Here is a 47,831-nt window from a genome sequence, read left to right on the forward strand (position 1 = left end):
GCGCGCGCAGATCGCGATCATCCTGTTTGCGGGGGCCTATCTCGCGGAGGTGATTCGCGGCGGCCTGCAGGCCGTGCCGCGCGGACAATATGAGGCCGGCGATGCGCTCGGGCTGTCCTACTGGCGCAAGCACCGGCTGATCATCCTGCCGCAGGCGATCCGCCACGTCATCCCGCCGCTGGTCAACACCTTCATCGCCTTCTTCAAGGACACCAGCCTCGTGCTGATCATCGGCATCTTCGACCTGCTGACGACAGCCAAGACCGCGATCATCGATCCGGCCTGGCAACAGTTTTCGGTCGAAGTCTACATCTTCGTCGCGATGATCTACTTCGCCTTCTGCTTCGCCATGTCGCGCTACAGCCGGAGCCTTGAAGCGCAGACGACGGGACGATGACATATCGTCAAGCCGTGCCGCTTGTTTGTGCTTGCCCCGATTGCCATCGCTAAGCTGTAATACCGCAGGTTGATCCCGTTCGATTTGGCGAGGCAATCATGCGCGTGGACGTTTGGCGGCACTCCATTGCCGCGCTGATTGTGTTGGTGGCAACCGGCGCGTCCGCCGAGCCCGTGAGTTTGCGCGGCTACAATGCGCCGATCGGCGAGAGCTCGATTTCCGGCATTTCCTCCGGCGCATTCATGGCGGTGCAGTTCGGCACGGCCTGGTCGTCGATCATCAAGGGCGTGGGCGTGGTCGCGGGCGGGCCCTATTGGTGCGCCAAGGCGGATGCGCTCGACGTCGTCACCGGGTTCTGGGGACCGGTCTGGCGGGCCACGGGTGCCTGCATGAAAGGGCCGGCGTCAAATCTCGATATCAAGGATTTTACTGACAAGGCCGATGCGAAGGCCGCGGCAGGCGAGATCGATCCGCTCAGCAACGTGAGCAAGCAGAAGGTCTATCTGTTCCACGGCTATAACGACGCGCTCGTGGATAAGGCCGCGACCGATGCGGCCGCGGATTTCTATCGCCATTATCTCGGTCCCGCCAATCGCGGCAATCTGTTCTATCAGACGACGCTCGGTGCGGGTCACTCCTTCGTCGTGACGAAGGAGGGCGCCCCCGGGCTCAACGACTGTAAGGGCAACACCGAGCCCTATATCGATCAGTGCGGTTACGACCAGGCCGGCATCGTGCTGCAACACATCTACGGCCGCCTGAACAGGCCCAATCGGGTGCAGCTTGACGGTACGGTGAAAAATTTCGATCAGTCGGTTTACACCAAGCCGCATCTGCCGGACGCGCTGAGCTTGGGTGACACCGGCTACGTCTTCGTCCCAGAGGATTGCGCGCGAGGTGCTCGCTGCCGCGTCCATGTCGCGCTTCATGGCTGCAAGCAGGATGTCGGCGACATCGGACGCAAGTTCGTCGACGAGGCCGGATTCAACGCCTGGGCCGACACGAACTACCTGATCATCCTTTATCCGCAGACCAAGACCAGTCCATTCGCGCCGGGCAATCCGCAGGCCTGCTGGGACTGGTGGAGCTATGTGGACCATGAAGACAGCTACGTGACCAAGTCCGGGGCGCAGATCAAGGCGATCAAGGCCATGCTGGATGCGCTGACGGCGGGCGCTGCAGCGCCAGCCGTGACGGCCGGGCCAGCCTTGTCGGCACCGCAGTTGCTCACGGCGATCGATGCGTCTGACACCGGCATGGATCTCGTCTGGTCTCCGGTCAACGGTGTCACGACCTATCGCGTGTCGCGCGCAGGGGCCGAAGGCGTCTTCAAGGCGATCGGCGACGTCACGGGAGCGAGCTTTGCCGATTCCGGCCTGACGCCGCAAACAACATATCGCTGGCGGGTCTCCGCCATTCTGAACGGCGCGGAAGGACCTGCCTCGGACGATGCGAGCGGCACCACGCTATCGCAGCCGCCTCGCTGCGATAATCCGGGCTCGTGTCCCCTTGCGAAATAGAGGCGACAGCGCCAGCTACTTCTTGACCCGTGGATCGATCGGCGTCGTGCCGCGCAGGCCCAAAATGTCCTCCAGGGCCCTGGCGCCGGCGAGCACCTGCGCATCGCCGCGCGGCGCCGCTACGATCTGTACGCCGACCGGCAGGCCTGATGCCGTGAAGCCGCAGGGCAGCGACAGTACGGGGCAGCACACCAGCGTCAGCGCATAGACGATGCCGAGCCATTCGACGTAGTTCTCGAATCGCTTGCCCGCGCATTCCGCGACATAGCGGTTCTCGATCGGGAAGGGCGGCACGATGGTGGTGGGCGTCAGGAGCAAGTCGTAAGTTTTGAAGAACTCGACGGTCCGCGCGGTCATCGCGACGCGCTGCGCCTCGGCGCGCGTGATCTGATCGACGGTGAGCTTCAGCCCTTCCTCGATGTTCCAGATCACCTCGGGCTTCAACAAGTCGCGCTTCTCGCGCAGCAGCTTGGCCTTGCTCATCGCGAAGTCGAGCGCGCGCAGCACGTGGAAGCATTCGTGCGCCTCGCGCAGATCCGGATGCGCTTCCTCGACGATCACGCCGAGATCCGCAAAGCGTTCCGCGGCCTTGCGGGTGATGGCGACGACTTCGGGATCCACTGGCGTGATGCCGAGATTGGGCGAATAGGCGATGCGCTTCGGCTTGTAGCCGGAGCGCGCGGCCGACAGGAACGAGGTGGCCGGGGAGGGCAGCGACAGCGGATCGGCCGCGTATTCGCCGCTCATGGCGTCGAGCAGCAGCGCGACGTCCTCGACATTGCGTGCCATCGGTCCCTGCTGGCCGAGGTTGCGATCGATACCGGCGGCCGGCGTATGCGCGACGCGGCCGATGCTCGGTCGCATGCCGACGATGCCGCAGAAGCTGGCGGGACTGCGCAGGCTGCCGCCCATGTCCGAGCCATGCGCGAGCCAGGCCATGCCGGTGGCGAGCGCCACGGCAGCACCGCCCGAGGAGCCGGCGGCCGATTTCGTCGTGTCCCAGGGATTGAGCGTCGCGCCGAAGACCTCGTTGAACGTGTTGGCGCCGGCGCCGAATTCCGGCGTGTTCGACTTGGCGTAGACGACCGCGCCATTGCCTTCGAGATTCTCGACCAGGATGTCGGAGCGGGCCGGGATGTTGTCCTTGAAGATCGGAGAGCCCTGCGTGTTGAGGACGCCGGCGACGTCGGTCAGATCCTTGATCGGCACCGGCAGACCCGCGAGCAGCCCGCGCGCGCCGGCCGGCTTCTGCATCAGCGTCCTGGCGTTGGCCCGCGCGCGGTCGAAGCACAGCGTCGGCAGCGCATTCACCTTGCCATCGACCTCGGCGATGCGCTTCTCCAGCACCTCGAGCAGCTCGAGCGGCGTAACGTCGCCGGAGCGAAGCTTGTCGACGACGATGCATGCGGTTTCGCGGATCAACTCTTGAGACAACTATTTTACTCCTGTGCTTGTTCCTGACTCCGTCATTCCGAGCGTAGCGAAGCAATCTAGTCCGTTACCGCATGGGCATTCTGGATTGCTTCGCTGCGCTCGCAATGACGAGCAAACTAACCCCACCCCGCGCTAATGCCGCCATCCACCGTGTAGATCACCCCGGACGTATAACCGGACCGATCCGACGCCAGGAACGCCATGAGGTCGCCGATCTCGCGCGCATGCGCGGGCCTGCCGAGCGGCAGGCTTTTCTGGAATTCCTTGTAGCGGCTTTCGTCGCCGAACTGATGCTTTGCACGCGTCTTGAGAAGCGTGACGTGGCGGTCTGTACCGACCGGGCCGGGATTGATCCCGACCACGCGAATGTTGTCGGCGAGGCTCTTGCCCCCGAGCGCGCGGGTGAAAGCCATCAGCGCAGCATTGCCGGCACTGCCGCAGACATAATTGGCGTCGAACTTTTCGCCGGCTGCACCGATGTCGTTGACGATCACGCCGCCACCGCGCGCCTTCATCTGCGCATAGATCATGCGGGTGAGGTTGATATAGCCGAACACCTTGAGCTCCCAGGCATGCCGCCAGGTCGCTTCGTCGATCTTGTCGATCGAACCACCGGGAATATCGCCGGCATTGTTGACGAGAATGTCGATGTCGGCGGCTTCTTTTGCGAGCCGTGTCAGGTCCGCGCTGTTGCGCAGATCAACGACGCTCGCGGTCGCGTCGATTTGATGCGCGGAGCGCAAGCGCTCGCAGAGCGCCTTCAACTGGTCGCCGCTGCGGGCCGCGAGCAGGAGGTGGCAGCCTTCTTCGGCGAAAGCTTCGGCCGCGGCGGCGCCGATGCCCTTGGAGGCGCCCGTGATCAGGACGCGCTTGCCACGCAGATGCAGATCCATGGAATGTCCCGCTGGAATGGATGCAAGATGAAATCAGTAGGCGGCCGATACCGCCATGGTCAACATTGCAGTGCAGCGTTGCACTGCTGGCGCGTTTGGTCCATTGCAGGGCGATCGCAGAGGCCGCAAGGTCCGCTCCGCCCACAACCAGGATTTTCGCGATGAGCAAGAAGCAATACCGGATTGCAGTCATTCCCGGCGACGGCATCGGCAAGGAAGTGATGCCGGAGGGCCTGCGCGTGCTCGAGGCGGCGGCGAAGAAGCACGGGGTTTCCCTGCAATTCGACCATTTCGACTTCTCGTCCTGGGACTATTACGAGAAGCACGGCCAGATGATGCCCGACGATTGGAAGGAAAAAATCGGCAAGCACGACGCGATCTATTTCGGAGCGGTCGGCTGGCCGGCAAAAATACCTGACCACGTATCGCTCTGGGGCTCGCTGATCAAGTTCCGCCGGGAGTTTGACCAGTACGTCAATTTGCGTCCGGTGCGGCTGATGCCCGGCGTGCCGTCGCCGCTGGCGAACCGCAAGCCCGGCGACATCGATTTCTGGGTGGTGCGCGAGAATACCGAGGGCGAGTATTCGTCGGTCGGCGGGCGCATGTTCCCGGACACCGACCGTGAGTTCGTGACGCAGCAGACCGTGATGACCCGCGTCGGCGTCGACCGCATCCTTAAATTCGCCTTCGAGCTCGCGCAGTCGCGGCCGAAGAAGCACCTGACGTCGGCGACGAAATCCAACGGCATCTCCATCACCATGCCCTATTGGGACGAGCGCGTGGAGGCGATGGCCAAGAAATTCCCGGGCGTGAAGTGGGACAAGTACCACATCGACATCTTGACCGCGAACTTCGTGCTGCATCCGGACTGGTTCGACGTCGTGGTCGGCTCCAACCTGTTCGGCGACATCCTGTCCGATCTTGGCCCCGCCTGCACCGGCACCATCGGCATCGCGCCATCGGGCAACATCAATCCGGAAGGGAATTTCCCCTCGGTGTTCGAGCCGGTGCACGGTTCGGCGCCCGACATCGCGGGGCAGGGCATCGCCAACCCGATCGGCATGATCTGGTCGGGCGCGATGATGTTCGAGCATCTCGGCGAGAAGGAAGCAGGCCGCTCGATCGTCGACGCGATCGAGCGCACGCTCGCCGAACGCACGCTGCGCACCAAGGATCTTGGCGGCAATGCCGACACGACGGCGTGCGGCAAGGCGGTCGCGGATATGGTGGATTAGGTGTCGTCGCGACCGACGCATGCGTAGGGTGGGTTAGCGTTGCGGATGCGCGCAGCGCAGTCCGCTACGCGTAACCCACCTCTTTAGTTTCCGCGGGAACAGACGCGGTGGGTTACGCCCTGTGAATTGCGCTTCGCACAATTCACAGGGCTAACCCACCCTACGAATTCACGATCCGCCGGCAGTGCACCAGCGACGCCTCGATCAAATTCTCGCTCGCTTCCGGCGTGCGGAAGGCGGAATGCGCCGACAGCGTCACGTTCGGAATCTTCGTCAGCTCGTGATCGGCCGGCAGCGGCTCGGTGTTGAAGACGTCGAGGCCGGCGTGGCGGATATGGCCTGATTTCAGCGCGTCGATCATCGCCTTCTCGTCGACGATCGCAGCGCGGGCGGTGTTGACCAGGATGACGCCGGGCTTCATCGCAAGAATCTTCTCGCGCGTGATCATGCCGCGGGTGTTGTCGTTGAGCAGGAGGTGGAGCGACACAACGTCGCTCCTGGCCAGCACCGTGTCGAGATCGGTGAACTTGACCCCCGGATGACTCTTGGGCGAGCGGTTCCAGGCGATCACCTTCATGCCCGAGCCCGATGCAATGCGCGCGACCTCGGCAGCGATGCCGCCAAAACCGATCAGACCGAGCGTCTTGCCCGTGAGCTGCATGCCGTCCTCGCGCAGCCAGTTGCCGACGCGCATCTCGCGATCCATCATCGCGATCACCCGCGCCGAGGCCCACATCAGCGCGATTGCGGATTCGGCCACCGCGGTGTCGCCATAGCCCTTGATCAGATGCACGGAGATGCCGAGCTCGGCGAGCTCTTCCGGATTCATGTAGCTGCGCGCGCCGGTGCCGAGGAACACCACGTGCTTGAGGCCTGCGCACTTCTTCGCAACGTCGGTCGGCAATGCGGTGTGATCGACGATCGCGATCTCGGCGCCGTCGAGAATTTCGGGGTATTGCTCCGACTTGATGTCGGGGTCCCGGTTGATCCGCACCTTGGGATCGCCGGGCTTTTCCAGCCGCTCCATGATGACGGCGAGCGATTCATTGGCGTCGACGAAAACTGCGCGCATGGCAGATTACTCCGATCAGGATGCGACGCCGGCGAGCGCCAGCACGGTATGCATCAGCACATTGGTTCCGGCCGTGCAGTCTGCCTGCGTGGCATCTTCCAGCTCATTGTGGCTGATGCCCTCCTTGCAGGGCACGAACACCATCGCCGCCGGCATGATGGTGTTGAGGTTGCAGGCGTCGTGGCCGGCACCGGAGGTGATGCGGCGGCTGGAATAGCCGAGCGTGGTTGCCGCGTTCTCGACGGCTGCGACCAGCTTTGGATCGAAATGCGTCGGCGGCTTGCGCCAGACCAGGTCGAGCTTGACCTCGACCTTGCGGCGCGCCGCGATCTCGGCGACCGCCGCGCGCAGATCGCGATCGAGTGCGTTCAAGATGGTGTCGTCGGCGCTGCGGGTATCGACGGTGAAGGCGATCTCGCCGGGGATGACGTTGCGCGAAGGGTTTTGGATCACGGCTTCGCCGATGGTTCCGACCGCCTTCGGCCCGTGCTTTTTCGCAATCGCCTCCATCGCCAGAACGATCTCCGACAAGGTCGCCAGCGCATCGCGGCGCAACGGCATCGGCGTCGAACCGGCGTGGCTCTCGAAGCCGGTGATGTGGCCGTCATACCAGAGCACGCCCTGGCCGGAATCGACCACGCCGATGGTTTTCTCCTCGGCCTCGAGAATCGGTCCCTGCTCGATATGCAGCTCGACGAAGCAGCCGAGCTTCTGGAAGCCGACCGGCTTGTCGCCGCGATAGCCGATGCCGTCCAGCGCCTGGCCGACCGTGACGCCCTCGGCATCCTTGCGCGACAAAATGTCGTCGGTGGTGAAGTCGCCGACATAGGCGGCCGACGCCATCATCGCAGGCGCAAAGCGTGAGCCTTCCTCATTGGTCCAGTTGACGACGCAGATCGGCGCCTCGGTCTCGATGCCGGCGTCGTTCAGCGTGCGGATCACTTCGAGCGCGCCGAGCGTTCCCAAAATGCCGTCATACTTGCCGCCGGTCGGCTGCGTATCGAGATGCGAGCCGATGCCCACCGGCAGCTTCGACATGTCGCGGCCCTTGCGCAGGCCGAACTGCGAGCCGAGCGCATCGGTGTGGACGTCGAGGCCGGCATCCTCGCACGCCTTGCGGAACCAGTCGCGGACCTGCTTGTCCTCGGCACTCAGCGTCAGCCGCCGGACGCCACCCTTGGCCGTCGCGCCGAACTGCGCGGTCTCGTGGATGGAGCCCCAAAGGCGGGCGGAATCGATTTGCAAATTGGTGGCGGCTCGGCTCATGCGTCAGTCCATTTTCAGCTTGTCATTCCGGGGCGTCCGAAGGGTGAACCCGGAATCCTTGGATTCCGGGTTCTCGCTGCGCGAGCCCCGGAATGACGAAGAAGGTCCGGCGCCTGTTTCAATGACGCGCCACTGCGGCCGCGTCAACCGCAGGGCCGCCCTGAGCGATTTGCCGGGCGAGATTGGCGACGCGTTCGATCGCGACGACGTCGGGCGAGGCGAGCCAGCTTGCGGTGAAAGTGAGGGGCGCGATCTTCAGGTCGGTGCTGAGGAGCTGCAGCCGCCCGTCGGACAGCTCCTTCTCGACGATCGCAGCCGGAATGACGGCGATGCCGAGCCCTTCCACCGCCATGTGGATGACGGTCGCGAGCGATGCGCTCGCATGCAGGCGGATCGGCGGCAGATCGGGTCGGTCGAACACTTCGCGCACGACCTCATAGGGCCGCGTCTTGCGCGGAAAGGTGATGATCGGAAATCGCGCGAGATCGTGCTTCGTCACCGGTCCCTTGCCGAGTCCGAGGGAGGGGCTTGCAAGAAAGCCGATCGGATAATCCGCCAGCACGCGATTGTGCACACCCGAAGCTGACAGCGGCCCGACCACGAAAGCGAGTTCGATCTCCTGTGCGAGCAGCCGCTGCGTCAGGTTCGGCGTGATATCGACTTCGATCTCGAGCGACAGGTTCGGATAGATTTCGTTCACGCTCTTCACGAGCCGCGGCAGCCATGTGTGCACGATGGTTTCGGCGACGCCGAGACGCATCACGCCGCGCATCGCGGAGGCATCGCCGATCTCCGCGATCATCTCCGCGCGCAGGCCGATCAGCTTCTCGGCATAGACCATCATCTGCCGTCCGCTCGGTGTCGGCGAGGCCACGCGATGATCCCGGTTGAGGAGTTTTACGCCCATCTCGCGTTCGAGCTGGGCGATGCGCTGGGAGATCGCCGGCTGGGTGGTGTTGAGCCTTTGGGCGGCGCCACGGAAGCTGCCGAGCTTCACAACCCAGAGGAACGTTTCAATCGACCTAAAGTCCAGCATTGGAAGGATTTTCCCGATCGATAAATCAGATTTATCGAATACGATTAGAAAGGAAGATTAGACTTTATAGCACGCCTGGTGTTGGCTGTCCTTGTCGAGATTATAGGCAGGTCGATCAAATGACTGTTTTGGTGGCAGTGCAGCAAACTGAAACAAGCGACACCCTTCCGAGCCGCAAAGCGCGTCTCGCCTACCGCGGCGGACGGGTCGCCTCCACCGCCGGAATCGCCCCCGGCTTCGTGCAGGGCAACCTCGCGATCCTCCCCGAAAAATACGCCGGCGCCTTTCACCGCTTCTGCCAGCTCAATCCAAAACCGTGCCCGATCATCGGCATGTCCGATGTCGGCAGCCCGCACATCCCGGCACTCGGCGCCGATCTCGACATCCGCACCGACGTGCCGCGCTATCGCGTCTGGCGCGATGGTGAGGTCGTGGACGAGCCGACCGATGTGACGAAACACTGGCGCGACGATCTCGTGACCTTCGTGCTCGGCTGCTCGTTCTCGTTCGAAGAGGCGCTGCTCGACGAGGGCATGCCGATCCGCCACATCGAGCACAATGTGCGCGTGCCGATGTATCGCACCAACATCGCATGCAGCGCGTCCGGCCCGTTCGCAGGTCCCATGGTGGTGTCGATGCGCCCGTTCAAGCCGGCGGATGCGATCCGCGCAGTGCAGATCACCTCGCGCTATCCGGCCGTGCACGGCGCGCCGGTTCATCTCGGCCATCCCCATCTCATCGGCATCAAGGACATCGCAAAGCCCGACTATGGCGATCCGGTGCCGGTTGCCGACGACGAGATCCCGGTGTTCTGGGCCTGCGGTGTCACGCCGCAATCGGTGATCAACGCCGCAAAGCTTCCGTTCGCGATCACGCATTCGCCGGGACTGATGCTGGTGACGGATCTGAAGAACCGGAACATGGCCGTGATTTAGTAGGCAGCGCGTGCTGCTTCTTCGGGCTTTACGCTTTCGGTCATTCGCTTCATTCGATGAGTTGAAAAGTTAAGTAACAGAGGAATTGTCATGACGATCACTCGCCGCGATGTTTTGCTCGGAGCTACCGCCACCGCCGCCCTGATGCCGCTCGCCGCGCGCGCGCAGACGTCCGAGGTTGTGATCGGCGTCATCTATCCCTTCTCCGGCGCCAGCGCCCAGCAGGGCGTCGACGCGCAGAAGGCCTATGAGACCGCGCTCGAAGTCATCAACAAGGACGCCGACTTCGATCTGCCGCTCGCCAAGGGCGAGGGTCTGCCGGGTCTCGGCGGCGCCAAGGTCAGGCTTGTGTTCGCCGACCACCAGGCCGATCCGCAGAAGGGACGTGCCGAGACCGAGCGCCTGATCACGCAGGAGAAGGTTTCTGCCGTCATCGGCACCTATCAGAGCTCGGTCGCCGTCACCGTCAGCCAGATCTGCGAGCGTTACCAGATCCCGTTCGTCTCGGCCGACAACTCCTCGCCGAGCCTGCATCGCCGCGGCCTCAAATATTACTTCCGCGCCTCGCCGCATGACGAGATGTACTCGGCCGCGATGTTCGACTTCTTCGACGCCCTGAAGAAGAAGGGCACCAAGATCGAGACGCTGGCGCTGTTCCACGAAGACACCATCTTCGGTACCGACTCCGGCAACGCCCAGGCCAAGATCGCCGGCGAGCGTGGCTACAAGATCCTCGCCGACATCAAGTACCGCAACAACTCGCCCTCGCTCTCGGCGGAGGTGCAGCAGCTCAAGAGCGCCAATGCCGACGTGCTGATGCCCTCGAGCTACACCACCGACGGCATCCTGCTGGTCAAGACCATGGCCGAGCTCGGCTACAAGCCGAACGCGATCGTGGCGCAGGACGCCGGCTTCTCCGAGAAGGCGCTCTACGACGCCGTCGGCGACAAGCTCGAAGGCGTGATCTCGCGCGGCACCTTCTCGCTCGATCTTGCGCAGAAGCGCCCGATGGTCGGCAAGATCAACGACATGTTCAAGGCGAAGTCGGGCAAGGACCTCAACGACCTGACCTCGCGCCAGTTCATGGGCCTGATCGTGCTGGCGGATGCCATCAGCCGCGCCAAGTCCACCGAGGGCGAGAAGATCCGCGACGCGCTCGCGGCGACCGACATTCCAGGCGACAAGACCATCATGCCCTGGAAGCGCATCAAGTTCGACGAGATGGGCCAGAACAACGACGCCGACCCGGTGCTGCTGCAATATGTCGGCGGCAAGTTCGTCACCATCTTCCCGCCGCAGGCTGCGATCGCCGAGGCGACCTGGCCCATGAAGTGACGCGGAGCGGGATGTCTCTTTATGTCGTCCCGGCCTTCGCCGGGAGGACACTGAGCGATGTAGTGACGGGGGAGCAGGGGTGCTGACAGCCGAAGCCATTATCCAAAGTCTGGCGAGCGGCCTCTTGATGGGGCTGCTCTACGGGTTGATCGCCGTGGGGCTCGCGCTCATATTCGGCCTGATGGACGTCGTGAACTTCGCCCATGGCGAGTTCCTGATGATCTCGATGTACGCGACCTTCTTCCTGTTCGCGTTCTTCGCGATCGATCCCTTGCTCTCGGCGCCGCTGGTGGCCGCGGCCATGTTCGTGTTCGGGGCCGTGGTCTATCTCCTGATCGTGCGCTTTGCGATGCGGGCCAAGGCCAATGCGGGCATGGTGCAGATCTTCTCCACCTTCGGCCTTGCGATCGTGATGCGGGGGCTGGCGCAGTTCTTCTTCACGCCGGACTATCGCAGCATCCCGCAATCCGCGCTCGGCGGCAAAACCATCTCGATCGCCGGCATCTTCCTGCCCGAGCCGCAGCTCGTCGGCGCGTTGCTGTCGATTGCCGCCTTCGGCGCGCTCTATCTCTTCATCAACCGCACCGATTTCGGCCGCGCGCTGGAGGCAACCCGCGAGGACCCCGGCGCGGTGGCGCTGGTCGGCATCGACAAGAACCGCGTCTTCGCGCTCGGCTGGGGCCTCGGCGCCGCGCTCGTTGGTCTCTCCGGCGCCATCATGGCGATCTTCTTCTACATCTACCCTGACGTCGGCGCGTCCTTTGCGCTGATCGCCTACGTCACCGTGGCGCTCGGCGGCTTCGGCAGCGTGTTCGGCGCCTTTGCCGGCGGCATCATCGTGGGTCTGGTTGAGGCGACCACCGCGCTGATACTGCCGCCGTCGCTGAAATCGGTCGGCATCTACGCCGTCTATCTCCTCGTTGTCTTCATCCGGCCGCGCGGCCTGTTCGGATCGATGTGATGGACAAGAATTTTGCCGCGCGGCGCCGCCGCGACCTCTTCGTAGCCGCCGCCCTCGCGGTGATCGCAGCGCTCGCGCCGCTGTTCGTGAAGGACGTCTACGTCCAGAACATTTTGATCCTCACCCTGATGTATGCGGCGCTGTCGCAGAGCTGGAACATCCTGTCCGGCTATTGCGGGCAGATATCGCTCGGCCACGCGCTCTATTTCGGGCTTGGCGCCTACACCACCGCGCTCCTGTTCATGAAGTTCGGTGTGCTGCCCTGGTTCGGCATGCTGGCGGGCGGAACCCTGTCGGCGCTGATTGCGATGGGGCTCGGCTATCTCTGCTTCCGCCTGCGCGGCCATTACTTCGTGATCGCGACGATCGTGATCGCCGAGATCACGCTGCTCCTGTTCCACAACTGGGATTGGGCCGGTGCTGCGCTCGGTATCGATATTCCCGTGCGTGGCGACAGCTGGCTCAAATTCCAGTTCACGCGCAGCAAGCTGCCTTACTTCTACTTTGCCCTGGTGCTCGCCTGCGTCGCCTGGTTCGTCACCTGGTGGCTGGAAGACTCCAAATGGGGCTTTTGGTGGCGCGCGGTGAAGGACAATCCGGAAGCGGCCGAGAGTCTCGGCGTCGTCGTGTTCAATTCGAAGATGGGCGCGGCCGCGGTCTCCGCCTTCCTCGTCGCCGTCGGCGGAAGCTTCTACGCCCAGTTCGTCTCCTACATCGATCCCGAAAGCGTCATGGGTTTTCAGTTCTCGTTGCTGATGGCGTTGCCCGCGGTGCTTGGCGGCATCGGTACACTCTGGGGACCGGTGCTGGGCGCGGCGATCCTGATCCCGCTGACCGAGCTCACGCGTTCCTTCATCGGCGGCTCCGGGCGCGGCGTAGACCTCATCGTCTACGGCACGTTGATCGTGTTGATCTCGCTGGCGCTGCCGCGCGGACTGGTCAGCCTGTTCTCCTCGCGCAAGGGAGCCGCACGATGACCGCGCTCCTGGAAACCCGCGGCGTCTGGCAGCGGTTCGGCGGCCTCGTTGCCAACAGCGACGTTTCGATCTCGGTCGGGCGCGGCGAGATCGTCGGCCTGATCGGCCCGAACGGCGCCGGCAAGTCGACACTGTTCAATCTCATTGCCGGCGTGCTGCCGCCGACGCAAGGCACGATCTGGTTCGACGGCGTGGACGTGACCCATATGCCGGCAGCCGAGCGCTGTGTGCGCGGCGTGGGACGTACGTTTCAGGTCGTCAAAAGCTTTGAGACCATGACCGTCATCGACAATGTCATCGTCGGTGCGCTGGTGCGGACCACCGTGATGCGCGAGGCCCGCCGCAAGGCGCATGAGGTGCTTGAGTTCACCGGCCTCGCCGCACGTGCCGACGTGCTGGCAAGCGATCTCGTGCCGGCCGAGAAGCGCCGCCTCGAAGTTGCCCGTGCGCTCGCGACCGAACCAAAACTCCTGCTGCTCGACGAAGTGCTCACTGGTCTCACGCCGACCGAAGCGCAGACCGGCGTCGATCTCGTCCGCAAGGTGCGCGAGACCGGTGTCACCGTGCTGATGGTCGAGCACGTCATGGAGATCGTGATGCCGCTGGTCGACCGTGCCATCGTGCTCGACCTCGGCAAGGTGCTGGTCGAGGGCAAGCCGTCCGACGTTGTTCGCGATCCCAAGGTGATCAGCGCTTATCTGGGAGATCGTCATGCTCAGAGTGCATGAAGTCACCACCGCCTATCAGGGCCTGGTCGCGATCTCCTCCGTCTCGATCGAGGTCGCCAAGGGCGAGATCGTCTGCGTGGCCGGCGCCAACGGCGCGGGCAAGTCGACGCTGCTGAAATCGATCGCCGGCGCCGAGCGTCCGCGCTCGGGCACCGTGACCTTCGACGGCAAGCAACTCGTCGGCATGGCGCAGCACCTGGTTACGTCTTGCGGCATCGCCTATGTGCCGGAGAACCGCCGCCTGTTTCCGCGCCTCTCGGTGCGCGACAATCTCAGGCTCGGCAGCTATCTCTATCGCGGCGAGGCCGACCGCGAGAGCCCGCTCGATCTCGTCTTCAAGCTGTTTCCGCGCCTGTCAGAGCGCCTCGAGCAGCGCGCCGAGACGCTCTCCGGCGGCGAGCAGCAGATGCTCGCGATCGGACGCGCCTTGATGACGCGCCCGCGGCTGCTGATGCTGGACGAGCCCTCGCAAGGCATCATGCCGAAGCTGGTCGACGAGATCTTTCAGGCCGTAAAACGCATCCGCGACGCCGGCATGACCGTGCTGATCGTCGAGCAGCGCATGGCGGAGTGCCTTGAAATCGCCGACCGCGCCTACATCCTGCAAACCGGCCGCGTGCTGATGCAGGGGCCCGCGGCGGAGATCAGGGGTAATCCGGATGTGCGGAAGGCGTATCTGGGGCTGTAGGCGCTAGAACTGTCTCCACAAGCACAGACGTCATCCTGAGGTGCGCGCCCTTCGCGCGCCTCGAAGGATGAGCCGCGAGCGCTTTGCGGCCCATCCTTCGAGGCTTCACCTTGCGATGCAGAGCATCGCAAGGCTCGCACCTCAGGATGACGTCAGTGCGTGTGGCTAGTGGTCATGCTCCGGCAGCGTCAGCCCAAACGTCTTCACAAGATCCTTCACCTGTTCCGGCGAAAGATACCTTGGGTTCATCCCACGCAGCAGCAGATACAGCTTCGCCGTCTCCTCCAGCTCCTCGGTCGCGAACACCGCCGCCTCCAGCGTGTCGCCGGCGACCACCGGGCCGTGATTGGCGAGCAGCACGGATGAGTACTTTCCGGCCAGCCCCTTGATCGCATCCGCGACCGCGGGATCGCCGGGGCGGTAATAGGGCACGAGCGCGGTCGGGGCGCATTTCATCATGTAGTAGGCCGTCATCGGCGGCAACGCCGCGCGCGGGTCGATCTCGGGCAGCATCGAGAGCGCGACCGAGTGGGTGGAGTGCAGGTGCACGATCGCGCGCGCCGATTCACGGGTGTCGTAGAGCGCCGTGTGCAGCGGCACTTCCTTGGTCGGCGCGTCGCCGGACAGGAGCTTGCCGTTCGCATCAAGCCGCGACAGCCGTGCCGGGTCGAGGAAGCCGAGCGAGGCGTTGGTCGGCGTCACCAGCCAGCCGTCGTCCTCCAGCTTCACGCTGATGTTGCCGGATGAACCCGGTGTCAACCCGCGCTCGAACAGCGAGCGGCCGAAGCGGCAGATATCTTCGCGAAGTCGTGTCTCGCTGCTCATGGCGGGCGTATCCTGTTGCCGCCTTGTCTCACGCTTTGGCAGCGCGGCCAAGGCGTGTTATTCGGGTCAAGAGGCCGCCTCAGAGCGGCCGGTCAGGGAATGTTCCAAGGGAAGAGCCTTCATGTCTGCCTCCACCACCAGTAACCAGCGCATCGCCGTCATCGGACTGGGTTCGATGGGATTTGGCATGGCGACGTCGCTCAAGCGCGCCGGCCATGTGGTGACCGGTTGCGACGTTTCGGCCGACGCGGTCGCACGCTTCGTCAAGGACGGTGGCGCAGGCGCCAAGACGCCGGCGGAGGCTGCCAAGGGTGCCGACATCGTCGTCAGCGTGGTCGTCAACGCCGCGCAGACCGAAGGCGTCCTGTTCGGCAAGGACGGCGCCGCCGAGACCATGGCCAAGGATAGCGTGTTCATTTCGTCCGCGACCATGGACCCCGACGTGGCGCGGCGCCTCGCAAAACAGCTCGAGGCCACCGGCCGGCATTATCTGGATGCGCCGATTTCCGGTGGCGCGCAGCGTGCAGCGCAAGGCGAACTGACGATTCTCGCCTCCGGCAGCCCGGCCGCCTTTGCGAAGGCGCGTCCCGCGCTCGATGCGATGGCGGCAAAGCTCTACGAGCTCGGCGATGCCGCGGGGCAGGGCGCCGCCTTCAAGATGATCAACCAGCTCCTGGCCGGCGTGCACATCGCCGCCGCCTCGGAAGCGATCGCCTTTGCCGCCAAGCAGGGCCTCGATATCCGTAAGGTCTATGAGGTGATCACCGCGTCGGCCGGCAATTCCTGGATGTTCGAGAACCGCATGCCGCATGTGCTCGACGGCGACTACACGCCGCGCAGCGCGGTCGAGATTTTTGTGAAGGACCTCGGCATCATCCAGGACATGGCGCGATCGGCGCGCTTTCCGGTGCCGGTCTCGGCTGCAGCCCTGCAGATGTTCCTGATGACGGCAGCCGCGGGCATGGGCCGCGACGACGACGCCTCGGTGGCGCGCATGTATGCGCAGGTGACCGGCGTCAAGCTGCCCGGCGACAAGTAAGAAGAGGACAATCCGATGCCGCGCTTTGCCGCCAATCTCTCGATGATGTTCAACGAGGTGCCGTTCCTCGACCGCTTCGATGCGGCCGCGAAAGCCGGCTTCACCGCGGTCGAATTCCTGTTCCCTTACGAGCATCCGGCCGACGAGGTCGGCGCGCGCCTCAAGCGGAACGGCCTGACGCAGGCGCTGTTCAACCTGCCGCCCGGGGACTGGAACGCCGGCGAAAAGGGTTTTGCGGCGCTGCCTGCGCGCTTCGACGATCTCAAGCGCAGCCTGGAGACGGCTCTGCCTTACGTCAAGGCGACCGGCGTCAAGCGCCTGCATCTGATGGCCGGCATGGCCAATCGCGGCGATCGTCTCGCGATCGAGGCGTTCTATAAGGGGGTGGCGTGGGCCGCCGAATTCTTTGTGCCGCACGGCATCGACATCGTGATCGAGCCGATCAACCCACGCAACGTGCCCGGCTACTTCCTCAACGACTTCGGCTTCGCGCGCGACGTCGTCGAGGAGCTGAGAATCCCGAACCTGAAACTGCAGTTCGACATCTACCACTGCCAGATCATCCATGGTGACGTCACCATGCGGCTGCGCGAGATGATGCCGATCATCGGCCACATCCAGATCGCCAGCATTCCCTCGCGCAACGAGCCCGACGGCGAGGAGCTGAACTATCCGTTCCTGTTCGCGGAGCTCGACCGGCTCGGCTATTCAGGCTTCGTCGGCTGCGAATACAATCCGCGCGGCAAGACCACCGATGGCCTTGCCTGGTTCAAGCCTTACGCCGGAGCACGGTCGTGACACTCGCGCTGGGCTGCATCGCTGACGACTATACCGGCGCCTCCGATCTCGCCAACACGCTGACGCGCGCGGGTCTTCGCACCGTGCAGACCATCGGCGTGCCGGCTGATGACCTCGCTCTTCCCGAGGTCGATGCCGTCGTGGTGTCGCTGAAGAGCCGCTCGATCGAGGCGGGGCTTGCGGTGACGCGCTCGCGCGCCGCCGAGAAATGGCTGCGCGGCCGCGGCGCCTCGCATGTGCTGTTCAAGATCTGCTCGACCTTCGATTCCACCGACGCCGGCAATATCGGCCCCGTGATGGACGCGTTGCGCGAGGATTGCGGCGAGGCGATCGTGCTGGTGACGCCGGCCTTTCCGGAGACCGGACGCACCGTCTACCAGGGCAATCTCTTCGTCGGTGCCGTGCCGCTCAACGAGAGCCCGCTGAAAGACCATCCGCTCAATCCGATGCATGATTCCAACCTGGTGCGCGTGCTGGCGCGCCAGAGCAGGACCAGTGTCGGCCTCGTCGACCTCGCGACCGTGACGCGCGGCGTCGACGCAGTCCGCTTGCGGTTGTCCGATCTCGCGGCCAAGGGCATCGGCGCGGCTGTCATCGACGCCGTGTTCGACCGCGACCTCGAAACCATCGGCCTCGTCGCGGGCAGCCATCGGCTGTCGGTCGGCGCATCCGGCATCGGGCTTGGTCTGGCGCGTGCGCTGGTCTCCTCGGGCAAGGTGAAGTCCAGCGCGACAAATGCAGAGGCGGGCGCGCCGGTCGGCGGTCCCGCCGCATGTCTCGCCGGAAGTTGCTCGCAGGCAACCTTGCAGCAGATGGCCAATGCCGAGCGTGTCATGCCGGTGTTACATCTCGATCCGACGCGTATTTTTACGGACAAGGACGAGGCGCAGCGCGCGCTGGCCTGGGCAAAGCCGCGTTTGGCTGACGGCCCGCTCCTGATTGCTTCGAGCGCAACGCCGGAGGCCGTCGCCGCCGTGCAGGCGCGCTACGGCCGTGACGCTGCCGGCCACGCCATCGAGCAGACAATGGCCGACATCGCCGACGGCCTGGTGCAATCCGGCGTGCGCCGCCTGGTCGTCGCCGGTGGCGAGACGTCCGGCGCCGTTGTCGATCGTCTAAAAATTCCCGGCTTCCTCGTCGGCGCGGAGATCGCTGCGGGAGTCCCGGTGCTGCGTGCGGTCGGTGCAAAAGAAAGTGCCAAGGAAAGTGCAATGTTGCTTGCCTTGAAATCAGGCAATTTCGGCGGACCAGAGTTTTTCACCGACGCGCTTAGGCTCATGCGCTGAGTGCAGGGCTCTTTAGTTCCCTGTTCATCTCTTTAGGGTTCCGTACTCGTACGGAGTCGCAGTTGACATCTGCTCATTTGGTTTGGTGATGGATGTCGGCGCTACTCCCTGTGGTTGAGACGTAGATTCCCGGATGCGCGGCCGCGCCAGCATAAAGAGATCCCGATAATGTTCGCCAAAATTTCGATCCGCGCCAAGATCATCAGCGTCGTGGCGTTTCTGCTGGTTGCGATGACCGGCATGGGCCTGCTCGCCGTCATGAAGATGCGGGCCATGAATGCGAACACCACAGACATCACCACGAGCTGGATGCCCAGCGTGCGCGTGCTCGGCGAGCTCCGTGCCGCCGTCATCACCTATCGCAACGTGGTCCGTCAGCACATGCTGTCCGAGACCCTCGACGAAAAGCTGGCGAACGAAAAGACCGCCGGGATCGTCCTCGAGGCGCTGGCCAAGTCTCGCACGGCCTACGAGCCGATGATCACCTCCCCGGAGGAGCGGGGGCTCTACAACGACTGGATCAAGCTCTGGGATCAGTACAAGAAGGGGACTGAAGAAGTCTTCGCGCTGTCGCGCAAGGAGGCCGGCAAGGTCCCGCATGAGGCGCAGGAGTTGAACACCAAGACGGTCAACAAGATCGGCCTCCAGGCGGACGAGGTCCTGACCAAGGACATCGAGCTCAATAACAAGGGCGCCAACCAGGCTGCGCAAGATGCGGCCGACAGCTTCTACTACGCCTTCATGCTGGTCTCGATCATCCTCGGCGCGGCCGTCGTGATCGGCATCGGCGTCAGCATCTATCTGGTGCGCGACGTCTCCAGCGGCATCAACTCGATCATCGAGCCGATGCAGGCGCTCGGCAAGGGCGACCTCACGGCGGAAGTCCCGCATCAGGGCGAGAAGACCGAGATCGGATCCATGGCCGACGTGCTCCAGGTCTTCAAGGAAGCGCTGGTCGCCAAGAAGGTGGCGGACGAAGCCGCTGCCGCCGACGCCGAAGCCAAGATCGAACGCGGTCGCCGCGTCGACAACATCACTCGCGAATTCGAGACCATGATCGGCGAGATCGTGCAGACGGTGTCGTCGGCTTCGACCCAGCTCGAGGCATCCGCCTCGACGCTGACCGCGACCGCCGACCGCTCCCGGCAGATGGCGACCACGGTCGCTGCCGCGTCGGAAGAAGCCTCCACCAACGTGCAGTCGGTGGCATCGGCGACCGAAGAGATGGCCTCGTCGGTCGGCGAGATCAGCCGCCAGGTGCAGGAATCGGCGCGGATGGCCGGCGATGCCGTCGGCCAGGCGCGCACCACCAGCGAACGTGTCAGCGAGCTCTCCAAGGCCGCCTCCCGCATCGGCGATGTCGTCGAGCTCATCAACACCATCGCCGGGCAGACCAATTTGCTGGCACTCAATGCGACCATCGAGGCGGCGCGCGCAGGCGAAGCCGGCCGTGGCTTTGCGGTCGTTGCATCCGAAGTGAAGGCGCTCGCCGAGCAGACGGCGAAGGCGACCGGCGAAATCGGCACGCAGATCACGGGCATCCAGGCCGCGACCAACGACTCCGTCTCCGCGATCAAGGAGATCTCCTCGACCATCGAGCGGTTGTCGGAAATCTCCTCGGCCATCGCAGCCGCCGTGGAGGAGCAGGGTGCCGCGACCCAGGAGATCGCCCGCAACGTGCAGCAGGCGGCCCAGGGTACCCAGCAGGTCTCCTCCAACATCACCGACGTGCAGCGCGGTGCGACCGAGACCGGCACGGCCTCCTCGCAGGTGCTGTCGGCGGCGCAAATGCTGTCAGGCGATTCCAGCCGCCTGAAGACCGAGGTGAGCAAGTTCCTCACCAACGTTCGCGCGGCCTGAGACCACAGACTATCGCAATTCAGCCGCGGCTCCTTGGGCCGCGGCTGAATTCATCTAAGCGTCAGTTTTTTCCGGTCGTCGGTAACCCAATGTCGCCTGGAGGTAGCATGGTGATCGGCCTCCGTGAGAGTACGGGTGACCGCTTTCATCGAGGGTTAAGTTCGGCTTACGAGACTCGCGGACGGATGATTCAATGCAGGGTCGTCATCGAGAATATGCGCAAGAGCAAATCAGCCGGAGCTCGCGATGCGGAAGAATCTTCCTGTTACCGACGTGGAATATCCCGTTAGCGATGAAACGCTGATCGTCTCCAAGACCGATCTCAAGGGCAAGCTCGCTTATTTTAACGACGACTTCGTGGCCGCCGCGGGCTTTACGTCTGACGAGCTCATGGGCCAGCCGCACAACATCGTCCGCCATCCGGACATGCCGTCGGAGGCGTTTGGAAATCTCTGGGACACGCTGAAGGCCGGAAAACCCTGGCTCGGCGCGGTGAAGAACCGCCGCAAGAATGGCGATTACTACTGGGTCCTGGCCACCGCATCGCCGATCCGCGAGAACGGGCAGGTCACCGGCTACACCTCGATCCGCACTAAACTGCCCGCCGACCAGCGCAGGCTCGCCGAGCAGGTCTATGCGGCGATCCGCGAGAAGAAGCCGCACGGCTATCGCATCGATGCCGGTATCATCCGCCGTCGCTCGCTGCTCGACCGCTTCAGCGTCTTCACGCGCACGCTGAGCGCGCGTCTCGTCACCATGATGTCGATCCAGGCGCTGTTCGTGCTCGCGCTTGGCATTGCGGGCGCGCTTTCGGCCGGTGGTTCGGCGGGCCTGATCCTTCCGGTGCTGGCCGTGATCGGCGTTGCGGCGTGCGGCTTCCTCGGTCTTGCGACCATGCGCGCGATCAGTGCGCCGATGCAGCATCTGAACGAGACGATGCTCAATCTGGTGCAGGACAAGCTTGACAACCGCATCGTCATCGAACGCGACGACGAGATCGGCGAGGCGCTGCGCAATCTCCAGACGGTTCAGACCATCATCCGGTTCAGTCGCGATGAGGTGCAGGCCGTGCAACGTCGCGGCGAAGTCCAGCGCAAGGGTGACATGGCGAAGCTGGCCGATGGCTTCGAAGCCGCGATCGGAGAGATCGTCGAAACGGTGTCCTCGGCGGCAACCGAGCTCGAAGCGTCGGCCTCGACGCTGTCCACCACTGCGGAGCGTGCGCAGGGGCTCGCGACCGCCGTTGCGAGCGGATCCGCGGAAGCCTCGACCAACGTCGAGTCCGTGGCGTCAGCCGCGGAGGAGATGGCCTCCTCGGTCCGGGAGATCAGCCGGCAGGTGCAGGAATCGGCGCGCATCGCCGGCGAGGCCGTCAGCCAGGCCCGTGCGACCACCGACCGTGTCAGTGAGCTGTCGCGCGCAGCCTCCCGTATCGGCGACGTCGTCGAACTCATCAATGCGATCGCCGGCCAAACCAACCTGCTTGCCCTCAACGCAACGATCGAAGCGGCGCGTGCGGGTGAGGCGGGGCGCGGCTTTGCCGTGGTGGCCTCGGAGGTGAAGGCGCTTGCCGAGCAGACGGCCAAGGCGACCGGAGAGATCGGCCAGCAGGTCGGCGGCATCCAGGGCGCGACCCAGGATTCGGTCGGCGCCATCAGCCAGATCAGCAGCACGATCGAGCGCCTGTCCGAGATTTCGGCGGCCATCGCGGCCGCCGTGGAACAGCAGGGCACAGCGACCCAGGAGGTTGCCCGCAACGTGCAACAGGCGGCACAAGGCACCCAGCAAGTCTCCTCCAACGTCGGCGACGTCGAGCGCGGAGCGGCCGAGACCGGCGCGGCCTCCTCACAAGTGTTGTCGGCGGCGAAGATGCTGTCGCGCGACTCCAACCGGCTCAAGCTCGAGGTCGGCAAGTTCCTGTCCGGCGTCCGCGCAGCCTAGCGGACTCTCGCGCTCCAAGCGCAGGAATCGTAGGGTGGGCAAAGAGTCCGCTGTGGCTCGAAGAGCGAGGCGGAAGCGTGCCCACCACTTCTGTATCCGTGCGGATAGATGGTCGGCACGGCGCAAGCGCGCCTTTGCCCACCCTACTGGAGCTGTGATTGTGGTCTATCCCACCCGCCATTCCGGCACGCCGTCGGCGGCCATCGTGACGTCGCCGAGCGAGCCCACCGGCGTGCGATCCATGTTGAGCAGATGCGACAGCGTCGCAGTGTCGGTCGCCGGGATGCGGCCGAGCGTCCGCCGGTCATCCTCCGTGCGCAGCATGACGACGCCGTGCTCGACGTCGCCATTGCGGCCATAGAGCACGGTGAAGCTTTCGACCTTGCCCTTGCCGCCGGCCTCGGTGACGAAGTCCGGCACTGCACGCTTGCTGCGGTCAGCCACCGCCTGAACGGAGGTGTCCTGCGCCAGCGCCTCGCCCGGCGGCGTCTTCGAGACCACCAGCGCATGATGTTTGGTGACGAAGCCGCCCTGACCGTAGAGCAGGCCGAGATTGGCGCCATCGCGCAAGCGTCGCACCATCGCGCAGGCCGCATGCGTCATATAGGTGTTGAGCGGCGCACCGAAGAACGTGAGGCCGCCGGTGACGGTCGGCTGCACGTCCGCGCCCAGGCCCAGCGTCCGCCGCGCCATCTTGGGCACGCAAGGAAAGCAGCTGTAGAGCTCGATTGCATCGAACTTCGTGCCGTTGCCACCGGCGAGGTCCATCACCGCGCCGAGCACGGCATTCTGCGGATGGCTCTCATAAAACTGGTCGCGCAACAGGTAGTCGCGCGGCTCCTCGGCCGAGGCGCCGCCGAGCGGGTAGATCAGCTTGTCTTCGGCGATGCCGGCCGCGCGCGCCTTGGCGAGGCTGGTGAGCAGCAGCGCGCCGCCCATGTTGACGCTGGGGTTGGCGACCATGAGCTTGTTGTAGGGCCACGCGATCAACCGGTTGTCCGCGGTCGCGGTCGTGATCTCCTCCGGCGCAAAGCGCCGTTTCAGCCAGGCGTTGGGATTTTGCGCGGCCGCCTCCGAGTAACGTGACCACAGCGTGCCAGACTCGGCCATTGCCTCGCGCGGGGTCTGGCCCCAATGCGCCGACGATGCACCCTCGTAGAAGGGATAGACGGTCACGGGCCGGAACACGCCAAGCTTGACGGCCAACGGCTTCTGAAATGCCGCTCCGCGCTTCGGCTCCTCGACGTCGTGGGCAAACGGCGTCCAAGGCAGCTTGGCGCCGGAGCGTTCGGCCTTGGTCGCGGTCGATTGTGCTTCGGCGCCGACCACGGCAGCCACCGTGCATTCGCCGCGCGCGATGCGCTTGGCGGCTTCGTGCAAGTACCGGATCGGGCTCTCGCCGCCGACCGGGCCGTAATAGCAATGCGCCGGGTTGATGCCGAGGCGCTGTGCCAGCAACTTCTCCGGATCGCGGTAGCGCCAGCTCAGGAAGTTGACGACGTCGAGCGACTGCACCTCGCCGAGCAGCCTGGCCCCCGCATCCGCCTCGGCGCGCCGCAGCGCCTGCTCGAGGAGATCGAGCGGCTCGAGACCCGCAGTGATCTCCTTGGGACGGTCGACGATCTCGCCGACGCCGACGATGACGGGGATGCGGTCTGAGAAGGTATGAGAGCTGGTCATTGTTCTTGCTTCACATTCTACATCTTCGGCACGCCGTCGCCCTTCGAGGCCTTCGCTACGCTACGGCACCTCAGGGTGACGGCTACGGGTGCAGCGTCATCCTGAGGTGCGAGGCCGGAGGCGCACAAGCGCCGCCGGGCGAGCCTCGAAGGATGGGCCGCGGGCGCCACTTCGGCCAAGCGTCACTCCGCAACCAGCGCATTCATGTGCTCGACCGCCTCGGCAAAGTCCTCCTTGAACTCCTGCACCACAGCACCCGCCGATTTTACGCTGTCGATCAGCCCGACGCCCTGGCCGACGAAATAGCTGACGAGGTCGCGCGCCTTGGCGTTCCCCGCGGCGGCTGCGCGGTCGATCGAGTTGAAGGCGTCGCGGCTGACAATGCTCTGCAGCGGCATCGGCAGCGCCCCGGGGCTCTCCGGCGCACGGTCCCAGGCATCGGTCCAGACCGAGCGGAGCTGGCGCGCCGGTTTTCCGGTGCGACCCTTCGAGCGCACGGCGTCCCGGGAGGAGGCCGCGATCATCTTCTCCCGGAAGATTTCCGTGGTCTCGGATTCGACGGTGGCCAACCACACCGATCCGGTCCAGGCGCCCGCCGCGCCCATCGCCATGCAGGCCGCCATCTGCCTGCCCGTCATGATGCCGCCGGCCGCGAGCACCGGCACGTCGCGCATCGGCTTGATCGCCTTGATCACCTCGGGGACCAGCACCATGGTCGAGACCTCGCCGCAATGGCCGCCGGCCTCGGTGCCCTGTGCGACCAGGATATCGACGCCGGCTGCCACGGTGCGCACCGCGTGCTCCTTGGCGCCGACGAGCGCCGCGACCGGCACGCCGTGCTTCTTGCCCATCTCGATCATCGATTTTGGCGGCACGCCGAGCGCATTCGCGATCAGGCGGATCGGATGGTCAAAGGAAACCTCGAGAAGCTGCAGCGCCGTCTTGGCGTCGAATGGCTGCGGCTGGTTGTCCGCCACGCTCGTGGTCGAGAGCTCGATGTCGTACTTCTTCAGGAGGCTTTTGGTGTAGTCGCGATGCGCCTGCGGCACGCGCGCTTCCAGGCTTTTCCAGGTGACGTCCTTCTCGCCCGCGGTCGAGATGTTCTCGGGGATCAGCACGTCAACGCCATAGGGTTTGCCGTCGACATGGGCGTCGATCCATTTCAGCTCGCGCTCGAGCGTATCCGGCGTGTGCACGGTGGCGCCCAGCACGCCAAAGCCGCCGGCGCGGCTCACGGCGGCGACGACGTCGCGGCAATGGCTGAAGGCGAACAGCGGGAACTCGATCCCCAGCATCTCGCAGATCGGCGATTTCATGTGTCTCTCCCGGCGGCGACAGCTTGTGCGTCTGCTCTTCTTGCTTTGACTGGCGAATGCGCTCGCGACGCTAACTCATCGCGTGCGGCCATGCCAAGCCGGATTTCTACGCGTAACTTGCGTGCAGGCGCCGTGTGCGGGAAGAGGCATTCCGCCGTGCAAAATTAGCAGAGGTGCGCGTGCGGTTTTGCCTCTTGCGCTTTGGCTGTCTCGATAGAATGCTGCCTGCAAACAAGACCAAGAACGAGGGAGCGCCTAGTCATGTCAGCGCCGTCGAGCCCGGCTTCTCAAGCCAGCGAAGCCTATGACGTCGTCATCGTTGGTGCGGGCTTTGCCGGCATGTACATGCTGCATCGCCTGCGCGGGCTTGGGTTATCGGCGCGGGTTTTTGAGCAAGGTGGCGGCGTCGGTGGCACCTGGTACTGGAACCGATATCCCGGCGCGCGTTGCGACGTCGAGAGCATGCAGTACTCCTACTCGTTCTCCGACGAGCTGCAGCAGGAATGGGACTGGAGCGAGCGCTACGCGCCGCAGCCGGAGATCTTGAAATACGCCAACCACGTCGCCGACCGTTTTGACCTGCGTCGCGACATCCAGTTCGAAACGCGCGTGGATCGTGCCGAGTTCGACGAGCGATCGAGTACATGGTCGGTCACGACATCCGATGGCAAGACGGTCAGCGCAAGCTTCGTCGTGCTCGCCACCGGCTGCCTTTCAAACGCGCGAAAACCCGACATCAAGGGCCTCGATATCTTCAAGGGCCCAGTCTATCACACCAGCAACTGGCCGCATGAGCCGATCGATTTCACCGGTCTGCGCGTCGGCATCATCGGCACCGGCTCGTCCGGCATCCAGTCGGTGCCCGTGATCGCCGAACAGGCGAAACATCTGACGGTGTTCCAGCGCACGCCAAATTACTCGATTCCCGCGCGCAACGCGCCGCTCACGCCCGCGGAGCGCAAGACGTTTCGCGACAACTATCCGGCGATCCGGCATTTTGCCCGCTGGGAGGCGCGCAACGGCATCTACACCGAGCTGCCCGACCGCGGCGCGCTCGACGATGGCGACAATGAGCGCCGGGCCAAATACGAGGCAAGGTGGGCGCGGGGCGGCCTCACCTTCATGTCGGTCTACAACAATCTCGGGCTCGACAAGACGGCGAACGACACCGCCGCCGGCTTTGTCCGCGAGAAGATCGGCGAGACGGTGAGGGACCCCGCGACTGCAAAGGCGTTGCAGCCGACCACCTATCCGATCGGCACCAAGCGCATCTGCATCGACACCGATTATTTCGAGACCTTCAACCGCCCCAACGTCTCCCTGGTCGACATCAAGACCAATCCGATCGAGGAGATCACCGCGAATGCCGTGCGTGTCGCGGGTCACGATCACGAGGTCGACGCGCTGGTGCTCGCGACCGGTTTCGACGCCATGACCGGCTCGGTCGCCAGGATCGACATCCGTGGCCGCGGTGGCAAAACGCTGAACCAGAAATGGGCGGAGGGGCCAAAGACCTATCTCGGCCTGATGAGTGCGGGCTTTCCAAACCTCTTCATCATCACGGGGCCGGGCAGCCCGTCGGTGTTGTCGAACATGATCGTCTCGATCGAGCAGCATGTCGACTGGATCGCCGACTGCCTCGTCTACATGCGCGAGCAGGGTCTTGCGACCATGGAAGCGGACGTGGACGCAGAGGAGAAATGGGTCGCTCACGTCAACGACGTCGCCCACGGCACGCTCTATCCGCAAGCCAATTCCTGGTACATGGGCGCCAACATCCCCGGCAAGCCGCGCATCTTCATGCCCTATATCGGCGGCGTCGGCGTCTACCGACAGATCTGCAACGACATCGCCGCGAAGGGCTATGAGGGGTTTGTGATGGGCCGGGCGGAGCAGCCGAGGCGGGCGGCGGCATCCTGAGTGCGCCGTCATGACGAAACGGGGAGGGCGCCCATCGCGCCATGCATCCCGGCTCCCTTGCGAAGTGCCCAATTGTCGTTAGCTATCACCCCACGCCATTTCGCGCTGGAGCTATCAGCATGACCGACGCCCCCTACGAGCCGCCAAGAGTCTGGACCTGGGACAAGGAGAGCGGCGGCCGCTTTGCCAGCATCAACCGCCCGATCGCCGGCCCCACGCACGAGAAGGAGCTGCCGGTTGGCAAGCACCCCTTCCAGCTCTATTCGCTGGCGACGCCGAACGGCGTCAAGGTCACCGTGATGTTCGAGGAGCTTCTGGCGGCCGGCCACAGTGGGGCGGAGTACGACGCCTGGCTGATCAAGATCGACGGCAACCAGTTCGGCAGCGGTTTTGTCGACGTCAACCCGAACTCCAAGATTCCGGCGCTGATGGATCGCAGCGGGCCGACGCCGATCCGGGTGTTCGAGTCAGGCGCGATCCTGATGCATCTTGCGGAAAAGTTCGGCGCGTTCCTGCCGACCGGCGGCCAGGCGCGGGCGGAGTGCCTGTCCTGGCTGTTCTGGCAGATGGGCAGTGCGCCGTTCCTCGGCGGCGGCTTTGGCCACTTCTACGCCTATGCGCCGACCAAGATCGAATACGCCATCAACCGCTACGCGATGGAAGTGAAGCGCCAGCTTGACGTGCTCGACCGCCGCCTCGCCGACAACGAGTATCTCGCAGGCCAAGACTACACGATCGCCGACATGGCGACCTGGCCGTGGTACGGCGCACTCGCCAAGGGTCTCGTCTATGGCGCCGGCGAGTTTTTGTCCGTGCAGGACTACAAGAACGTCCAGCGCTGGACCGACCAGATCGCAAAACGTCCCGCCGTGAAGCGCGGCCGCATGGTCAACCGCATCTCCGGCGACCCCGCCAGCCAGTTGCACGAGCGCCATGACGCCAGCGATTTCGAGACGAAGACGCAGGACAAGATCGGCGAGCCCGCGGCGACGTAAGATTTTTCTTCGCCTCTCCCCGCTTGCGGGGAGAGGCCGGATTGCGCCGAGCGATGCGAAGCATCGTTCGAAGCAATCCGGGTGAGGGGGACTCTCCGCGAATCCATCTCTCACCGTCCTCGCGGAGACTCCCCCTCACCCCAACCCTCTCCCCGCAAGCGGGGCGAGGGGGCAGACGTCCTAATCCGGCAGCATCTCGCCGGACCCACCCAACTCCGCCGGCAAATCCCGGTACTTCGGCAGACCGTCGCGCACCGACACCATCTTGCTTCCGTAGTTCGCGTGCAGCGTCGGCTCGTGGGTGTAGCCTTTCAGCAGATTGGCATAGACGTCGATTAGCCGCATGCGCGGGTGTGCGGTCATGACGTGGCCGCCGCAACGCTTGCAGAATTTTCGGTCGGAATGCTCGGTCTTGCTGAACGTCCCGATCTCGCTTTCGCCTCGGGTGACACGGACGCTGTCGGCCTTCCACAGGCTGAAGGCGTTGATAGGGGCGGCCGACCACGCCTGGCAATCGGCGCAATGGCAATAGCCGGCGAAGAGGGGCTTGCCTGAGGCCTCGACCTCGACGGCGCCGCAGAAGCAGCCGGCCTTGTAGCTCGTCTCAGGCTCCACTTGCGCGTCGTCGCCCTCGACCAGCAGGTCGTTGTAAGCGATGTTCTTCTTCATGTAGTTGCGGATGAAGTCGCATTCGACCGAGAGCTTGCGTCCCTGCGCGCGCACCGCATCCAGCGTCGCGCGGCCGAGCTTTGAGCCGATGCCGCGGCCGCCGAGCTCCGGCGGCACCTCGGTATGGACGAGCGTGATGAACTCAGGTGTCTTGCGGTAGGTGACGAAGGCGACGTGACCGTCGACGTCGAGCTCGAATCGCTCGCGCTCTTCATTGTCGCGGAATGCTTCCGGCATCGTCTCGCTCCCTATTTGCGCTTCGCACCCTGGGCCGCCGGAAACACCACGCGGTCGTCGGTGCGGCAGTAGCGGTCCGCGAACATGCGCCCGATCGGATGATAGCGCTCCATATGCACCCGCATCGCCTCACCATCCCAAAGCTCGTCGCGGATGTGGAAATGGATGCCTTCGCACATGATCAGCTTGCGATCGTCATTGACGTCGATCAGCTTCCACAGCTTGCACTCCATCGCCCAGGGCGTGTCGGCAAGGCGCGGCACCGCGATCCTGGTCGAGGGCGCAAGCTTTAGCCCGAGATAGTCGGGTTCGCCGATGTCGGGCGGAAAATCGCCGCTGCTTTCGTGCATGGCTTGCGCCAGCGGCTCATCGGCGATGTTGACCACGAATTCGCCGGTCGCCTGGATGTTGAGAAACGTATCCTTGTCCTCGCCATTGGGCTTGCGGTTTGCCGCGAACATGCAGAGCGGCGGATCCTCGCAGAAGGCGTTGAAGAAGCTGAAGGGTGCCGCGTTGACGATGCCGGTCGGCCCCACCGAAGTCACCCAGGCGATCGGCCGCGGCAGGACGAAGGAGGTTAGCACCTTGTAGCGCTCGCGTGGCGTCAGGTCGCTGGCGGCGTATTCCATGGTGGCTCCAGTGGGGGCTGGGCAGCTCGACGCAAGACTAATTCTTGTAGGGTGGGCAAAGCGAAGCGTGCCCACCGCTTCTGTCCGAGATCGAAGTGGTGGGCACGGCGCGATGCGCCTTTGCCCACCCTACGATTTCTGAGATGGCCTTACGCCATGCTCAGCTCGTGCCGTCCGACCACCATCCAGTGCACCTCGTCCGGACCGTCCGCGAAGCGGAGGTGGCGGACGTCCTGGTACATCTCGGCGAGCGGGGTCCAGTGCGAGATGCCGGTGGCGCCGTGCATCTGGATCGACTGGTCGATGATCTTGCAGGCGCGCTCCGGCACCATGGCCTTGACCATGGAGACCCAGACGCGGGCTTCCTTGTTGCCGAGCACGTCCATCGCCTTGGCCGCCTTCAGCACCATTAGCCGCATCGCCTCGATCTCGCAGCGGGCCTGCGCGATGATCTGCATGTTGCCGCCGAGATGGGCGATCTTCTTGCCGAAGGCCTCGCGGGTGAGGCCACGCTGCACCATCAAATCGAGCGCCTTCTCGGCCTTGCCGATGGTGCGCATGCAGTGATGGATGCGGCCGGGGCCGAGGCGGAGCTGCGAGATCTCGAAGCCGCGGCCTTCGCCGAGCAGCATGTTCTCCTTGGGCACGCGGACATTGTTGAAGCGCATGTGCATGTGGCCGCGCGGCGCATGGTCCTGCCCGAACACATACATGGGGCCGAGCACCTCGACGCCGGGCGTGTCGCGCGGCACCAGGATCTGCGACTGCTGCTTGCTCGGGGCCGCGTCCGGGTTGGTCTTCACCATCACGATGAGGATCTTGCAGCGGGGATCGCCGACACCGGAGATGTAGTACTTCTCGCCGTTGATGACCCATTCGTCGCCGACGAGCTTTGCGGTGGTCGAGATGTTCTTGGCATCGGAGGAGGCGACGTTCGGCTCCGTCATCACATAGGCGGAGCGGATCTCGCCGTTCATCAACGGCTTCAGCCACTTTTCCTTCTGCTCCTTGGTGCCGACGCGCTCCAGCACCTCCATGTTGCCGGTGTCGGGCGCCGAGCAGTTCATGGTCTCGGAGGCCAGCGGGCTCTTGCCGAGCTCGGAGGCGATATAGGCGTAGTCGAGGTTCTTCAGGCCCTGGCCGGTCTCGTCATCGGGCAGGAAGAAATTCCACAGGCCTTCCTTCTTGGCCTTGTTCTTGGCGACCTCGAGCACCTCGAGCTGCTTTGGCGTGAAGCTCCAGCGGTCCTCTTTGCCTTCGCCGGCCTTGGCGAACTCGATCGACATCGGCTCGACGGTGTCGCGGATGAATTTTTTCACATGGTCGTAGAGCGGACGGACCTGGTCCGACATGCGGAGGTCGTTGAGATCGTCGCCGGGATTGAGGGTGTAGTTGGTCGTGCGGGGCACATAGCTGTGTTTCATTCTTCTTCCTCCCGTTTCGCTGAAGTCGCGTTGCGGCCGACAATAGACGCCGCGCCGTCAAAGCGCGAGTGCGCATTTGGCGCTATCTCTGCCGCGTCGCGGAAAATCGGCGCGGCGTTTGAAATGCTGTTTGAATGTTGTCGAGTGATCCAGTGCGTAGCCCGGATGGAGCGCAGCGTAATCCGGGACACAGTTGGCCTCACATGACCCGGATTACGCTGCGCTCCATCCTGGCTACCGCAGTTGGTTGGGCCGGCTAGCTCAAGCCGGCATCCTATGCATCGCGCAGATTTTGTTGCCGTCGAGATCGCGCAAATAGGCGAGATAGAGCTTGTTCCCCGCGCCCTCGCGGATCCCTGGCGGATTCTCGATCGGCGTTCCACCGGCCGCGACGCCGGCCGCGTGCCACTTGTCTACCTGCTCGGGCGAGGTGGCTGCAAAGCCGATGGTGCCGCCGTTCGCGCAGGTGGCCGGCTCGCCGTTGATCGGCTTGGTCACCGAGAACACGCCGGTCTTGGTGATGTAGAAAATGCGATGGCCATCGACGCGCGCGGGGCGCACGTCCAGTGTGCCGAGCAGCGTGTCGTAGAACGCCTTGGCCTTGTCGAGATCGTTGGTGCCGACCATAATGTGCGAGAACATGGTTCTTCCTCTCCCTCAGCTCTTATCGCTAGTCCTGTAGCCCGGATGGAGCGCAGCGCAATCCGGGAAACCTTCCTCATTCAAAAGTCCCGGATTGCGCTGCGCTCCATCCGAGCTACGAGACTCAAAACGCCGTATAGCCGCCGTCGATCACGAAGGTGTCGGCGGTGTGATAGGACGATGCCTTGCTCATGAGATAGACGGCGATTCCGCCGAAATCTGAAGGCTCGCCGAAGCGGCGCATGGGAATGCGCGGCATGACGTTGGCGACGAACTTTTCGTTGGCCATGATTCCGGCGGTCATGTCGCTCTTGATCCAGCCCGGAAGGATCGCGTTGGCGGTGACGCCATGGCGCGACAGTTCCACGCCGAGCGCGCGCACCAGCGCGTTGATCGCGGCCTTGGTCGCTGCGTAGTGCTCATTGCGCGCGGTGCCGAAGATCGAGGCGAGGCTCGAGGTCGCAACCAGCCGGCCGAAGGGATCGCCGGCATTGGCGCGGTCGGTCATGTGCCTGGCGGCGGCCTGGAAGGCGTGGAAGACGCCGTCGAGATTGGTCGCAAACATCGTGCGCCATTCCTCCTCGGTACGCTCGACGAAGGAGCGGCGTCCGCCGCCGCCGATGCCGGCATTGGCAAAGCAGCCGTCGACACGGCCGAAGGTGTCGAGCGTCGCCTTCATCGCTGCGTTGACGGATTTGGGATCGGTGACGTCGCAGACGCGCGTGTCGACCTTACCGGACAGGCCGGCCATGCTGGCGGCGGCAGCCTTGTTCTTGTCGGCGTTGCGGCCCCAGATCGAGACATTGCAGCCCTGGCCCGCCAGCGCCTGGGCAATGCCGAGTCCGATACCGCCATTGCCGCCGGTGATCACGGCCACGCGGCCGGTGAGGTCGAAGATGGTCATGAGCGTTTCCCGTTTCTTTAGCGGTCTTTTGGCACCAGCCGGTGCGCGCAAGATGGTCTGATATGCCGATGCGATATGTCCTGACAAGCATGGACAAGGCCGCGCCAAAAATCAAATATGCGCCCCGGCAAAACCAATTCCGATCCGCGGAACAGCGCGGGTCGCAACCGACGAGGAAACAATGCAGTTCAAACACGTCACGCTCGATTTCGACGGGCCGGTCGCCATCCTCAAGCTGGACCACCAGGAGGTGATGAACGCGGTTTCCGTGGACATGCTGGGCGGGCTCGCCGACGCGCTCGATACGATCGAGGAGAAAAAGGACGAGGTGCGCTGCATCGTGCTGACCGGGGCGGGGCGTGCCTTCTGCACCGGCGCCAACCTGCAGGGGCGCAGCAACCAGTCGAAGAAGACCAGGGCCGGCACGACGCTCGAGACCGGCTTCCATCCGTTCCTGCGCCGCATCCGTAATTTGCATTGTCCGATCGTCACGGCGGTCAACGGGCCGGCCGCCGGCGCCGGCATGAGCTTTGCGCTGCTCGGCGACATGATCCTGTGCGCGCGTTCGGCCTATTTCCTCCAGGCCTTCCGTCGCATCGGCCTCGTCCCGGATTGCGGCTCGACCTGGTTGCTGCCGCGTCTCGTCGGCCGCGCACGCTCGATCGAATTGTCGCTGATGGGCGAGCGGCTGCCGGCGGAGAAGGCGCTGGAATGGGGCCTCGTCAATCGCGTCTATGACGACGGCGCGCTGATGGAGGAGGCGATGAAGCTCGCGAACGACCTCGCCAACGGCCCGACGGTGGCGCTGTCGCTGATCCGAAAACTCTATTGGGACAGCCCGGAAAATTCTTTCGAGGAGCAGCTCAATCTCGAATTCCAGTGCCAGTTGCGCGCCGGTGACAGCGAAGATTTCCGCGAAGGCGTCGGCGCCTTCCTCGAGAAGCGTCCGGCGAAGTTTAAGGGAAAATGATCGAGGCCGAGCTCTCCCGCAGCGTCGTGCGGTGGTGCCCGGGCGCGACCGGAGCGACCGCCGCCGCAAAGCTGTCCGGCGGTGCCAGTCAGGAAACCTGGCGCTTCGATATCACGCATCCCGACGGCAATATCGGCGCCATCCTGCGCCGTTCGCCGAAAGGCTATGGCGCCGCGCCGACGCGCGCAGCGGGTCTCGCGGCGGAAGCAAGGCTGATGCAGCTCGCCTTCGAGGCCGGCCTGCCGTCGCCGCGCGTGCTGCATGTCCTGACGCCTGAGGACGATCTCGGCACCGGCTTCATCATGCAGCGCGTCGAAGGCGAGACCATCGCGCGCAAGATTCTGCGTGACGACGAGTTTGCCGCCGCGCGGCCGCATCTCGCGCGGCAGATCGGTGGCGTGCTGGCGGGTTTGCACAAACTGCCGCAGGATAGATTGCCCACACTACGCACCCGGTCGGCGACCCAGGAAATCGCCGAGTTCGAGCGCGACTATCGCAGCCTCAACTGGCCAAAGCCGGTGTTCGAGCTGACGCTGCGCTGGCTGTGCAATCATGATCCCGGCCCGTCGGCCGAGACGACGCTGGTGCATGGCGACTTCCGCAACGGCAATCTCATCATCGGTGCCGAGGGGTTGCGCGCCGTGCTGGACTGGGAGCTCGCCCATCTCGGCGATCCCATGGAGGATCTCGGCTGGGTCTGCGTCAACTCCTGGCGCTTTGGCGAGATCGACAAGCCCGTCGGTGGATTTGGCTCGCGCGAGGAGCTGTTCGCCGGCTATGAAGCGGCGGGACGCAGATGCGATCCTGCCCGCGTGAAGTTCTGGGAAGTGATGGGCACGCTGCGCTGGGGCATCATGTGCGGTGGCATGATGCAGCGCTTTCGCGAGGGGCCCGACCATTCCATGGAGCGCGCCATGATCGGCCGCCGTGCCTCCGAAACCGAAATCGATCTGTTGCGGCTGCTCGCGCCGCGCGGGAGGTGAGCATGCAGGACGAACCGACACCGATCGAGCTGACCAAGGCGGTTGCCGATTTCCTCCGCAACGACATCACGCCGCTGATCTCTGGCCACCAGGCGTTCAAGCTGCGGGTCGCCATTAACGCTCTCGATCTCGTTACGCGGCAGCTGACGCTGGAGGAGGGGAACGATGCGACGGAGGTGGCGCGGCTGCGTACGCTGCTGGGGGTGGACGGTTCGGTGACCGAGCTGAACCGCGCGCTCGCTGAGCGCATCGCGAAAGGCGAGGTGGACCTCGCGACGCCGGGTCTCGCCGAGCATCTCTGGGCGACCACGATGGACAAGCTCGCGGTCGATCAGCCGAACTACGCCTCGTACAAGCGGGAGCTGGGGCGAGAGGGTTAGGCGGCACCACTCTCTCAGCCGTCATTCCGGGGCGGAGCGATAGCGACGAGCCCGGAATCCATTGGTCCGCAGTCTCCGTGGCCCGATGGATTCCGGGCTCGCGCCCAAGCGGGCGCGTCCCGGACTGACGAGGGGTGGTGCCTATTTCCCCAGCCATTTCGGCGGCCGCTTCTCCGCAAATGCTTTCGGGCCCTCGATGTAATCCTGCGACGCCGCCATCGCCTTCACGGCCGGATACTCCCGCTGCTCCGCGATCGCCTGCTCCAGCGACACGGCAAGCCCCTTTTGAATGGCCTGCTTCGATGCCCGGATCGACATCGGCGAGTTCTTGGCGATCGTCTCCGCCCAGCGCAGCGCGGCGTTGAGCGCCTCGCCCTGCGGCACCACCTCGTTGACGAAGCCGAGCTCAAGACCTTCCTTTGCGCTCACATGGCGCGCTGTGAGGATCATGCCCATGGCGCGCTTGAGACCGATCTGCCGCGGCAGACGGTGTACGCCACCGGCGAGCGCGGCGAGCCCGACGCGCGGCTCGGGCAGCGCAAAGGTCGCATTCTCTGACGCAATGATGAGGTCGCAGGCGAGCGCGATTTCGAACCCGCCGCCCATGGCGACGCCGTTGACAGCCGCGATGATCGGCTTGTCGCAGTCGAAGCGCGAGGTGAGGCCGGCAAAGCCGCCCTTGTCCCAGCCCCGCTTGCCGCCGGCGGCCTGCCACTTCAGATCGTTGCCGGCGCAAAAGGCCTTGTCGCCGGCGCCGGTGACGACCGCGATCCACTGGTCGGGATCGGCGGAGAAGTCGTCAAACACCTTGTTGAGCTCGAAATGCGCATCGGTGTGCAGCGCGTTGTAGACCTCGGGGCGCGACAGCGTGACGATCGTGATCGGCCCCTTGCGTTCCACCTTTGAAAATTTCAGCTCCATGGTCGCTCCCGCGTTTTTCTGTGGCAGAGAATATTGAGGCCTATACTAGCGCGCGGACGTACGCGCGCACCACTCGAATTGCGCAAGGCGCATTGCGTGGCCGGCGCGCTTGAGCTTGCTTGACTTGCGCATGGTCTTCTCACCTTAATCGACACGAACAGAATTGCGCCTAGCGCCTTAACGCAAAAACACAAAATCAATCCGGGAGAGAACCGTGGATTTCTCATTGCCTGCCGATCTCGTCGCCTATCTCGAAGAGCTCGACCGTTTCATCGAGCGCGAGATCAAGCCGCTGGAACAAGCTGACGACAACATCCGCTTCTTCGATCACCGCCGCGAATGGGCGCGCACCGATTTCGAGAATGGCGGCCTGCCGCGGCACGAATGGGAAGCGCTGCTGCGCAAGGCCAAGAATCTCGCGGACGCTGCCGGCCATCTGCGCTTCCCGGTACCGAAGCAGTATGGCGGCAAGGATGGTTCCAACCTCTGGATGGCCGTCATCCGCGAGCACTTTGCGGCCAAGGGCCTCGGCCTCCACAACGACCTGCAGAACGAGCACTCCATCGTCGGCAATTTCCCTGTCGTCACCATGCTCGACCGCTACGGCCGCGACGACCAGAAGGCGATGATCGACGGCTCCATCAAGGGCAAGTACCGCATCACCTTCGGTCTCACCGAACCGCATCATGGCTCGGACGCTACCCACATGGAGACGCGCGCCGTGCCGGCTACCCGCGACAACGTCAAGGGCTGGATCATCAACGGCGAGAAGATGTGGACGACCGGCATGCACGTTGCTACCCACTGCGCGCTGTTCGCGCGCACCAGCGGTAATGACGGCGATGCCCGCGGCATCACCTGTTTCCTGGTGCCGGCCAAGAGCGAGGGCGTCGTGATCGAGGAGTACATGTGGACCTTCAACATGCCGACGGACCATCCCCGCGTCAGCTTCACCGACGTATTCGTGCCTGAAGATGCGCAGTTCGGCGAGGTCGGCCGCGGCCTGTCGCTGGCGCAATGCTTCGTGCACCAGAACCGCATCCGCCAGGCCGCGAGCTCGCTCGGCGCTGCCGTCTACTGCATCGACGAGAGCGTGAAATACGCCCGCGAACGAAAACCGTTCGGCCGCGCTCTCGCCGAGAACCAGGCGATCCAGTTCCCGCTGGTCGAGCTTGCGACGCAAGCCGAGATGCTGCGCCTGTTGATCCGCAAGACCGCCTGGGAGATGGACAAGCTCACCGAGGAGCAGATCGAACGCACACTCTCCGACCGCGTCTCGATGTGCAACTACTGGGCAAATCGCCTGTGCTGCGAAGCTGCCGACCGCGCCATGCAGGTCCATGGCGGCATGGGCTATTCACGCCACAAGGCTTTCGAGCACATCTACCGCCACCACCGCCGCTACCGCATCACCGAGGGCAGCGAGGAGATCCAGATGCGGAAGGTCGCGGGGTTCTTGTTCGGCTATATGGGGCCGGGAAAGCACTAACTGTCATTGCGAGCGAAGCGAAGCAATCCAGAGTCTTTCCACGGAGACAGTCTGGATTGCTTCGTCGCAAGAGCTCCTCGCAATGACGGTCAATTCACCCGTCGATCCTTCCCCGCCCAGAACGGCTCACGCAATTCCCGCCGCAGGATCTTGCCTGACGGATTGCGCGGCAGCGCGGGGATGAACTCCACGCTCTTCGGCGTCTTGAAGCCGGCGATGCGTTCGCGGGTGAAGTTGATGATGTCGGTCGCAGTGGCCTGCTTGCCCGGCTTCATCACCACGATCGCCTTGACCGCTTCGCCCCATTTGTCGTCGGGCACGCCGATCACGGCGGCCTCGGCGACGTCGGGGTGATCGCAGACCGCGCTCTCGACCTCGGCTGGATAGATGTTCTCGCCGCCCGAGATGATCATGTCCTTGATGCGGTCGTGGATGTAGAGATATCCGTCCTCGTCCATGTAGCCGGCATCGCCGGTGCGCAGCCAGCCATCAGAGCGCAGTGTTGAGGCTGTGGCCTCGGGCAGGTTCCAGTAGCCGGACATGTTGTGGTCCGAGCGCGTCGCGATCTCGCCGACTTGGCGCGGCGGCAGTGGCTTGCCGTCGCCATCGAGGATCGCAAGCTCGACGCCTGCGAGCGCCTTGCCGGCCGAGCGCATCCGTTCCAGGCCCTCGATGTGATCCTCCGGCGGCAGTGCGACGATGGTCCCGGTCGTCTCCGTCATGCCGTAAAGCTGCACAAACCCGCATTTGAAGACTTCGATGCACTCCTTCAGAAGCGCTGCCGGGATAGGCGAGGCGCCGTAGAGCATGTATTTGAGCCGCGAAAAGTCCATGGTCTTCGCGCGCGGCTGCCGCACCACGAATTGCATCGCCGCCGGCACCATGAAGAGCTTTGTGATGCCGAAGGTCTCGAAGAAATCGAGCACCTTGGTCGGATCGAATTCGCGCGCGATCACGCTGCGCGCGCCATGGCCGAGGCCGACCAGGCCCCAGCCGGAACCGCCGATATGAAAGATCGGCATCGCGACCAGCGACACGTCGTCGGTGGTCCACTTGTTCCAGTCGGGCGTATCGGCGGCGCCGCCGGCCTCCAGCAGGCTCTTGAAGTTCGAATGCGAAAGCATCGCGCCCTTCGGCTTGCCCGTGGTGCCCGACGTATAGAGCTGCATGGCAATGTCTTTGGCGCTGATCGGCACCATCGGGTCATCGCCGCTCTGCGCATCGCGCCAGGGCGTAAAATCCTGCCATTCCGGCGCGCCGCCTTCGGTGGTGATGACGGTGCGTACGTTTGGCAGCTTGTCCTTGATCTGGCGGACAAGCGTGAGGAACTCGGGCCCAACGAACAGCACCGGCGCCTTGCAATCGTTGACGATGAAGGCGACCTCGGGTCCGGCGAGCCGCCAGTTCACCGGCGCCATGACAACGCCGGCCTTGATCGCGCCCAGCAGCAGCTCGAAATAGATGTCGCTGTTCTTGCCGAGATAGGCGATGCGGTCGCCCTTGGTCACGCCCATCGCGATCAGCGCGTTGGCGACCTTGTTGGTCTTGATGTCGAACTCGGCAAAGGTGGTGAGGCGGCCCTCGAACTCATAGGCGATGGCGTTGCCGCGGCTCTTGGCGCGCTCTCGCACCATGTCGGCGAGATCAGCCGTGGGCTGTAGCGTGGACATGTCTCTCCCGTGACGTTTGTTGTTGTTGGCGCGGAGTGTGGCGCCATCCGCGGGTAAAGACAATATGGAGAACGACGAAGCGCTGCTGCTTCAACATCGTCGTCCTGGACAAGCGACGCGTAGCAGAGCGCTGATCCAGGACCCATTACCCCACAGCAAGTTTGGCGAAGACTCGCAGCTCCGAGTCCGCGCCACGACTCCTCCCTGGGGTAATGGGTCCTGGCTTTCGCCAGGACGACTACGGAGTGCGCCTCACCCCCTTGCCGCGCGGTCCTTCTCGTTCTGCGCCTTGATGCTGTCGCGCGCCTTGGCCCAGTCGTCGTCGCTCCAGTCGCGGAGCTGGTAGAAATTGCCACCCATGGCGAGCGCCTGCGCGCCGTCCATGGCGATGGTCTCGCCGGTGATCCAGTCGCAGCCGCCGGAGATGAGGAACACCGCGAGATTCTGCAGCTCCTCCATGGTGCCGACGCGGCCCATCGGATTCATCGCCTTGGTGCGCGCGCCGGCTTCGTCGCCGGGCTTGATGCGCTTGCTCATGCCTTCGGTCGGGATTTCACCCGGCGCGATGGTGTTGAGGCGGATGCCGTACTTGCCCCATTCGGTTGCAAGCGACATCGTCATGGCGTGGATCGCCGACTTGCTCATCGCCGACGGCACGACGTAGGGCGAGCCGTTGCGCACCCAGGTCGTGGTGATCGAGACCACGTTGCCGGGCTGCCGCGCCGCGATCCAGCGCTTGCCGACCGCATGCGTGACGTAGAACGTGCCGTGCATGACGATGTTGGCGACGGCATCGAAACCGCGCGGCGAGAGCTCTTCGCTGCGCGAGATGAAATTGCCGGCGGCGTTGTTGATGAGGTCGGTCAGCGGCGCCTCGCGAAAGATGTTGTCGATCATCTCCTCGACCGCGAGCGCATTGCGGATGTCGACGCCGTGGCTGGTGACGCGGCCGCCGTACTGATCCATCAGCTCGGTCGCAGTCTCGTCGCACACGATCTTGCGCCGGCCGCAGATGTGAACCTCCGCGCCGAGCTGGAGGAAGCGCGAGGCCATCGACTTGCCGAGCCCGGTGCCGCCGCCGGTCACGAGGATGCGCCGGCCAGCCAGTAGATTTTCCTTGAACATGGGTGTTTCCCCCGCAGGGATTGTCAGTTAATTGGTCGATTGACTAAATCCGGCTGTCGGCTTCCTGTAAAGCGGCATCGAACAAGAACAGGGGAGAATTGATCCATGGAAGAGCGCGTCTCGATCTCGATTTCGGAAGGCGTCGCCGATGTTCGTCTTGTACGAGCGGACAAGATGAACGCGCTGGATCAGGCGATGTTCGAGGCGCTGGTTGGCGCAACCGACCGTCTTTCCAAGGAAAAAAGCGTGCGCGCTGTCGTGCTCTCGGGCGAGGGCCGCGCCTTCTGCGCCGGTCTCGACATGGGACGTTTTGCCGCCATGAAGGAGAAGGGCGGCAACGGAATTCCGGGCGGCGAAAATCGCGATCTCACCAGGCGCACGCATGGCAAGGCGAATTTTCCGCAGCAGGCGGTCTGGGGTTGGCGCCAGCTCCAGGTTCCCGTCATTGCCGCGATCCACGGCGTCGCCTTCGGCGGCGGCTTCCAGCTCGCGCTCGGTGCCGACATGCGTTTCCTCAGCGCCGATGCGCGGATGTCGATCATGGAAATCAAATGGGGCCTGGTGCCGGACATGGCGGGCACGCCGATCCTCGCGAGCCTCGTGCGCGACGACATCTTGCGCGACCTCACCTATACCGGCCGCATCTTCTCCGCGCAGGAGGCGATGGCTTTCGGCCTCGCGACGCGCATCTGCGACGACCCGCGCACTGCCGCGCTGGAAGTCGCGCGCGAGATCGCGGGGAAGAGCCCCGATGCGATCCGTGCCGCCAAGCGCATGCTGAACAATCTCTCGATCGATCCCGGCCCGGCATTGCTCGCCGAGTCCGTCGAGCAGCAGAAGCTGATCGGCAGCGCGAACCAGACCGAAGCCGTGCGCGCGAATCTGGAGAAGCGTGCACCGAGGTTTGCGGATTAGCGGCTTGTCATTCCGGGGCGATACGGCGGGACCGCGCGAAGCGCGGCCCTAGAGCATCGAGCCCGGAATCCATCGCGCCACATTTTCTGCGGTGAAATGGATTCCGGGCTCGCGCCAAGAGGCACGCCCCGGAATGACGGCCTGAGTGGTGTCCACGTCTCAACCCGACGAAAGATCGGAATCCAAAAATGAGCGAAACGTCCCAAAACTTCCTCGGCATCGTCTCCGGCGGTCGCAGCCGTGCTCATGCCGACGTCGCCGACCGCTCGAACCGCATCGCGAGCGGCCTCGCCAGGATCGGCGTCAAGCAAGGCGACTGCGTCTGCATGCTCCTGCGCAACGACATCGCCTTCATCGAAGCGGCCTATGCGGCGATGCGGCTCGGCGCCTATGGCGTGCCGATCAATTGGCACTTCAAGCCGGAGGAGATCAACTACATCCTCAGGGATTCCGGTACGAAGGTCTTGATCGGCCATGTGGACATGCTGCACGGCCTGCGTGACGCGATTCCGAACGGCGTCACCGTGATCAGCGTGCCGACGCCACCTGAAATTCTGAAGAACTACAAGATCGATCCCGATCACCTCAAAACGCCCGACTTCGCGATCGACTTCGAGTCCTGGCTTGCGCAGTTCCAGCCCTATGACGGTCCGGTCGTCCCGCAGCCCATGAACATGATCTACACGTCCGGCACCACTGGACACCCGAAGGGCGTGCGGCGCCACGCGCCGACGCCGGAGCAGCAGGCGGCCGGCGAGCGCATGCGCGCGATGATCTACGGCCTCAAGCCAAGTGCCCGCGCGCTGCTGCCGGGACCGCTCTATCACTCCGCACCAAATTCCTTTGGTCTCCGCGCCGGCAAGCTCGGTGGTGCACTGGTGCTGATGCCGCGCTTCGAAGCCGAAGAGTTTCTGGAGCTGATCGAGCGCTACAAAATCGACACCATTTTTATGGTGCCGACCATGTTCATCCGGCTGATGAAGCTGCCGGAGGCGGTGCGCAAGAAATACGACGTCTCTTCGCTCCGCCACGTCATCCATGCCGCCGCACCCTGTCCGCCCGACGTCAAGCGCGCGATGATCGAATGGTGGGGGCCGGTGATCTACGAATTTTACGGCTCGACCGAGTCGGGCGCTGTCACCTTCGCCACGTCTGAAGACGCGCTGATGAAACCGGGCACCGTCGGCAAGATCTCGCCCGGCGCCGAGCTGCGCTTTCTCGGTGACGACGGCCGCGTGCTGCCGGCCGGTGAGATCGGCGAAATCTATTCGCGCATGCCGCAGACCGCTGATTTCACCTATCACAACAAGCCGGAGAAGCGCACCGAGATCGACCGCGAGGGTTTCATCACGTCGGGCGACGTCGGTTATATCGATGAAGACGGCTATGTCTTCATCTGCGACCGCAAGCGCGACATGGTGATATCAGGGGGCGTCAACATCTATCCGGCCGAGATCGAATCCGTGCTGCACGCCGTTCCCGGCGTGCACGATTGCGCCGTGTTCGGCATCCCCGACGCCGAGTTCGGCGAGGCGCTGATGGCTGTTGTCGAGCCGCAGGCCGGCGTGACGCTGGACGCGGCCGAGATCCGCACGCGGCTCAAATCATCGCTCGCCGACTACAAGGTGCCGAAGCACATCGAAATCCACGCCCAACTGCCGCGCGAAGACTCCGGAAAGATTTTTAAGCGCCGCCTGCGCGATCCCTATTGGGAACGGGCCGGGCGCAAGATTTGACACTGCGTAGGGTGGGTTAGCTGAGCGGGCTGCGCGAAGCGCAAGTCCGCGTAGCGTAACCCACCACTTTGCTCTCCGCGGCGACAGAAGTGGTGGGTTACACCAGTGGACCGCGCTTTGCGCGGCCACGTGCTAACCCACCCTACGCACTACAAGTTTCGACAACGACGAGGAGACTCCAATGAGTGACGCGGCAGCGAAGTCCGAGGCGAGGGAAGTTCTCTACGAGGTGTCCGATCACATCGCGACCATCACGCTGAATGCGCCGGAGCGGATGAACACGATCTCCGGTCCGATGCTCAACGATCTCGCGCGGCACCTGACCGAGGCCAATGAAGACCCGATGGTCCGCTGCGTCATCCTCACCGGCAAGGGGCGCGCGTTCTGCGCCGGCCTCGATCTGCGAAAGGAGCGCGACGGCAACGGCCTGTCCGCGGCATCCTCGCCGACCACGCTCAACCTGCGCAACACGCCGCCGACCGTGCTGCAGGCGATGGACAAGCCGACCATCTGCGCCGTCAATGGCGGCGCGGCCGGCTACGGCATGGACACCGCGCTCGGCTGCGACATCCGCATCATGGCGGAGTCTGCAAAGCTCGCCGCCGCCTTCGTCAAGCGCGGCGTGGTGCCGGAATCCGGCGGCACCTGGCTCTTGCCGCGCATGATCGGCTGGGCCAAGGCGTCCGAGCTGATCTTCACCGGCCGCACGCTGAGTGCACGGGAATGCCTGACGTGGGGCCTCGCTAACGAGGTCGTGCCTGACGGCGAATTGATGGGCCGCGCCCGCGCGATGGCCCGCGAGATCGCGGCCAATGCGCCGCTCGCCGTCCAGGCGTCAAAGCGCATGATGCGCATGGGCCTGAACGAGACCTTCCCGGATCACGTCCACCACGTTTATCTCCAGCTCTTGCCGCTGTTCAGGACGCAGGACATGGCCGAAGGCATGAAAGCCTTCATGGAGAAGCGCGAGCCGAAGTTCGAGGGGCGGTAGGCGGGTTCCTCCTGGCCAACGGGCCGTGAACGTCCGGCCTGATCAACGCGACTAAGCTTGAAATGAGGACCTGAGCCCAGGACTCTCATGGATATGGGAAGCCTGAGATGAAGCGTCTGACGAAAGCCCTGTTGCTCGCCGGCGGCCTGGTCGCCACGACGGCGGTGCTGGCAAGTCCGGTCGCGACAAGCTCCACCCATGCGAGCCCGACAAAGAGCATCCATATCGGCTGGGATCGCACGTCCAGGTCGGACAACACTGTGGATCAAACCTGGTGGGCGGTCAGGACCCATTGCCCGTGGGACACCGTCGCCCAGCGCCTGTTCTGTACGGCGGTCACTTACGTGTTGCCGACAGGGGCCACGGGCAACTATTTCGAATCGAAGGTTTCCGACGAAACCGGTCTGCCATTGCCCGAGCGCTGGGACCTCACGACCGCGAAGAATTCACCGTTCATCAGTTCGATTCATGCCGAGACGCCGCTCGATCCTGCGTCCGTGCTTGCCTTCTATCGTGCCGAGCTCGAAAAGCGCGGCTGGACGGAGAACGGCGATGCAGTCATCGAGCCGGACCGTGCCGTGATCGCGTTCAAGGCGTCGGGCAGGCCGGCGCTGCTCCGGGTCACGCGCGAGGGCGACATGACGGTCGCAGATCTGTCGCTGCGCAAGGTGGCCGAGGCGAAGGGCGGCCTGCAGCCGAAGCCGGGGCAGGTCAAGCTGATGTTCGGCAACAAGACAGACGAAGAGGCCATCATCACCATCAACGGACAGACCATCAAGTTGGCGGCCAAAGCCGGAGCTGACTTGACCGACTCCGCCGAGGACGCAGCCAAGGTCCCGGCCAGCCAAACGATCGACCTGCCGCCGGGCAAGTACAAAGTCATCCTCAAGGTGACGAGCGGTGCGGCGCAGAACCGGGAGTTCGAGGTCGCTGCCAACGAGACCTGGGGTCTCTTGGTCGGCCCGGATGGCGCCGCGCTCCCCATCCACTTGTATTGAAGCTGCGGCGAGCATGTGAGGGAAGCCTGTTCGTAGGCGTATGTCGGCCCGGCCGGCACCTCAGCACTCCGCCGCGCCGCCCCAACTTCATCTTGCACTGCGGTAGAAAATTATTGCACACTCTGCCGGGCCGGGCAGCCCCAAGAAGCTCGAAGCGGAGCTAGCCATGTCCCTTCAGACCGCACCCTCAGACGCCGCCATCGACCGTCCCAACCGCGCCGAGGAAGCCCAGGCGCTGGAGGCGGATGCGCGGCTGCGGGATGACATCCGCCTGCTCGGGCGCATCCTTGGCGACACGGTGCGCGACCAGGAGGGCGCAGACGTATTCGACCTGGTCGAGCGCATCCGCCAGACCTCGATCCGGTTCCATCGCGACGAGGACCGGCTCGCCCGCCGTGAGCTCGAGCAGATCCTCGACGGCATGTCGATCGCCGACACCGTCCGCATCGTCCGCGCCTTTAGCTATTTCTCCCACCTCGCCAACATCGCCGAGGACCACAACAACATCCGCCAGATGCGCGCCCGGAGCGCAGCGAAGAATGGCGGGGCCGGGGTGCTCGCGAATACGCTGTCGCACGCCCGCGACGCCGGCCTCAGCGCCGAAGAGCTGCGCCGTTTCTTCAAGGACGCGCTGGTGAGCCCCGTCTTGACGGCGCATCCGACCGAGGTCCGGCGCAAGAGCACCATGGACCGCGAGATGGAGGTTGCAGCGCTGCTCGACCATCGCGAGCGTGTCGCGCTGACGCCGGATGAAGCCGCGGCGAGCGACGAGCAGTTGCGCCGCGAGGTGCTGACGCTGTGGCAGACCAATTTGCTTCGGCGTACCAAGCTCACCGTGCTCGACGAGGTCGCCAACGGCCTGTCCTTCTACGACTACACCTTCCTTCGCGAGGTGCCGCGCCTGGTCAATACGCTGGAAGACCGGCTGGAGGAGGGCGGCGAGCAGGCGGCAGCCGAGCTCGCCTCGTTCCTGCGCATGGGAAGCTGGATCGGCGGCGACCGCGACGGCAATCCCTTCGTCACCGCGGAGGTGATGCGCGGCACGCTGCGGCTGCAGTCGAGCCGGGTCATGCAGTTCTATCTCGAAGAGCTGCACAAGCTCGGCGCCGAGCTGTCGATCGCAGCCCATCTGGCCGACGTCTCCGAAGAGCTGCGCGCGCTCGCCGAGCGGTCGCCCGACACCTCGCCGCACCGGAGTGGCGAGCCGTATCGCCTCGCGGTGTCAGGCATCTATGCGCGGCTGACCGCGACCGCCGAGAAGCTGAAGGTGGAGATCACGCGCCGCCCGGTCGGCAAGGGCGCGCCTTACGAGAGCGTGAAGGAGCTGCAGGCCGATCTCGACGTGCTGCACCGCTCGCTGATCTCGAACAATGCCCGCGTCATCGCGCGCGGCCGGTTGCGGCTGTTGCGCCGCGCGGTCGATTGCTTCGGCTTCCACCTGGCGCGACTCGACATCCGCCAGAACTCGGCCGTGCACGAGCGCACCATTGCCGAGCTGATGGACGCTGCCAACCCCGGCATGTCCTACCTCGCGCTCGGCGAAGAGGCGCGCATTGCGCTCCTCACCAACGAGTTGCGGTCGACGCGCTCGTTGGTCTCGCCATTCGTCAAATACAGCGACGAGACGCTTGGCGAGCTCGCGGTGTTCCGTGAGGCGGCCGAATCGCATGAGCGCTTCGGCTCTGACGTGATCCCCCAATGCATCATCTCGATGTGCAAGGGCATGTCCGACATGCTCGAGGTTGCCGTGCTGCTGAAGGAAGTTGGTCTCGTCCACCCTTCCGGTCGCAGTGCGATCAACATCGTGCCGCTGTTCGAGACCATCGAGGATCTGCAGGCCTCCTCCGGCATCATGGATCGCATGCTGTCGCTGCACGATTATCGCCGCCTGGTCGACAGCCGCGGCGGCGTGCAGGAGGTGATGCTCGGCTATTCCGACAGCAACAAGGATGGCGGCTTCGTCACCTCCGGCTGGGAGCTCTACAAGGCCGAAATCGGCCTCGTCGAAGTCTTCGAACGCCACCACGTTCGGCTCAGGCTGTTCCACGGCCGCGGCGGTTCGGTCGGCCGCGGCGGCGGCCCGAGCTACGATGCCATCATCGCGCAGCCCGGCGGAGCCGTGAACGGCCAGATTCGTATCACCGAGCAGGGCGAGATCATCTCGTCGAAATATTCCAACGCCGAAGTCGGCCGCAACAATCTGGAGATTCTCGCCGCCGCCACGCTGGAGGCGAGCCTGCTGCATCCGCGCCAGAGCGCACCGCGCCGCGAGTATCTCACCGCGATGGACGAGCTGTCGGGCCTCGCCTTCAAAGCCTATCGCGGCCTGGTCTACGAGACCGACGGCTTCGTCGACTATTTCTGGTCATCCACCGTCATCAACGAGATCGCGACGCTCAACATCGGCAGCCGCCCGGCCTCGCGCAAGAAGACCCGCGCGATCGAGGACTTACGCGCCATTCCCTGGGTGTTCTCCTGGGCGCAGTGCCGCTTGATGCTGCCGGGCTGGTACGGCTTTGGCAGCGCGGTCGAGCAATGGATCACGGAGCATCCCGACAAGGGCATGCCGTTCCTCAAAGAGCTCTACCGCGACTGGCCGTTCTTCCGCATGTTGCTGTCGAACATGGATATGGTGCTCGCCAAGAGCTCGATTGCGATCGCGTCACGCTATGCGGAGCTCGTGCCGGACGAAGCTTTGCGCGAAAAGATTTTTGGCCGCATCCGACGCGAATGGCACTCCTGCATCGAGACGCTTCTGGACATCATGGGCCAGGACCGCCTGCTGCAGGGCAATCCGCTGCTGGAGCGTTCGGTGCGCCATCGCTTCCCCTATCTCGACCCGCTCAACCACGTGCAGGTCGAGCTGTTGAAGGAGCACCGCGCGCAGAACCCGGACGAGGCGGTGCTGCGCGGGATTCAGCTCACCATCAACGGCATCTCGGCGGGGCTTCGGAATACGGGTTAGGTGGCGGCGCCACCGCACACTCAGTCGTCATGCCCGGGCTTGTCCC

General features: G+C 64.3%; 41 protein-coding genes. 25 read left to right on the top strand and 16 right to left on the bottom strand.

Annotated features, from left to right (window positions below):
• A partial coding sequence (locus tag C2U70_RS22150; RefSeq protein WP_140980540.1) for an amino acid ABC transporter permease occupies positions 1-397 on the top strand: 397 nt, incomplete at its 5' end.
• Positions 398-495: 98 nt separating this feature from the next.
• Positions 496-1,917 (top strand): extracellular catalytic domain type 2 short-chain-length polyhydroxyalkanoate depolymerase, encoded by a 1,422-nt coding sequence (locus tag C2U70_RS22155; RefSeq protein WP_140980541.1) that lies wholly within the window; start codon positions 496-498, stop codon positions 1,915-1,917.
• 15 nt (positions 1,918-1,932) lie between these two features.
• Here the strand turns inward: C2U70_RS22155 and C2U70_RS22160 are convergent, their stop codons facing one another.
• Positions 1,933-3,351, bottom strand: coding sequence for an amidase (locus C2U70_RS22160; protein ID WP_140980542.1), 1,419 nt, complete (start codon positions 3,349-3,351; stop codon positions 1,933-1,935).
• A gap of 116 nt (positions 3,352-3,467) precedes the next feature.
• On the bottom strand, positions 3,468-4,244 hold the full coding sequence (locus C2U70_RS22165) for an SDR family oxidoreductase (protein WP_140980543.1): 777 nt from the start codon (positions 4,242-4,244) through the stop codon (positions 3,468-3,470).
• 161 nt (positions 4,245-4,405) lie between these two features.
• Between C2U70_RS22165 and C2U70_RS22170 the strand changes: the two genes are divergently transcribed.
• The gene (locus C2U70_RS22170) at positions 4,406-5,479 is read left to right on the top strand and encodes a tartrate dehydrogenase (protein ID WP_140980544.1); all 1,074 of its coding nucleotides are present in this window, start codon (positions 4,406-4,408) and stop codon (positions 5,477-5,479) included.
• 160 nt (positions 5,480-5,639) lie between these two features.
• Here C2U70_RS22170 and C2U70_RS22175 read toward each other — a convergent pair whose 3' ends face one another.
• The 3 genes from C2U70_RS22175 to C2U70_RS22185 form a co-directional block, all read right to left on the bottom strand.
• Positions 5,640-6,551: an NAD(P)-dependent oxidoreductase gene (locus C2U70_RS22175; protein ID WP_140980545.1), complete on the bottom strand. Its 912-nt coding sequence runs from the start codon at positions 6,549-6,551 to the stop codon at positions 5,640-5,642.
• 15 nt (positions 6,552-6,566) lie between these two features.
• A complete protein-coding gene (locus tag C2U70_RS22180; RefSeq protein ID WP_140980546.1) occupies positions 6,567-7,817 on the bottom strand; it encodes a Zn-dependent hydrolase in 1,251 nt (416 codons plus the stop codon).
• A 118-nt stretch (positions 7,818-7,935) separates the two neighbouring features.
• A complete protein-coding gene (locus C2U70_RS22185) occupies positions 7,936-8,853 on the bottom strand; it encodes a LysR family transcriptional regulator (protein ID WP_140980547.1) in 918 nt (305 codons plus the stop codon).
• A 119-nt stretch (positions 8,854-8,972) separates the two neighbouring features.
• Between C2U70_RS22185 and C2U70_RS22190 the strand changes: the two genes are divergently transcribed.
• The 6 genes from C2U70_RS22190 (at position 8,973) to C2U70_RS22215 (ending at position 14,477) form a co-directional block, all read left to right on the top strand.
• The gene (locus C2U70_RS22190) at positions 8,973-9,788 is read left to right on the top strand and encodes a putative hydro-lyase (protein ID WP_140980548.1); all 816 of its coding nucleotides are present in this window, start codon (positions 8,973-8,975) and stop codon (positions 9,786-9,788) included.
• Between the two features lie 90 nt (positions 9,789-9,878).
• Positions 9,879-11,123 (top strand): ABC transporter substrate-binding protein, encoded by a 1,245-nt coding sequence (locus tag C2U70_RS22195; RefSeq protein WP_140980549.1) that lies wholly within the window; start codon positions 9,879-9,881, stop codon positions 11,121-11,123.
• A gap of 82 nt (positions 11,124-11,205) precedes the next feature.
• A complete protein-coding gene (locus C2U70_RS22200) occupies positions 11,206-12,084 on the top strand; it encodes a branched-chain amino acid ABC transporter permease (RefSeq protein WP_140980579.1) in 879 nt (292 codons plus the stop codon).
• Complete coding sequence (locus C2U70_RS22205; RefSeq protein WP_140980550.1) at positions 12,084-13,061, top strand: branched-chain amino acid ABC transporter permease; 978 nt, start codon at positions 12,084-12,086, stop codon at positions 13,059-13,061. Before C2U70_RS22200 ends, C2U70_RS22205 begins: the two co-directional genes overlap by 1 nt.
• Positions 13,058-13,789, top strand: a complete 732-nt coding sequence (locus tag C2U70_RS22210; RefSeq protein ID WP_140980551.1) for an ABC transporter ATP-binding protein — start codon at positions 13,058-13,060, stop codon at positions 13,787-13,789. Before C2U70_RS22205 ends, C2U70_RS22210 begins: the two co-directional genes overlap by 4 nt.
• Positions 13,773-14,477, top strand: a complete 705-nt coding sequence (locus C2U70_RS22215; RefSeq protein WP_140980552.1) for an ABC transporter ATP-binding protein — start codon at positions 13,773-13,775, stop codon at positions 14,475-14,477. Before C2U70_RS22210 ends, C2U70_RS22215 begins: the two co-directional genes overlap by 17 nt.
• A gap of 165 nt (positions 14,478-14,642) precedes the next feature.
• Here C2U70_RS22215 and C2U70_RS22220 read toward each other — a convergent pair whose 3' ends face one another.
• On the bottom strand, positions 14,643-15,302 hold the full coding sequence (locus C2U70_RS22220; protein ID WP_140980553.1) for an aldolase: 660 nt from the start codon (positions 15,300-15,302) through the stop codon (positions 14,643-14,645).
• A 121-nt stretch (positions 15,303-15,423) separates the two neighbouring features.
• Here C2U70_RS22220 and ltnD point away from each other — a divergent pair, with 121 nt between their 5' ends.
• The 5 genes from ltnD (at position 15,424) to C2U70_RS22245 (ending at position 22,226) form a co-directional block, all read left to right on the top strand.
• The gene (ltnD, locus tag C2U70_RS22225; protein WP_140980554.1) at positions 15,424-16,341 is read left to right on the top strand and encodes an L-threonate dehydrogenase; all 918 of its coding nucleotides are present in this window, start codon (positions 15,424-15,426) and stop codon (positions 16,339-16,341) included.
• 15 nt (positions 16,342-16,356) lie between these two features.
• Complete coding sequence (otnI, locus tag C2U70_RS22230; protein ID WP_140980555.1) at positions 16,357-17,139, top strand: 2-oxo-tetronate isomerase; 783 nt, start codon at positions 16,357-16,359, stop codon at positions 17,137-17,139.
• The gene (gene otnK / locus C2U70_RS22235; RefSeq protein ID WP_140980556.1) at positions 17,136-18,425 is read left to right on the top strand and encodes a 3-oxo-tetronate kinase; all 1,290 of its coding nucleotides are present in this window, start codon (positions 17,136-17,138) and stop codon (positions 18,423-18,425) included. Before otnI ends, otnK begins: the two co-directional genes overlap by 4 nt.
• Positions 18,426-18,593: 168 nt before the next feature.
• Positions 18,594-20,285, top strand: a complete 1,692-nt coding sequence (locus tag C2U70_RS22240) for a methyl-accepting chemotaxis protein (protein WP_140980557.1) — start codon at positions 18,594-18,596, stop codon at positions 20,283-20,285.
• A 246-nt stretch (positions 20,286-20,531) separates the two neighbouring features.
• Entirely contained in the window at positions 20,532-22,226 is a 1,695-nt protein-coding gene (locus C2U70_RS22245; RefSeq protein WP_140980558.1) for a methyl-accepting chemotaxis protein, read from the top strand.
• Between the two features lie 165 nt (positions 22,227-22,391).
• Here the strand turns inward: C2U70_RS22245 and C2U70_RS22250 are convergent, their stop codons facing one another.
• Entirely contained in the window at positions 22,392-23,906 is a 1,515-nt protein-coding gene (locus C2U70_RS22250; RefSeq protein ID WP_140980559.1) for an acetyl-CoA acetyltransferase, read from the bottom strand.
• Positions 23,907-24,088: 182 nt separating this feature from the next.
• Positions 24,089-25,222 (bottom strand): nitronate monooxygenase, encoded by a 1,134-nt coding sequence (locus C2U70_RS22255; protein ID WP_140980560.1) that lies wholly within the window; start codon positions 25,220-25,222, stop codon positions 24,089-24,091.
• A 261-nt stretch (positions 25,223-25,483) separates the two neighbouring features.
• On the opposite strand from C2U70_RS22255, the gene C2U70_RS22260 reads away from it, so the two are divergent.
• Together C2U70_RS22260 and yghU are read left to right on the top strand one after the other, a co-directional pair.
• Entirely contained in the window at positions 25,484-27,142 is a 1,659-nt protein-coding gene (locus tag C2U70_RS22260; RefSeq protein ID WP_140980561.1) for a flavin-containing monooxygenase, read from the top strand.
• Positions 27,143-27,261: 119 nt separating this feature from the next.
• Positions 27,262-28,137, top strand: coding sequence for a glutathione-dependent disulfide-bond oxidoreductase (gene yghU / locus C2U70_RS22265; protein WP_140980562.1), 876 nt, complete (start codon positions 27,262-27,264; stop codon positions 28,135-28,137).
• A 180-nt stretch (positions 28,138-28,317) separates the two neighbouring features.
• Here the strand turns inward: yghU and C2U70_RS33810 are convergent, their stop codons facing one another.
• From C2U70_RS33810 to C2U70_RS22290, 5 genes are all read right to left on the bottom strand, one after another.
• The gene (locus C2U70_RS33810) at positions 28,318-29,043 is read right to left on the bottom strand and encodes an N-acetyltransferase (protein WP_349629577.1); all 726 of its coding nucleotides are present in this window, start codon (positions 29,041-29,043) and stop codon (positions 28,318-28,320) included.
• Positions 29,044-29,054: 11 nt separating this feature from the next.
• Positions 29,055-29,672: a flavin reductase family protein gene (locus C2U70_RS22275; RefSeq protein WP_140980563.1), complete on the bottom strand. Its 618-nt coding sequence runs from the start codon at positions 29,670-29,672 to the stop codon at positions 29,055-29,057.
• Positions 29,673-29,821: 149 nt separating this feature from the next.
• Complete coding sequence (locus C2U70_RS22280; protein ID WP_140980564.1) at positions 29,822-31,096, bottom strand: acyl-CoA dehydrogenase family protein; 1,275 nt, start codon at positions 31,094-31,096, stop codon at positions 29,822-29,824.
• Between the two features lie 261 nt (positions 31,097-31,357).
• Complete coding sequence (locus tag C2U70_RS22285) at positions 31,358-31,738, bottom strand: VOC family protein (protein WP_140980565.1); 381 nt, start codon at positions 31,736-31,738, stop codon at positions 31,358-31,360.
• Between the two features lie 124 nt (positions 31,739-31,862).
• Entirely contained in the window at positions 31,863-32,642 is a 780-nt protein-coding gene (locus C2U70_RS22290) for an SDR family NAD(P)-dependent oxidoreductase (RefSeq protein ID WP_140980566.1), read from the bottom strand.
• Positions 32,643-32,823: 181 nt separating this feature from the next.
• Here C2U70_RS22290 and C2U70_RS22295 point away from each other — a divergent pair, with 181 nt between their 5' ends.
• Genes C2U70_RS22295 through C2U70_RS22305 form a run of 3 tightly spaced genes read left to right on the top strand, consistent with a single transcriptional unit; the run spans position 32,824 to position 34,975 of the window.
• Complete coding sequence (locus C2U70_RS22295; RefSeq protein ID WP_140980567.1) at positions 32,824-33,612, top strand: enoyl-CoA hydratase/isomerase; 789 nt, start codon at positions 32,824-32,826, stop codon at positions 33,610-33,612.
• Positions 33,609-34,595 (top strand): phosphotransferase family protein, encoded by a 987-nt coding sequence (locus C2U70_RS22300; RefSeq protein WP_140980568.1) that lies wholly within the window; start codon positions 33,609-33,611, stop codon positions 34,593-34,595. Before C2U70_RS22295 ends, C2U70_RS22300 begins: the two co-directional genes overlap by 4 nt.
• A gap of 2 nt (positions 34,596-34,597) precedes the next feature.
• Positions 34,598-34,975, top strand: coding sequence for a DUF6285 domain-containing protein (locus C2U70_RS22305; protein ID WP_140980569.1), 378 nt, complete (start codon positions 34,598-34,600; stop codon positions 34,973-34,975).
• A gap of 141 nt (positions 34,976-35,116) precedes the next feature.
• Here the strand turns inward: C2U70_RS22305 and C2U70_RS22310 are convergent, their stop codons facing one another.
• On the bottom strand, positions 35,117-35,896 hold the full coding sequence (locus C2U70_RS22310; RefSeq protein WP_140980570.1) for an enoyl-CoA hydratase-related protein: 780 nt from the start codon (positions 35,894-35,896) through the stop codon (positions 35,117-35,119).
• A gap of 214 nt (positions 35,897-36,110) precedes the next feature.
• On the opposite strand from C2U70_RS22310, the gene C2U70_RS22315 reads away from it, so the two are divergent.
• On the top strand, positions 36,111-37,385 hold the full coding sequence (locus tag C2U70_RS22315; RefSeq protein ID WP_140980571.1) for an acyl-CoA dehydrogenase family protein: 1,275 nt from the start codon (positions 36,111-36,113) through the stop codon (positions 37,383-37,385).
• Between the two features lie 89 nt (positions 37,386-37,474).
• Here the strand turns inward: C2U70_RS22315 and C2U70_RS22320 are convergent, their stop codons facing one another.
• The gene (locus C2U70_RS22320) at positions 37,475-39,055 is read right to left on the bottom strand and encodes a fatty acid--CoA ligase (RefSeq protein ID WP_140980572.1); all 1,581 of its coding nucleotides are present in this window, start codon (positions 39,053-39,055) and stop codon (positions 37,475-37,477) included.
• Positions 39,056-39,307: 252 nt separating this feature from the next.
• Positions 39,308-40,180, bottom strand: coding sequence for an SDR family oxidoreductase (locus C2U70_RS22325; RefSeq protein ID WP_140980573.1), 873 nt, complete (start codon positions 40,178-40,180; stop codon positions 39,308-39,310).
• A gap of 105 nt (positions 40,181-40,285) precedes the next feature.
• Between C2U70_RS22325 and C2U70_RS22330 the strand changes: the two genes are divergently transcribed.
• The 5 genes from C2U70_RS22330 to ppc all read left to right on the top strand — a co-directional run bounded on the left by C2U70_RS22330 (position 40,286) and on the right by ppc (position 47,785).
• A complete protein-coding gene (locus tag C2U70_RS22330) occupies positions 40,286-41,095 on the top strand; it encodes a crotonase/enoyl-CoA hydratase family protein (RefSeq protein ID WP_140980574.1) in 810 nt (269 codons plus the stop codon).
• A 188-nt stretch (positions 41,096-41,283) separates the two neighbouring features.
• Positions 41,284-42,831 (top strand): acyl-CoA synthetase, encoded by a 1,548-nt coding sequence (locus C2U70_RS22335; protein WP_140980575.1) that lies wholly within the window; start codon positions 41,284-41,286, stop codon positions 42,829-42,831.
• A 181-nt stretch (positions 42,832-43,012) separates the two neighbouring features.
• Positions 43,013-43,822 carry an enoyl-CoA hydratase/isomerase family protein gene (locus tag C2U70_RS22340; RefSeq protein WP_140980576.1) on the top strand — a complete coding sequence of 270 codons (810 nt, stop codon included), beginning with the start codon at positions 43,013-43,015 and terminating at the stop codon, positions 43,820-43,822.
• A 107-nt stretch (positions 43,823-43,929) separates the two neighbouring features.
• Positions 43,930-44,820, top strand: coding sequence for a hypothetical protein (locus tag C2U70_RS22345; RefSeq protein WP_140980577.1), 891 nt, complete (start codon positions 43,930-43,932; stop codon positions 44,818-44,820).
• A 166-nt stretch (positions 44,821-44,986) separates the two neighbouring features.
• Entirely contained in the window at positions 44,987-47,785 is a 2,799-nt protein-coding gene (gene ppc, locus C2U70_RS22350) for a phosphoenolpyruvate carboxylase (RefSeq protein ID WP_140980578.1), read from the top strand.
• Positions 47,786-47,831: the final 46 nt, after the last annotated feature.

The sequence above is a fragment of the Bradyrhizobium guangdongense genome (assembly GCF_006483445.1).
GTDB lineage: Bacteria > Pseudomonadota > Alphaproteobacteria > Rhizobiales > Xanthobacteraceae > Bradyrhizobium > Bradyrhizobium guangdongense_A.

Excerpts from the sequence above, each read along its gene's own strand:
- C2U70_RS22325 (WP_140980573.1), bottom strand. The coding sequence starts at position 40,180 with ATGTTCAAGGAAAATCTACTGGCTGGCCGGCGCATCCTCGTGACCGGC.
- C2U70_RS22335 (WP_140980575.1), top strand. The coding sequence starts at position 41,284 with ATGAGCGAAACGTCCCAAAACTTCCTCGGCATCGTCTCCGGCGGTCGC.
- C2U70_RS22330 (WP_140980574.1), top strand. The coding sequence starts at position 40,286 with ATGGAAGAGCGCGTCTCGATCTCGATTTCGGAAGGCGTCGCCGATGTT.
- C2U70_RS22305 (WP_140980569.1), top strand. The coding sequence starts at position 34,598 with ATGCAGGACGAACCGACACCGATCGAGCTGACCAAGGCGGTTGCCGAT.
- C2U70_RS22280 (WP_140980564.1), bottom strand. The coding sequence starts at position 31,096 with ATGAAACACAGCTATGTGCCCCGCACGACCAACTACACCCTCAATCCC.
- C2U70_RS22195 (WP_140980549.1), top strand. The coding sequence starts at position 9,879 with ATGACGATCACTCGCCGCGATGTTTTGCTCGGAGCTACCGCCACCGCC.
- C2U70_RS22210 (WP_140980551.1), top strand. The coding sequence starts at position 13,058 with ATGACCGCGCTCCTGGAAACCCGCGGCGTCTGGCAGCGGTTCGGCGGC.
- ltnD (WP_140980554.1), top strand. The coding sequence starts at position 15,424 with ATGTCTGCCTCCACCACCAGTAACCAGCGCATCGCCGTCATCGGACTG.
- C2U70_RS22320 (WP_140980572.1), bottom strand. The coding sequence starts at position 39,055 with ATGTCCACGCTACAGCCCACGGCTGATCTCGCCGACATGGTGCGAGAG.
- C2U70_RS22250 (WP_140980559.1), bottom strand. The coding sequence starts at position 23,906 with ATGACCAGCTCTCATACCTTCTCAGACCGCATCCCCGTCATCGTCGGC.
- C2U70_RS22290 (WP_140980566.1), bottom strand. The coding sequence starts at position 32,642 with ATGACCATCTTCGACCTCACCGGCCGCGTGGCCGTGATCACCGGCGGC.
- C2U70_RS22300 (WP_140980568.1), top strand. The coding sequence starts at position 33,609 with ATGATCGAGGCCGAGCTCTCCCGCAGCGTCGTGCGGTGGTGCCCGGGC.
- C2U70_RS33810 (WP_349629577.1), bottom strand. The coding sequence starts at position 29,043 with ATGCCGGAAGCATTCCGCGACAATGAAGAGCGCGAGCGATTCGAGCTC.
- otnI (WP_140980555.1), top strand. The coding sequence starts at position 16,357 with ATGCCGCGCTTTGCCGCCAATCTCTCGATGATGTTCAACGAGGTGCCG.
- C2U70_RS22220 (WP_140980553.1), bottom strand. The coding sequence starts at position 15,302 with ATGAGCAGCGAGACACGACTTCGCGAAGATATCTGCCGCTTCGGCCGC.
- C2U70_RS22215 (WP_140980552.1), top strand. The coding sequence starts at position 13,773 with ATGCTCAGAGTGCATGAAGTCACCACCGCCTATCAGGGCCTGGTCGCG.
- C2U70_RS22155 (WP_140980541.1), top strand. The coding sequence starts at position 496 with ATGCGCGTGGACGTTTGGCGGCACTCCATTGCCGCGCTGATTGTGTTG.
- C2U70_RS22295 (WP_140980567.1), top strand. The coding sequence starts at position 32,824 with ATGCAGTTCAAACACGTCACGCTCGATTTCGACGGGCCGGTCGCCATC.
- C2U70_RS22255 (WP_140980560.1), bottom strand. The coding sequence starts at position 25,222 with ATGAAATCGCCGATCTGCGAGATGCTGGGGATCGAGTTCCCGCTGTTC.
- C2U70_RS22285 (WP_140980565.1), bottom strand. The coding sequence starts at position 31,738 with ATGTTCTCGCACATTATGGTCGGCACCAACGATCTCGACAAGGCCAAG.
- C2U70_RS22240 (WP_140980557.1), top strand. The coding sequence starts at position 18,594 with ATGTTCGCCAAAATTTCGATCCGCGCCAAGATCATCAGCGTCGTGGCG.
- C2U70_RS22185 (WP_140980547.1), bottom strand. The coding sequence starts at position 8,853 with ATGCTGGACTTTAGGTCGATTGAAACGTTCCTCTGGGTTGTGAAGCTC.
- yghU (WP_140980562.1), top strand. The coding sequence starts at position 27,262 with ATGACCGACGCCCCCTACGAGCCGCCAAGAGTCTGGACCTGGGACAAG.
- C2U70_RS22190 (WP_140980548.1), top strand. The coding sequence starts at position 8,973 with ATGACTGTTTTGGTGGCAGTGCAGCAAACTGAAACAAGCGACACCCTT.
- C2U70_RS22345 (WP_140980577.1), top strand. The coding sequence starts at position 43,930 with ATGAAGCGTCTGACGAAAGCCCTGTTGCTCGCCGGCGGCCTGGTCGCC.
- C2U70_RS22275 (WP_140980563.1), bottom strand. The coding sequence starts at position 29,672 with ATGGAATACGCCGCCAGCGACCTGACGCCACGCGAGCGCTACAAGGTG.
- C2U70_RS22175 (WP_140980545.1), bottom strand. The coding sequence starts at position 6,551 with ATGCGCGCAGTTTTCGTCGACGCCAATGAATCGCTCGCCGTCATCATG.
- C2U70_RS22260 (WP_140980561.1), top strand. The coding sequence starts at position 25,484 with ATGTCAGCGCCGTCGAGCCCGGCTTCTCAAGCCAGCGAAGCCTATGAC.
- C2U70_RS22205 (WP_140980550.1), top strand. The coding sequence starts at position 12,084 with ATGGACAAGAATTTTGCCGCGCGGCGCCGCCGCGACCTCTTCGTAGCC.
- C2U70_RS22165 (WP_140980543.1), bottom strand. The coding sequence starts at position 4,244 with ATGGATCTGCATCTGCGTGGCAAGCGCGTCCTGATCACGGGCGCCTCC.
- C2U70_RS22170 (WP_140980544.1), top strand. The coding sequence starts at position 4,406 with ATGAGCAAGAAGCAATACCGGATTGCAGTCATTCCCGGCGACGGCATC.
- C2U70_RS22245 (WP_140980558.1), top strand. The coding sequence starts at position 20,532 with ATGCGGAAGAATCTTCCTGTTACCGACGTGGAATATCCCGTTAGCGAT.
- C2U70_RS22340 (WP_140980576.1), top strand. The coding sequence starts at position 43,013 with ATGAGTGACGCGGCAGCGAAGTCCGAGGCGAGGGAAGTTCTCTACGAG.
- C2U70_RS22310 (WP_140980570.1), bottom strand. The coding sequence starts at position 35,896 with ATGGAGCTGAAATTTTCAAAGGTGGAACGCAAGGGGCCGATCACGATC.
- C2U70_RS22180 (WP_140980546.1), bottom strand. The coding sequence starts at position 7,817 with ATGAGCCGAGCCGCCACCAATTTGCAAATCGATTCCGCCCGCCTTTGG.
- ppc (WP_140980578.1), top strand. The coding sequence starts at position 44,987 with ATGTCCCTTCAGACCGCACCCTCAGACGCCGCCATCGACCGTCCCAAC.